Genomic DNA, 54,410 nt, shown 5'->3' with positions numbered 1-54,410 from the left:
CAGGACGGCGAGTTCACCTTCGCCGAGCTGGTGCCCGGCGCGGTGACCGTCGCGGTGAACGCCGCGGGCCACCGTCCGCTGGCGCTGCCCGTCGAGGTCGGCGGCACGGGCGTCACCCGCGTGGAGATCGAGCTGAACTCCGGTGCGCAGGTACAGGGCACCGTGCGCGCCGCGGGCCGTTCGCTGAACGACGCGCGGGTCACGCTCATCGACGCCGCGGGCAACGTCGTGGCGACGTCCACCACCGGTGAGGACGGCGCGTACGCCTTCACCGACCTGGACGGCGGCGAGTACACGGTCATCGCGACCGGTTACCCGCCGGTGGCCACGCACCTCAGCGTGCAGGGCAGTGGCGTCGACGGCCACGACATCGAACTCTCGCACCCCGGCGAGTAGTTCGCGCAGTCCCTTCAAGACCCCGGACCGGGCGGCCCGCGCCTCGAGCGGAGACGCGAGCCCCCGGACCGGTTGTGGGAAATGGGCCCCGGACCCGGTGGCGTCGTTAACGGCAGGGGACGGCCGCAGACGTCACGGGCCGGGGCCCGTTCACGTCCGGGATCATCCCGATTCCCTTACGTGTGTGAGAACTTGAGCTAGGAGTGGTGACTGATGGGACTGAGTGCGCGGATCCGTACGCGGGACGGCTGGGCCCTGCCGCACGCCGTCGTCACGGTGACCGACATGACGGGCGCGCAGGTGCTGCGGGCCGAGGCCGACGACGAGGGCGCCGTGCACGACGCGGCCGTCCTCACGCCCGGCCCCTACACCGTGATCGTGACCGCCGTCGGGTACGCCCCCGCGGCCTCGACCGCGCTGGTGACGGCGACCGGCCGCGCCGAGGTGGGCACGGTCGTGCTGGCCCGGCAGGGCGGCGCCGAACTGCCGCCGCCCGGACCGTGGACGGTCGACCCGGCGCACTCCTCGGTCGCGGCGACCGCCCAGCACCTGGGGATCACCAGCGTGCACGGCCGGTTCACCGACTTCACCGCCCGCGTCGACATCGCGCAGGACGTGGAGAAGTCCCGCGTCGAGGCCGTGATCAAGGCCGCGTCCATCGACACCGGCAACGGCATGCGCGACGGCCACCTGAAGTCGCCGGACTTCCTGGACGTCGAGACACACCCCGAGATCACCTACCGGTCCACCGGACTGAGCCCGGCCGGCCCGGACCGCTGGACGGTCCACGGCGAGCTGAGCCTGCACGGTGTCGTGCGCCAGGTCGACCTCGACCTGAGCTACCTGGGCACCGGCGCCGACCCCTGGGGCGGCACCCGCGCGGCGTTCAAGGCGACGGCCGAGCTGAAGCGCGAGGACTTCGCGATGAACTACAACCAGGTCGTGCAGGCCGGTATCGCGGCGATCGGGGCGACGCTGAAGGTGGAGCTGGACATCCAGGCCGTCCAGGGCGACGCGCTGCCGCAGGTCTGAGCGCCTGCCTGACGGAGAGCCGGTCTCAGCCGGGGAGGCGTTCGGTGAACCCGCCCCGGCGCGGCGGCGCCCCGCCCACCCGGGTCACCAGACGGGAGCACAGCTCCCGGAGCTTGACGTTCTCGTCCTGGGAGCGGCGGCGCAGCAGGCCGAGCGCGGCGTCCGCGTCGCACCGGCGCTGCGACATCACGATGCCGATGGCCTGGTCGATGACGCTGCGCGAGAGCATCGCGGCGCGCAGGTCGAGGCCGATCTCGCGCTCGCGCTCGATCCGCAGCGCCACGGCCACCGCGCCGGACGCCTGCGCGGCGAGCCTGCGGGCGCTCTCCCGCCGGTCGCGGAAGGCGTCGCGGACGCCCGCGTAGAAGTTCAGGGCGCCGTAGACGCCGTGGTTCAGGGTGAGCGGCAGGGCCAGCATGGACTGCACGCCGCGCTCCCGGGCCTCGTCGGGGAACGGCGCCCAGCGCTGTTCCGCCGCCAGGTCCGGGGCGTGCTGCTCGGCGCACTCACGGGCGGCCGTGACGCACGGGCCCGTGTCCGCCTCGTACTGGAGCTCGTCGAGCCCGCTGACGAGCCCCGCGCTGGCCGCGACGGTGCGCAGCCGGTTGGCGCGGTGCAGCGTGACGCTGCACTCGCCCGGCTCCACGACGTGCGCGGCCCGCTCGGTGAGTTCCTGGAGAAAGCCGTCGAGACCGTCGCTCTCGGCGAGGGCCCGGTAGAGGGCCCCGGTGTCGAGGGCCCGCGGTTCGAGCGGGCTGTTCACATGGTGTCCGGCGGGGATCTCGGCTGGACTGTTCATTCCCTACAGATATCCCGTAATCGGGTGCTCACGCTTCGCGGGGCCGCGCCGCGGCGTCCACGTACCGCTGCGCCAGCTCTCTGAGCTTTATGTTCTGCTGCTGCGAGGCCCGTACGAGATGGTCGAACGCCTCGGCCGCGTCGACCCCCTCGCGCGCCATGAGCAGCCCGGTGGCCTGTCCGATCAGGTCCCGGGTGCGCATGGCCTCCGTGAGCTGTTCCTGCACGGTGGCGGAGTCGTGGGCCAGGGAGACGTGCGCGGCGAGGATCCGCCCCATCCGCAGGCTCGTCTCGTCGTGGCCGCCCGGTTTGCGCCCGTACAGCATGAGGGCCGTCAGATGGCGCCGGTCGGTCCGCAGCCGCAGCGCGAGCACGGAGCGCACGCCGAGCACGGCCAGGTTCTGGCCCGCGCCCTGCACGGTGGCGGTGTCCTCGACGGTGGCGACGGGCGCCGCCCACAGCTCCTCCCAGAAGGCGCGGTGGCCCGGCATCCCGGTGAGCGCCTGGGCGCTGGAGGCGACGTCGTCGCTCCAACTGACCGACTCGGGCACGAGGTCACGTCCGACCGTGACGATGCCCGCGTGGTCGGCCCCCGGGACCAGGTGCACGGCGAGCCGTACAGCGGTGCGCAGAGTGGCACGGGGGCCGGTCTGCTCGTGCAACTGGCGAGCTGCAACGGTGAATGCCTCGGCCAGCCGGAAATCGGCAGCCGAGGGCGGCACTTCGGAAAAACTGGGCGCAACCACCACGAACCTCTTCAGCGAGCATGACCAAAAGGCCATGCGCGGGGAGAGCTCCGCAGCACATTCCCGACTGCGAGCGCAGGACGGACCAAACTCTATCCGTTTCCCCAACAAGACGTGGATTTGACGAGGAGGCCGACGCGGGGCATCCATCGGTGGTCCAATGGGAACGGGTCAGGAAGCGGCTCGACGTCCCCCGACCGACCACCAGCACCGGTCAGGCAGGTGAGCCCCTGTGGCCACGACCCTTCATCTGGCGCCCGTCGACATCGCGGACCGCACCCTCATCACGTTCCCGCCCGAGATCGATCTGAGCAACGCGGCGGTGCTGCTCGCCGAGGCCTGCGCCCTGGCGGACGAGCGGGCCGGGCAGCTCCGGGAGTTCGTCCTCGACCTGACCCGCACCGGGTTCCTCGACTCACAGGGCGTACGGCTCCTGCTCGACCTGCGCCGTCATCTGCACGACCGGTACGGCGCCCTGCTGCGGGTGGCCGCGCTGCCGGTCGGGCCGGTGCGGCGGGTACTGACCCTCTCCCAGGTGCGGCGGGACGTGCCCATGCACGACAGCGTCGAGGACGCGCTGCGCGCCGGCGAGCTCTGAGAGCCTGTCCTCGGGCGGCCCGGCGCGGGCGCGGCATACGCTGGCGGCATGGCTCCGAACATCGCGACCAACACCCGTGTCTCCCTCGACGAGTTGCTGGACTTCGTACGTCCCCGCCACCGCGCCCTGCTGATCACCGCCCGCGCCGACGGCACCCCGCAGGCGTCGCCGCTGACCTGCGGCGTGGACGACTCGGGGCGGATCGTCGTCTCCACGTATCCCGAGCGTGCCAAGACGCGCAACGCCAAGCGGAACCCGCGCGTGAGCGTGCTGGTCCTCAGCGACGACTGGAACGGGCCGTGGGTCCAGGTCGACGGCACCGCCGAGGTGCTGGACGTCCCCGACTCGGTCGAGCCGCTGGTGGAGTACTTCCGGAACATCTCGGGGGAGCACCCGGACTGGGACGAGTACCGGGCGGCCATGCTCAAGCAGGGCAAGTCGATCATCCGCGTCACCCCCGAGAAGTGGGGCCCGATCGCCACCGGCGGCTTCCCGGCACGGCTGGCCCCGCAGGACTGACACCGGCCGCCCGTGGCAGCGGTCCTCAGCGGGCCGCGGCCTCCTGGGCGACCAGGGCCTCGATGCCCGCCACGAGCAGGTCGAGGGCGACCTGGAAGTCCGCGTCGCGCATCTCCTCGACGCTCTGGCCGCCTTCGACCGCCGCCGCCATGTACTCGGCCTGCCGGAAGTCCTCGGCCATCTCCTCCGGTACCCGGAACACCGCCATCGCCTCGCGGAAGTACTCGTCCTGGGACAGCCCGGCCTCGGCGCACCGCTGCCGGAAGTGGCCCTCGATGGTCCCGTAGCCGTAGACGAACTGGAAGACGGAGGCGATGGCGCCGCGCTGGCGGGCCATCGAGAGCCCGGTGGCGGCGACGACCCGCTGGACCGCGCGCGAGAACCGCAGCGAGTGCGGGCCGATGTTGAGGTAGTTGCCCATCTGCGGGGAGATCCAGGGGTGCCGGACGATCAGGTCCCGGTAGGTGAAGGCCAGCTCGCGCACCTGGACCCGCCAGTCCCCGGCGTCGACGGCCGCCGGGTCCGGCACCACGAGCTCGCCGAAGACCCGGTCGAGGGCGAGTTCGAGCAGGTCGTCCTTGGTGTCGACGTACCAGTACACCGACATCGCAGTGACCCCGAGTGCGGACGCCAGGCGCCGCATGGAGAACTTGGCCAGTCCCTCGGCGTCGAGCAGCTTCACCGTCGCCTCGGTGATCCGGTCCCGGTCGAGCCCGCTGGGCTGCTCGTTGCGCCGGGTGCGCGGCGCCTTGGCCTCGGGATCCCCCAGCCAGACGCTCATCCGCGCTGCCTTCGCCATGGCGCACCCTCCCAGAAGTTCCTCGTGTGCGGGCGCGGGCGGACGCCCCGCGGAATCCGTCCGTCCGCCCGTTCCTGATGCTATGCGGAAGTCACCACGGCAGAGTCTGCCCTCTCCGCCCGCCGCAGCAACGCGGCGGCGAGCAGTCCGCCGACGAGCACGGCGACGGCCCCGACCAACTGGCTGGTCTCCAGGCCCGAGGCGAACGCGTCGGCGACCCGGGCCCGCTCCCCTTCGGAGCGGGCCGCCGCGAGCGCCGCCGGGAGCGAGGCCGCCGCGACCGGGACGAGCGCCGCGAACCGGGCGTTGAGGACCGCGCCGAGGACGGCCACGCCGAGCCCGTTGCCGAACTCGGCGAGGGTGCCGTTGACGCCCGCTCCCACGCCCGCCTTCTCCGGCGGGATCGCGCTCATGATGGCGTTGGTCATGGCCGGCATCGCGAGGGCGATCCCCGCGCCCATGACGATCAGGCCCGCCAGCATGCCGCCGTAGCCGTCCCCGCCGAGCAGCGCGATCATCGCGAGCCCCGCCGCCAGGCAGGTCATCCCGGAGGCGATGGTCAGCGGCGTGCCCAGCTTGGGCAGCAGGCGCGCGCCGACGCCCGTGAGGTTGAGCGCGACCACGGTCAGGGCGAGGGGCGCGGTCCGCAGCCCCGCGTCCAACGGTTCGTAGCCGAGCACGAACTGGAGGTGCTGGGTGAGCAGGAAGAGCGAGCCGCCCATCCCGAACGCGACCAGGACGGCACCGGCGACCGCGCCCGTGAACTTCTGGTCGCGGAAGAAGTGCATGTCCAGCATCGGGTGCGGGATGCGCAGCTCCCACAGCACGAACGCGGCCGTCACGAGGACGCCGGTCGCGGCGGAGGTGAGGGTGGTCGCGGAGGTCCAGCCGTCGCCGGGCCCCGAGATGATCGCGTAGACGATGCCGGTCATCCCGATCGTGGAGAGCACGGCGCCCAGCAGGTCGGGCCGCTCGCCGCTGGGGTTCTTCGACTCGGGTACGAGGGCCAGGACGGCGATGAGTGCGATGACGGCGACGGGGATGTTGATGAGGAAGATCGCGCCCCACCAGAAGTGGTCGAGCATCACGCCGCCGAGGAGCGGGCCGACGGCGAATCCGAGCGAGTTGACCGTCGCCCACAGGCCGATCGCCTTCACGCGTTCGGAGTCGTCGAAGATCTGGACGACGACGGCGAGCGTCGTGGTCATCAGCAGCGCGCCACCGACGCCCATGCCCGCGCGGGCGCCGATCAACTGTGCGGTGGAGCCGGCGAGTCCGGCGACGAGCGAGCCCGCGCCGAACAGCACCAGACCCGCCGCGAGCATCTTCTTGCGCCCGTAACGGTCCGCGGCGCTGCCCGCGGTCAGCAGCAGCCCCGACTGCACGAGCGAGTACGCGCTGATCACCCACTGGATGTCGGACGTGGAGGCGCGCAGTTCCTCGGTGAGGGAGGGGATCGCGACGTTCAGCACCGTGTTGTCGAGCAGCACGGTCAACTGCGCGAGACAGATGACGCCGAGGATCAGCCAGCGCTGGGGGTGGCCGGCGCCCGGGTCGGGCCGTGGCGTGTCCTGAGTGGTCGTCGTGGTCATGCGTCCCCCTGGCTTCTACGGTGTATGACTTGGCTCCTCTACACCGTAGAGGGCAAGCCTTACGCCGTACAAGCGGGTTTTCCGCATACGGTTTCCGGCATGCCGAAGCGCACTCGAACACTGCCTCCCCTGGCCCTGTCCGCGGCCCTGCTCGGACTCTTCGCGGCGGCCCAGCCCGCCCACGCGGCGACAGCGACCCGGCACCACGGCGCGGTCCCGCTCCGGATCGCCACCTACAACATCCACGCCGGGTCCGGCATGGACGAGGTCTTCGATCTCGACCGGCAGGCGGCGGCGCTCCGCGCGCTCGACGCGGACGTGATCGGCCTCCAGGAGGTCGACGTGCACTGGGGCGCGCGCAGCCAGGGCCTCGACGTGGCCCGCGAACTGGCCGGGCGGCTCGGGATGCGGGTGTCGTTCGCCCCGATATACAGCCTCGACCCGGCGACGGCCGGCGGGCCGCGGCGCGAGTTCGGGGTGGCGGTGCTGTCCCGGTATCCGATCCGGGCCGCCGTGAACCACGAGATCACGCGCCTGTCCACGCAGGACCCGCACCCCGAACCCGCCCCCGCGCCCGGCTTCGGCGAGGTCACGCTGAAGGTGCGCGGGGTCCCGGTGCAGGTCTTCGTGACGCACCTCGACTACCGGCCGGACCCGGCGGTCCGCGCGGCACAGATCTCGGACACCCGGCGCATCATGGCCGACGAACGCCGCGCCGTCCCCGGAGCCCGGCAGATACTGCTCGGGGATTTCAACGCCCCTCCCTCGGCGCCCGAACTCGCGCCGCTGTGGGGCGAGTTGCGGGACGCGGGCCCGGCGGAGGGCGGCACCTACCCGGCCGCCGCTCCGGTACGGCGGATCGACTACGTCGCGGTGGGGGCCGGGGTCCGGGTCCGGTCCGCGACCGTACCGGCCGAGGCGACGGCGTCGGACCACCGGCCGGTCGTCGCGGAGGTGTCGGTGCGCCGGTAGGAGCGGAGGCTGTACGCGGATCGGGCCCCGCCCCGGCCGAAGGCGCGGGACGGGGCCGGATCCCGGGTCAGCTCTTGGGCTGGGTCAGGTCGTAGAACGTGGCGCCGCCGACCGTCACCTTCTCGAAGGTGTCCGCCACCCACGAGGTGATCTTCGCCGACGAACCGGAGCCGGACGCTCCGGGGCCGCCCATGCCGCCACCGGAGCCGCTCCCGATGAAGTAGTGGATCTTCCCGTCCGCGACGTACTGCTTGAACTGGGCGAGCGTCGGAGAGGGGTCCGTCCCGTTGAAGCCGCCGACCGCCATGACGGGTTCGCCGGTGGCCAGTTGGTAGCTCGCCTGGTTCTGCGAACCGATCGCGGCCGCCACCCAGGTGTAGGAGTCGGCGTCCTTCTCCAGGAGCTTCTTGGCCTCGGAGCCGACCTGGGCGCCGTTGAGCAGTCCGCCCATGCCGCCACCGGCCCCGCCTTCGCCCGCACCGGCGGGCATCCCGCCCTTCTGCCGGGGGTTCACCGCGCCCTGGTTCTGCCGGTTCGGCTGGTTCGGCTGGTTCTGCTGGTTCGGCTGGATCGGCTGGTTCTGCTGGTTCGGCTGGATCGGCTGGTTCTGCTGGTTCGGCTGGTTCTGGCCGGGGGTGCCGCCGCCGGGGAAACCGCCGCCCTGCCGGCCCTGACCGGTGGGCGGTTGCGTACCGCCGCCGGGGCCACCGCCCCGAGCGCCGTCGCCGCCGCGGGGGCCGCCGCCCATCATGCTCGCCCCCGCCGGCCCGGCCGTCACGATCGACCCGGTGTGCCCGGTGTCCAGCGTGCTGAGGGTGTACGCGGTCGGCGCCGCCAGAGCGGCCACCAGGCCGAGACCGGCCGCCCCGAGGGCGAGTCGGCGGCCGAGTCGGCGCACGAGGACGAGGCCGAGCCCCGCCACGAGGCCCCCGACGAGCACGGTCCAGCGCAGCCACGACAGATAGTCCGGCACCCGCCCGAGCAGCACGAACGCCCACACCGCGGTGGCGGCGACGCAGCCGCCCAGCGCCGCGGAGGCGGCGACGCGCGCGCGTTCCTCCCACAGCACGGTGGCGCCCATGCCGATCAGCGCCGCGACGTAGGGGGCCAGGGCCACCGTGTAGTACTGGTGGAAGATGCCGGCCATGAAGCTGAAGACCAGGCCGGTCATGAGCAGCGAGCCGCCCCACGCGAGGAACGCGGCGCGCGCCGTGTCCGTGCGCCCCGACCGCCAGGTCAGGACGACACCGGCGACGAGGAGGAGCAGCGCGGCCGGGATCAGCCACGAGATCTGGCCGCCGATCTCGGTGTCGAACATCCGGCCGATACCGGTCTCGCCCCACTGGCCGGTGCCACCGCCCATGCCGCCACCACCGCCGCCGACCGAGCCCGTCTCGTCGCCGCTGATGCGGCCGAGGCCGTTGTAACCGAAGGTCAGCTCAAGGAACGAGTTGTTCTGCGAGCCGCCGATGTACGGACGTGAGGACGCGGGCCACAGCTCCACGACCGCCACCCACCAGCCGCCCGCGACGATCATCGTGAGCCCGGAGAGGGCGAGCTGGCCGAGCCGCCTGCGCAGCCGCGTCGGCGCGAGGACCGCATAGAGGACGGCCAGCGGCGGCAGGATCAGGAAGGCCTGCAACGTCTTGGTGAGGAAGCCGAGGCCGACGGCGACTCCCGCGAGGACCAGCCACTTCGTGCGGGCCCGCTCCATGGCGCGCAGGACGCAGTGGACCGTGGTGGTCATCAGCAGCGCGAGGAGCGCGTCCGGGTTGTTGAAGCGGAACATCAGCGCGGCGACCGGGGTCGTGGCGAACACCAGGACAGTGAGCAGACCCGCGGCGGCGCTGAAGCGACGACGTACGGTCGCGTACAGGACACCGGCCGTGGCCAGGGCCATCAGGACCTCGGGGACGAGGATCGCCCAGGAGTTCAGGCCGAAGAGGCGCACGGACAGCGCCATCGGCCAGAGCGCGGCCGGGGGCTTGTCGACGGTGATGGCGTTGGCCGCGTCGGACGAGCCGAAGAACATCGCCTTCCAGCTCTCGCTGCCCGCCTGGACCGCCGCCGAGTAGAAGGAGTTGGCGTAGCCGGAGGCCGACAGGTTCCAGAGATAGGCGAGGCCGACGACGAGCAGCAGTCCGAGGAAGGCCGGGCGGACCCACCGCGCGTCCTCGGGCCTGCCGCGCCACAGGCGCCGGTGGAAGCGGTCCTTCGCGCGGCCGTGCCCCGTGCTCGCGGGCTCGTGAGGCGCCGCGGGAGCGGCGTCGTGGGAGTCGTGGGAGTCTTGGGAGTCTTGGGAGTCGTGGGAGTCGTGGGAGTCGTGGGAGCGGATGTCGGTGGTCATCGAAGACTCCCGGATTCGGTGGCGTCCCAGGCCTGTGCAGCCTGGGGAGAGGGGGCCGGGGACGGGGTGGCCGGCGCCGGGTGCGCCTGGTCGGGGAAGACCCAGGCGCGGAACAGCAGGAAGCGCAGCACGGTCGCCGCGAGGTTGGCCGCGATGAGTACCGCCAGCTCCGTGGAGTGCGCGGGGGCGCTGGACGCCGCGTGGAGCGCCATGAGGGAACCGCTGGTCAGGGCGAGCCCGATGCCGAAGACGACGAGGCCCTGCGCCTGGTGGCGCACGGCACGGTCACGGCCGCGCACGCCGAAGGTCAGGCGCCGGTTGGCGGAGGTGTTGGCGACCGCCGAGACGAGCAGGGCGAGCGCGTTGGCCACCTGCGCCCCCGAGAACGTACGGAAACCCGAGTAGAGCAGCAGATAGAACAGCGTCGACAGACCGCCGACGACGCAGAACCCGACGAGCTGGCGGGCCAGCCCCCTGGGCACGCCCGGGAGCCGGCGGTCGCGCGGATCGTCACCGAAGGGGCGCGCCAGGCGGTCCAGGGCGAGGGACCCGGTGGCGAGCGCCTTGCCGACGCGCCAGACGCCCTTGAGGTCCTCGGCCGCCGTCCGCACGATGTGGACGGTCGAGTCCGGGTCGTCGACCCAGTCGACGGGCACCTCGTGGATCCGCAGCCCGGCGCGCTCGGCGAGCACCAGCATCTCCGTGTCGAAGAACCATCCGGTGTCCTCCACGAGCGGCAGCAGCACCTGCGCCACCTCGCGCCGTATCGCCTTGAACCCGCACTGGGCGTCGGAGAAGCGGGCCTGGAGCGAGCCGCGCAGGATGACGTTGTAGGCGCGCGAGATGAACTCGCGCTTCGGACCGCGCACCACCCGCGAGCTGCGGGTGAGCCGGGAGCCGATCGCCAGGTCGGAGTGGCCGGAGATGAGCGGGGCGACGAGCGGCAGCAGGGCGTTCAGATCGGTGGACAGATCCACGTCCATGTACGCGAGGACCGGCGCGTCGGACGCCGACCACACGGTACGCAGCGCACGCCCGCGCCCCTTCTGTTCGAGCCGGACGTAGCGCACCTCGGGCAGGTCGGCGGTGAGCAGCCCTGCCTCCCGGGGTGTGGTGTCCGTGGAGGCGTTGTCGGCGATCGTGATGCGGAAGCGGTAGGGGAAGGTGTCGACCAGGTGGTCGTGGAGCCCGCGGACACACACGCCGAGGTCCTTCTCCTCGTTGTAAACGGGGATGACGACGTCCAAGATCGGGACGCCACCGCTGCCCGCGGGAAGGTGCTCCCGCGCCGGCAGCGTCCCGAACCTCGCGGTGGTGGGGCCGGGGCCCTCGAAAGAGTCGGTTCGCATGCCACCGACCGTCGTCAACTGCCCTGTCAGCGCTGTGTGGTGAGGCTTTGCCCCGCCTGTGAGTGCGGGACGGGCGCGACGCGTGCGGGCAGATGCACGGTGAACACGGTCCGGCCGGGCCCGCTGTCGACGCTCACACCGCCGCCGTGCGCGGCCACCACCGCCTGCACGATGGCGAGGCCGAGTCCGGTGGAGCCCGCCCTGCGCGACCGCGAGGAGTCGCCGCGCGCGAACCGTTCGAAGACGCGCGGCACCAACGCGGCGGGGATGCCCGGCCCGTCGTCCTGGACGTCGAGACAGACCCAGGGTCCGTGCCGGTGCACGCGGGCGGTGACGGTCGTGCCGGGCGGCGTGTGCGTACGGGCGTTGGCCAGCAGATTGACGAGGACCTGGTGCAGGCGCGCCGGGTCGGCGAGCACGGTGGCCGGTTCGTCGGGCAGTTCGAGGCGCCACACATGGCTCTGCCCCGCCGCGCGTGCGTCGCTGAGCGCGTCGACGACCAGCGGCGACACATCCGTCGGCGCGTACGACAGGGGCCTGCCCGCGTCGAGCCGGGCGAGCAGCAGCAGATCCTCGACCAGGCCGGTCATCCGGTGCGCCTCGGACTCGATCCGGCCGAGCGCGTGCCGGGTGTCGGGTCCGGTCGGCTCGCGACCGCGCCGGGTCAGTTCGGCGTAACCGCGGATGGAGGCGAGCGGCGTACGCAGCTCATGGCTGGCGTCCGCGACGAACTGCCGCACCCGCGTCTCGCTCTGCTGCCGCGCCTCCAGCGCCCCGTGCACATGGTCGAGCATCCGGTTCAGCGCGGCCCCCACCTGCCCGACCTCCGTCCCGGCGTCGGCCTCGGCATCCGGGACGCGCTCGTGGAGGGCCACCTCGCCGCTGTGCAGGGGGAGTTCGGAGACACGGGTCGCTGTCGCGGCGACCCGGCGCAGCGGCCTCAGGGCGACACCGACCATCACGGCGCCCGTGACCCCGGCGGCGAGGAGACCGGCGCCGGTCACGGACAGCTCGATGACGATGAGGGTGTTGAGGGTGGACTCGACGTCGTCGGCGGGCAGCCCGACGACGACGGTGCCCTGCGGGTTCGAGGTCACCCGGTAGTCTCCGAGCCCCGGCAGGCTGACGCTGTGGATCGCGCCGTCGCGCGGCACCGAGGCGAGCGCGTCCCGCTGCTCCTCGGTCAGATCGACGATGTACGAGGAGGAGGCGGCGCCGTCGGCACCACGGGCCGCCTGCAGAACCGACCCGTCGCTCTTGAGCAGGGCGCCCACCGGGTCGTCACGGCCCGGGCCGCCCAGGAACTGAAGACTCGGCGTGCCCCGCCCCCCGGGCCCCTGCCCGCCCGGCCCGCCCCCTTCGGCCAGATGGACCGCCTGCCCGACCTTGTCGTCCAACTGGCCGTACAGATAGGTGTGCAGAGCCAGCGTGGTCACCGTGCCGATCACCACGGCCACCAGGGCGATGAGCCCCACCACGGTCACGACGAGCCGGGTCCGCAGGGTGCGGGCCCGCCTCACGAAACCGTCGTCGCCGCGGGCTTGATCAGATATCCGGCGCCGCGCCGCGTGTGGATCATCGGCTCGCGCCCCGCGTCGATCTTCCGCCGCAGATAGGAGATGTACAGCTCGACGACGTTGGCCTGGCCGCCGAAGTCGTAGCTCCACACCCGGTCGAGTATCTGCGCCTTGCTGAGCACGCGCCGCGGATTGCGCATCAGGAAACGCAGCAGCTCGAACTCGGTCGCCGTCAGATGGATGTGGGTCCCGCCCCGCGACACCTCGTGGCTGTCCTCGTCGAGCATCAGATCGCCCACGACCAGCACGGACTCGCTGCGCCGGTCGGCCGCCCCGGTCCTGCGGATCAGCCCGCGCAGCCGCGCCACGACCTCCTCCAGGCTGAACGGCTTGGTGACGTAGTCGTCGCCGCCCGCCGTCAGACCGGCGATCCGGTCCTCGACGGCGTCCTTGGCGGTCAGGAAGAGCACCGGCACGTCGGGCAGCTCACGACGCAGCCGCCCGAGCACGCTCAGACCGTCCATGTCCGGCAGCATCATGTCCAGCACGACGGCGTCGGGCCGGAAGTCCCGCGCGCTCCGCACGGCCCCCGCCCCGTCACCGGCGGCCCGGATCTGCCAGCCCTCGTAGCGCAGGGCCATGGACAACAGCTCGGTGATGGACTGCTCGTCGTCCACGACAAGCACCCGGACGGGACTCCCGTCCGGCCTCAGCAGTTCGGTACGCCCCTGGGGCGAGGTCGTGGTCATGCCACCACCCTGCGAGGCCCCTCTGAGAGCACCCTTGCCCGAACCTGTGAATTCCCTGAGAAACACAGAACCCCGCGGGCACCGCCCCCTCCTTCCCTAGAACAACCCGCTCTGCACGACAGGCACCTCCCGCACCTCGAGCCCCACCCCCTTGGCTCCGGCCGGGGCCCGCTCCAGCGGCCAGCCGGCCAGCACGCGCGTGTCGACCACGAGCCGCCGCCCGGCCGGTTCCACGAGATGCAGATCGGGCCCGGCGGCAGCCACCACGGTGCCCGACACGACAGCCCCCCCGGCGAGCCCGCTCACCACGGCGTCCACCCGGTCGATCGCCGCGAGCCCGAACGCCTCCCCGTGATCGACGACCCGGCACGGCAACCGCTCCAACGACTCCGGCCACCCGCCCCCGAGCCCCACGGCCACGGCATGCGCCCGCACCAACTCGTCCCCCCGCTCCTTCGACCGCGCCACCGCGGCCCGCACCGCCCGCTTGCGCTCGTACGGAATACGGTCGGGCACCCCCAGCGCCACCCGCAGCAACTCCTCGGCCCGCCGAGCCGCCATCAGGGGCCCGCGCCCGAGCCACGTGAAGGCGATCGCCCCCTGCTCCAACAACCGGGCGTCCCCCCGGCCCACCCCGGTGATCCCCACCTTCACCAAGCCGTCCCCGAACCACGCCAGATACACGTGGTACGGCCGCGGATCATCGGCCACCGTGTCGGCCGCCACCGAACGCGCCCGGTCGATCCCCGCACACTCCCCGCACTGCGCCCGCGTCCCCCGCACCGGCACGGCCTCCCGCCCCGGACACGGCGTGCGCCGCCCCCCACGCCAGATCCCCGGACACCGCCGCGCCCCACCGACCCGAAAAGCCACCGGCTCCCCGAACCGCACCGTGCTCTCCCGCTCCCCACCACCCCCCGTCCAACCGAACCCGGGCCGCCCCCCGCCCCACCGCATCCCGCCGCACCACCACGTCATACGACCAGCATGCCCGGCCCCACTGACAACACGAAGAGGCCCCCGGATGATCTCCGGGGGCCTCTTACCTATGTGCACTCGGCAGGATTCGAACCTGCAACCTTCTGATCCGTAGCTCTATGTGAATCGGTCGTGAGCGGTCGTACCGGCCGCGCTACGGCCCTGGAGGAACGCTGCTGGACAGGGACGGTTGCTGTGGTTGCGGTACTTCACTGCTGTACTCGCTACGTCGTGATGAGTCGCGGACGGGCCTCCGGTCGCCCGTACGCCAGGATGCGCGGCAGTACTTCGCGCATGCGTGTCACGTCTGTTGCTGGAGCACGGAGCAGAGCCTCAACGATGGGATCGGCCAGGCCCAGGTCGTCCAATGCCGCAGGATCCAAGGTCACCCGCAGCACGTCTCCGATCAGTTCCACTTCACGTACACAGCCGTAAGCGGTGCCTTGGTCGGGCGTGACGAGACAATGCGTGTCCATGCCGAGGGACACTTCCTGCGCGTCGGGTTCGTCGAAGTCGCACATGAACATCAGGGAAAAGCCGTCTCCATCGTCCGACTCGGCCACACCTGCCATCATGCAGTCGTCTTCGCCGGGATTGTCCAGTCCGCAGGCAAGCCGTGCCGTGAATCTGTACGTCATGCACGCGTTCTAGCACCCGATACCGACAGCCGCGTTCACGTCCGACATGAAGCCAGCGGAACTTGCCGGTGTCGCCTCATCCTTATCAGGTCGATAGCGGGGGCCTCTCGACCTCGATCAACTCCGGCTGTCTCTGATCCGCCTGCCGCTGTGGTTCGGCGTTGATCGGCACTGTTCGGGCTTGTTGGTGTCAGCCGTTGATGTCAGCTACAGCAGCGACGCTTGACTCAAGCGACCAACAGGCATCCCTGCGGAGAACCCTCCAACCTGGTACTGGATCATGTCGCCATGTCCCTGACTTTCGGTCCCGACCGACAGACCCGCGAGTTCGAGTGCGAGTGCTGTAACGCCCCCATCGAGCGGGCGTGGAACTTCATCTACTCAGACGGTGCCCCGTACGCCGTCTACTTCGCGAACTGCTACCACCACCGTGACCGCGATCATGATGCCTGGATAGACGTGATCTTCGGAACGTGGGGGGACGGGCCAGACGCTTGGGATGATCACGTCGCGTTCGCATGCCGTGTCGGGCCCGTGGCTGGGCAGACGACCCCGGCTTCGACAGTCGTGGCTGCCGGGCTGGCCAACCCTGACGGACCACTGTTCGGCCTGAAACTCGATCGTGAAGCGGCTTTGCAGCATCCACGGTTGTCCGAATTCTGGGCAGCCTCCGACTTCGTGCTGGAGCACGATCCATTAGTTCGTGGCCACATCTACGGGAGCTGATACACAGAGAACGGTGGAGCGGTTTTGGGTCGAAAGCCCTGCGCGGCATCGACCGATCCGGTCGTTCCTCGTCGTCTGACCACCCCAGCCCACCACTCTCCCCAGCTCCCATCCCGTCCGTTGTCGACCCACACGCATGTGGAGCGGGCGTGGTTCAGGGGCGTCAAGGTGGAGCGCGCCACTGTACGAACGACCTGGACGCCATGGGCCGCGTCTGCTCGGCTCTGCCTGGGTCGACGGTGGACGGGATGGGAGCCCCCACGCTCGCAACGATGTGCCCGCGGCCGGGAACGGCGCCCCTCCCACCCGGTGCCGGCCGATCCCCCGCCGGAGGCATCGTCTGTGACCGTGGGCCGCGAACGTGTCGGGTGCTCGCCTCATGACCTCCGGGCCTATCCATCTGTGAGCGGGCGTCGGCTCAGCCGGGGCGGAGCGGGCCGAAGGCAGGAGCGCAGCCCCGAGCGGAGCCGGGAAGCCCGCCCGGCGGAGCGGAGCGCAGCCGGGTGCTTGAACCAGTAGAGAAAGTTGTAACTCAGTCTGGCCACTGGGACTTGAAGTCGTATGCGCATGCCGGGAGTTCGGCAGCTTGCCTGTGGGCGAGAGCCAGGAAGAGGACCGGACGTATCGTCCAGGTGATCCGAGGGTCGGCATGGGTCACCGAGACCGTGCACGACTCTGAGCGCAGCGGTTTGCGGCGGGTCTGTATACGCCCCTCATAGAGCCACCCCCAGGCTTCTTCGGAGGCGTCGGCATCGAGTGCCGGTGAGACGGTCCGCAGCGCGATCGCCACCCACCTGTCCGCTTGGGCCACCGAGTAGGCGTCGAACGATGCCCGCAGCCTCGGAGGTGCTGCCCCGGTGTCGGTGAGGTCTTCGGTCCAACATTCGCACCAGAAGCCGGGCCATGGCCGTGGCCGTGCTTGGTCGGCTAGCACGAGCGGGCCTCCGGATGCAGGCCGACGAAGAGTTCCGCCATGACCGTGTGGCCCCTGTCGCCCTCGTGGACCACGACTCGGTGCGCAAGGAGGCTGACCATCCCCAGGCCCCGGCCACGCTCCGCCTCCTGATCCTCCTGCTCGGCCTTGGGGGTCGACCCGGCACCTCCCTCGTCCGTCACCGACAGCGCGACCATCTGCGGCGTCACCGCGACAGAGAGATGGAAGCTGCCGCACGGAATCCGACCGCTCGCCGTATGCAGGACCGCGTTCGCACTCAGCTCGCTGACGATCAGCTCGGCGTCGTCCACCAGGGGGCGAGCCCTGAAGGATGTCCCGCGTCCAGCGTCGGGCCCGGCTCACCTCGACTTCCTGCCCCCGCCGGCGCTCTGCCTCAAGGCTCTCCGGATGCGCCGCGCTCAGCAGACCGGGGACCGGAAGGCTGCCGGGAGCTCTGGCAGAACAGTCATGACCTGGTCTTCACCACGAAGTCACGAAGTACGGCACGCCGATCGAACCGGGCAACATGACCCGCATGTTCGCCCTGCGGGCTCGACGGGCCGGGCTCCGGGTCATCCCGCTGCGGAACACGCGGCACACGTGCAGCTCGCTCCTGGTGGCGCTGAAGGTGCACCCGAAGGTGGCACAGCGCATCCTGCGGCACTCGCAGATCGCCATGACGATGGAGGTCTACGCCGAAGCGAGCGAGGAACAAGTACGGGCCGCGATCAGCAAGCTGTCCGACGCGATGGGCGGTACCGGCTGACCCGGTTGCTGTACTTCGCTGCTGTACGGCCCTGAAACGCAAGAGGCCCCGGATCTCTCCGGGGCCTCTTACCTGTGTGCACTCGGCAGGATTCGAACCTGCAACCTTCTGATCCGTAGTCAGATGCTCTATCCGTTAAGCTACGAGTGCTTGTCTTTAGTTTTTGTCTTCGCTCCCCGGCCTTTCGGCCCGCTCGCGGCGACAGGAAGAACATTACATGACTGCCGCCGCCATGTGAAATCCGTTAGCCCCACCCGTTGTGACCTGCGGAAACGTGCCGCCGGTCGGGAGGGAACGACGAAGCCCCGGTCCGTGTGGACCGGGGCTTCGGATCTTGCTGCGGAGGCGGAGGGATTTGAACCCTCGATGGGATTTAAGTCCCAAACCGCATTAGCAGTGCGGCGCCATAGACCGGACTAGGCGACGCCTCCAGCACAACCGCTCGCGCGAACGCGAATCGGTGCGTGCAGATGATGACACAGCTGAGCGCCGCCTCACCAATCGCCTCCCACGGTACTAGGCGGGCAGGCCGGAGGGCAAAGCCCCGACGCGGGGCGCAACGCCAGGTCGGTCCGCGCGTTAGGCAGGGCATGTTGATGCGACGTTTCTCCTCCCGTCCCTCCGTCACTCCCTCCGTCACTCCCTCCTCCCGTCCCTCCGCGCGGCCGGTCTCCCGCCTGCTGGTCACCGCCCTCGCGTCGGCCGCCGCGCTGGCCGCCGTGCCCGCCGCCGCGCAGGCGGACACCGGGCCGACCCGGATGCCGCCGCCCCCGTTCGGCTCCCTCGACGCTCCCGGCCTCGGTGACCTCGGTGACCTCGGCGGCCTCGGTGGCCTCGGCGATCTCCGTCGTGACCACCTGACCGTCTCCGTCTCCGACTCGGGGACCCGCGGCGACGGCACGTACGAGCTGGAGTGCGGGCCCGCCGGCGGCACCCACGCCGATCCGGAGGCCGCCTGCGCCCGGCTCGACGAGCTGGCGGGCAGCGGGCAGGACCCGTTCGCGCCGGTGCCCAAGGGGGCGTACTGCACGATGCAGTACGGCGGGGACGCCACCGCGCACATCACCGGGACCTGGCACGGGAAGGCCGTCGACGCCTCCTACAAGCTGACCGACGGCTGCGAGATCTCCCGCTGGCGGCGGCTCGTCCCCGTGCTGCCCGCGACGGCCTCGTGACCGTGGGTCCGACGGTCACATCGCCGTGACGGCGCGCGCACCGGGTCCGCACATCCTCTACGTGGGCTCCCTCTCATCCGGCGCCGCGAGCGCAACCACTGCCCGTAGACTCCCTCCAGTGACACGCTGCGGGCCGCGAGGCAAGATGGCCCGCACGGTCGGCAAGTCGCGGTGAATCAGGGAGGAAGCGTCGTCGTGAGCAGCAGGCCATCCCGAGGCGCTGCTCGCCTCGCAGCCATACTCGATGCGCTCCCCGATGCATTGGTGCTGGTCAACACCAACGGGACGGTCGTCAACGCCAACTCCATCGCTCTCGAAACCTTCGAGACGCCGGGCACGGCCCTGGTGGGGCGCGGACTCCTCGATCTGCTGCCGGAGTTCGACTCCCGGCTGATCCCCGGGTCCATGCGCAGGCCCGACACGGCGACCGACGAACGCGGGCGTACCAAGCCGACGCGGATGATCGCGAGGCGGACCGACGGCAGCGAGTTCCCCGTCGAGGTCACCAGCGCGAACGTCGCCGACGGCGCTCGGGACGCCGTGGACCCGTACGGTGCGGGCGGTGGTTCCTACAGCGGGTCCGAGCTGTTGATGCTCGTCGTCCGCGATCTGTCGGGCACGCTCGACACCGAGGCCGAACTGGCCCGGTCCCAGCGGCAGACCGAGATGATCCTGCGGGCCGCCGCCGAGGGGGTCGTCGGCACCGACACCGACGGCCGGATCGTGCTCGTCAACCCGGCCGCCGCGCAGATCCTCGGCTTCCGCGCCAGCGACCTCGGCGGGCAGGAGCTGCACCCGCTCGTCCTGCACTCGCGGCCCGACGGCGAGCCCTTCCCGTACGCCGAGTCGCCGCTCGCCGACACCCTGCGCTCCGGGCGCAAGCACCGGGTGCGGGGTCAGGTCCTGTGGAACAAGAAGGGCGAGAAGGTGCCCGTCGACATGACGACGGCACCCGTGCGCGACGGCGACCAACTGGTCGGCGCCGTCATGACCTTCACCGACCGGCGCCCCTACGACCAACTGGTCACCGAGCACGCCGAGGAGCTGGCCCGGCGCGACGAGGCGGCGGAGCGGGAGCGCGAGGAGCACACCGCCGAGCTGGAGCGCGTACGCGAGGAGCTGACCGGCGAACTCGCGGCGACCCGCGAGGAGCTGGAGGCGGAGCTCGCCGCCACCCGCGAGAAGCACGCCGAGGAGCTGTCCGCCGAGCGGGAGCGGGGCGCCGCGTTCGCCGAGCGCGAGAAGGACCGCTTCGAGGAGCTGGCGGCACGCCACACGCAGCTCCTCGCCGTCCTCGGCCAGTCGCTGCGCGGTCCGCTCGACGAGCTGCGGCGCGAGCTGGGGCAGCTCGCCGCGGACGACGCCGGGCAACTGTGGCCCGAGGCGAACCAGGTCCTGCACCACCTCTCCGCGGGCTACTCGCGGATCACCACCCTCGTCGACAACGTCCTCGCCTACCAGCTCCTCGACGCGGGCGGCGAACAGCTCGTCCGTACGCCGGTCATGCTGGACGCCGTCGTCGCCGCCGGTGTGGACGGTGCCGTGGAGCTGATCGGGCCCGGCCGCGTCCAGTTCGCCGTGCACGCGCCGCCGATCGAGGCCGAGGTCGACGCCGGGCGGCTCGCCACCGCGCTCGCGCATCTGATCGCCGATGTCGCCGGGATCGACGCCACGGGCAACGCGCGCGTGCCCGCCGGTGCCGCTTACGTCGACTCGACCGTCGTCGTGGCCGCCGCGCAGCGCGGCGAGAGCGTACGCATCGAGGTCCGCGGCCCCTACGCGGGCGGCGACCCGGTGCACGAGCCGATCGTGCAGGGCATCGTGCGCGCCCACGGCGGCGTGCTGCAAACACACGAGATGCCCGGCATGGGCGGCAGCGCCTATGTGCTGGAAGTGCCGATCGGAAGCGGTGCCGGGGTCGTCGCGGCGCCCGCCGAGCCGGTGGACGAACCGGTCGCCGAGGCCGTTCCGAACCTTCCCGAGCAGGCCACCGCGGCCGGTGGTCGGCGCAGGGCCAGGCGTCCGTCCGGGCCCTCCGTCGACTCCTTCCTGGACAGTGGGCTGCCGGCCGACGAGCAGCCTTCCGGTGGTACGGGCCGACGACGCGGGCGACGTGCCCCCGAGGAACCGGGAGTCGCCGCGCGGCCCGAGCCGCAGCCGGAGCTGCCCGAGCCGGTGGCGGACGGTCCCGAGGGTTCTGCCGGGGGTACCGGACGGCGCCGGGCACGGGCCGCGCAGGCGCAGACCGGTGCCGCCGAGGGTTCCGTCATGACCGCGGCCGAACACGCGGCGGGCTCCCCGGCGCTGGGTCAGACGGTGCCGCCGCAGGGCGTGCCCGCGCCGACAGGGCGGCGGGCCAGGCGCTCGGGCGACTCGGAGCAGGCGGCGCTGCCCGCGCTGCCGTCCGGGCCCGCGCAGGAGAGCGGCAGGAGCGGTTCGGGCCACGGTGAGCTGGAATGGGCCGGTGCCGGTGCCGGTCAGCCCTCGGGGCGTCGGGCGCGGCGCGCGCTCGGTGCCGCGCAGGCACCCCCGGCCACGGAGGAGGCGGCGCCCCGTGAGGCGTTCGCGCTGCCGCCCGCGCAGGCCGACCGCGTTCCCGAGCCGGTGCTGCCCGAGGCGGCCCGGCCGGTCCAGCACGGGCCCGCACCCGCTGACGTAGCAGGCGTGCAGGGTGAAGAAGGGACGCAAGGCGCACCGGGCGCGAGCGTGCCGCAGGGCGTCCCCGGCGACGTGTCGCAGGGCACGGTCGCGGGCGGCGCGGTGCGGGCCGGTGGGGCGCAGACCTCGCCGCTGCCGGAGGCGGCCCAGCAGCACGAAGCCGCCGTGGGGGATCCGGCGGAGGACCACACACCGCCGCAGCCGCACCCGGCGCAGAGCACGCCCCCGCAGGGCACGCCCGCCCCGGCCCCCTTGCCGCCGGAGAACGCGCCGCAGCCGCGTGTCGCTCAGCCGTTGCCCGCCGAGGCGCCGCAGCAGCCGACCGGTGACACGAACTCGACGCAGGGCCGCGCCTTCAGCGTGCGCACCCTGGGTCAGGGTGTCCCGTTCGGGCGGCAGGCCACCGACCAGCAGCGGCGTCCGCAGGTTCCCGCACCGGCCCAGCCTTCCGCCGCCCGTCCTGGGACCACGCCTGCGCAGGGCGTGCCGCAGGAGGGGCAGACGCAGGGCGGCGGTTCGGGACGGCGGCGCAGGCTGGGCACCCGGCAGGAGCAGTCGGACGCCGCCGGATCGCAGACACCGGCCCAGGGGACGGCGCAGACCCCACCCGGCGGGATGCCGCAGGCCCCGGCCCGAGGGACGACGCCGACGCCTCCGCCCATGTCACCGCCTCCGGCGACTCCGGCGACTCCGGCGCGGGGGACGGCGGCCCGGCCGCATCCTCAGTCTCAGTCGCCTCTGCTGTCGCCGAACGCGTCGCACTCCGCGAACTCCTCGGAAGGGCGGGGTCGGTCCTATGCGATCGGCGCGCCCGCCCACGACGCCGATGAGGGTCCCGAGCCGCTGGACGGTCCGGGGGGCGCGGTCGAGATCGCCAACCGGCCTCAGCCGCGGCCCATGGACGACGAGCTTCCCCCTGAGCCGCTCGACAACCCGCGTCGGCTTCTCGTGTGGCCCGCCCCGGACGTGTCGACCCAGCAGGCGCTGAGCGACCGCGGCTACCGTCCGGTGACCGTGCACTCGCGCGAGGAGGTCGACGCGCAGATCGCGGCGTTCCCGGCCGCGCTGTTCGTGGACCCGCTGACCGGGCCGATCACGCGCACGGCGCTCCAGTCGCTGCGGCAGGCCGCTGTCGCGGCCGAGGTGCCGGTCCTGGTGACCGCGGGTCTCGGGCAGGCGACGCGCGAGGCGGCGTACGGGGCCGATCCCGCCGTGCTGTTGAAGGCGCTGGCGCCGCGCGACAGCGAGCAGCACCCGCCGCGGGTGCTGCTCATCGAGGAGCACGAGGAGATCGCGCTCGCGCTGACCGCCACGCTGGAGCGGCGCGGGATGCAGGTCGCGCGGGCCGCGAGCGACGCGGACGCGGTGACGCTGGCGTCGCAGATGCGGCCGAACCTGGTGGTCATGGATCTCCTCCAGGTACGTCGTCGGCGCGCGGGCATCATCGACTGGCTGCGGGCGAACGGGCAGTTGAACCGCACGCCCCTCGTCGTCTACACGGCCGCCGTCGAGGGCGCCGACCTGCCGCGGCTCGCGGCGGGGGAGACGGTGCTGTTCCTCGCGGAGCGGTCGACGAGCACCGAGGTGCAGAGCCGGATCGTGGATCTGTTGGCGAAGATCGGTACCAACTGACACCTACGGGCGGCCCGTTGAGGGCCGCCCGTGTTTCACGTGAAACAGCCGCCGCCGAACGGCGCGTATCGGCCGCTCCTCACAGCTTGGTGACGGTCAGCTCTCCAGCCGCGTACTGCTTGCGCAGCACCTTCTTGTCGAACTTGCCGACGCTGGTCTTCGGGACCGCGGGGATGATGGTCCAGCGCTCCGGCAGTTGCCACTTGGCGACCTTCCCGGCGAGGAACGCGCGCAGCGTCTCGAAGTCGGCGCTCGCTCCTTCCTTCAGTACGACGGTGGCAAGTGGCCGCTCGCCCCACTTGTCGTCGGGGACGGCCACGACGGCGGCCTCGGCGACTTCGGGGTGCGACATCAGTGCGTTCTCCAGGTCGACGCTGGAGATCCACTCCCCGCCGGACTTGATGACGTCCTTGGCGCGGTCGGTGAGGGTGAGGTAGCCGTCGGGGCTGATGGTGCCGACGTCACCGGTCTTGAGCCAGCCGTCCTCGCTGAACTTGTCGGCGGGTCGCAGCAGTGCGCCCTCCCCGTCGGCGCCCCCGTAGTACGCGCCCGCGATCCAGTTCCCCCGGACCTCCAGTTCGCCCGCGGAGGTGCCGTCCCAGGGCAGGTGCTCGCCGCCGGGGCCGCTCAGGCGTGCCTCGACGCCCGCCGGGAAACGCCCCTGGGTCAGCCGGTACGCGAACTCCTCGTCGCTGCCCGGTTCGACACCGGCCGGTGGGCGCGAGACTGTGCCGAGCGGTGACGTCTCGGTCATGCCCCAGGCGTGACAGACGCGCATGCCGAGGTCGTCGAAGGCCTTCATGAGGGAGGGCGGGCAGGCCGAGCCGCCGATGGTGACCTGGGTGAGCGTGGAGACGTCGCGCGGCTTGGCGGTCAGCTCGGCGAGCAGGCCCTGCCAGATGGTGGGGACGGCCGCGGCGTGCGTGGGGCGCTCGGCCTCGATCATCTCGGCGAGCGGCGCGGGCTGGAGGAACCGGTCCGGCATCAGCATGTTCACGCCGGTCATGAAGGTGGCGTGCGGCAGCCCCCACGCGTTCACATGGAACTGCGGGACCACGACCAGCGAGGTGTCGGAGTCGGTCAGGCCCATGGACTGGGCCATGTTCACCTGCATGGAGTGCAGGTAGATCGAACGGTGCGAGTAGACGACGCCCTTGGGGTCCCCGGTGGTTCCGGACGTGTAGCACATGGCCGCGGCCCGGCGTTCGTCCAGCTCCGGCCAGTCGTACGCGACCGGCTTCCCGGCGATGAGCGTCTCGTAGTCGTGGACCGTGGCACGGGAGCCTTCGAGCACCGAGCGGTCGCCGGGACCGGAGACGACGAGATGTTCGACCGTGGGCAGGGCGGGCAGCAGCGGCGCGAGCAGCGGCAGCAGGGAGCCGTTGACGATGATCACGCGGTCGGCCGCGTGGTTGACGATCCACGTCAGTTGCTCGGCGGGGAGGCGGAGGTTGAGGGTGTGCAGCACGGCGCCCATGGCGGGGACGGCGAAATAGGCCTCGACGTGCTCCGCGTTGTTCCACATGAGCGTGGCGACACGGTCGTCGTCACGGACGCCCAGGTCGTCCTTGAGCGCGTGCGCGAGCTGGGCGGCGCGGGCGCCCGCCTCGGCGAACGTACGGCGGTGCGGCTCGCTCTCCCCGGTCCAGGTGGTGATCAGCGAGGTGCCGTGGACCCGCACCCCGTGATTCAGGAGGCGGGTCACAGTCAGCGGTACGTCCTGCATCGTGCTCAGCACGGCGTCCTCCCGGTGGGCGCTACGGAGCAGTAGGGTTCCGCCGATTCTCACCGCATACCACTCGGTATGTCACTAGTCCCGGGAATGATCGATCAGCGCGCGGTGCTGCCGACGACCTCGCTCAACTGCGGGTGGGCACCAGTTCGGGGTCCTCGCGGAGCTTGCCGAGCGCCCGCGACACCGCGCTCTTGACCGTGCCGACGGAGACCCCGAGCACCTCGGCCGTCTGGGCCTCGCTCAGGTCCTCGTAGTACCGCAGGACGACCATCGCCCGCTGCCGGGCGGGCAGCTTCGTGATGGCGCGCCACATCGCGTCGTGCAGCGCCTGCTGCTCGGCCGGGTCCCCGGCCACCGGTGTCGTCGGTTCCGGCAGCTCGTCGCAGACGAACTCGTCGACCTTGCGCTTGCGCCACTGCGAGGTCCGGGTGTTCAGCAGGGCCCTGCGCACATAGCCGTCGAGCGCCCGGTGGTCCTCGATCCGGTCCCACGCGACATACGTCTTCGTGAGCGCCGTCTGCAACAGGTCCTCGGCGTCGCACGGGTTCGCGGTCAGCGACCTGGCGGTGCGCAACAGCACGGGCTGGCGCGCCCGGACGTACGACGCGAAGGACGGGTACGCCGAGGACGCGGGGTGCGCGGGGCGCGTCCCCGTGGAGGTGCGCGTCGCCTGCTTCGATGCGCTGGTGCAGACAGGCGCCAGGGTTGCGGTCATGGCTCCACGCTATGAGCGCCCTTCCTGCCGCGGATCGGCCGGAGGTCCCGAAGCGACCTCCGCCTCAGGTTGTACGAGGGGTGGTAACCCCACCTCCTGAAGGTGGAGGAGGGGATGAGGGCCCCTGCGGGTTCGGGTTCAGCCGATCCGCGCCACCGGGGCGTGCATCAGGTTCCGGTCGACCAGCAGGGTGCGGCCACCGTGCCGCTCCTTCACGTTCCCCGCGTACTGGTGGATCCGGCGCTGCGGGTGCCACGCGGCCTTCGGGAGCGCGGGCTCGCGGTACAGGTCGGGCTCGGTGTGCCAGCGGGCGAACCACATCACCGCCGGCAGGTCCCGCACCCCGGCCCGGCGGGCGGACTCCATGTGCCGCACCCCCGAGTCGGCGCTGCTGTAGAAGCCGGGGAGATAGCCGTGGCGCCGCACCTCCCTGTTCCATGCCCGCACGAACGACAGCGTCGTCTGCGCGCACGCCCGCTTCCGGTAGTTGTACGCCTCCATGTCCAGATAGAGGGGGCTGCCCGGGACGATGGCGAGCGCCCCGGCGCGACGGACCGCGTCCCGGGCCTCCGACGTCCCCTGCCCCCACGGGTCCCGCCCGATCGGCACGTCCTTCTTGTGCTGCGCCCCGACACAGGGCGACTGCGACCCGACGTAGACCGGCAGCACCCCCCATCCCATGCGGTCCACCGTCCGCGTCCACGTCCGGTTCAGCGCGGGCTGGTGCGCGCAGGCGCGGCCCCGGCCGCCGAAGTAGACGCCCACGGCCTGGTATCTCGATGTCCGCCAGCGCCCCATGGTGTCCTGGGACGGTGTCCTGCAGGCGTCGAACGCCCAGCCTTGGAAGGTACGCACCTGGGGCCCCCAGGGTGCGGAGTCCGCCGGTCTCTCCGTCGCCGCCGCCGGCAGGGCACCGCTTCCCAGAGCGAGCGCGATGAGCACCACCAGTCCAATGATCATTTTTTGCCGATGCATGAACCGAGTGAAGGGGCCGATCGCGCGCGCGGGCCGGGAAGACGCGCCGGGTTCAGCCGTCCGACCGCAGAATCAGACCCGATGTGGGGACCCCGGTGCCCGCGGTGACCAGAGCCGTGGCCGCGTCCGGTATCTGGTTCACCGCGGTACCCCGCAGTTGCCGCACCCCCTCCGCGATGCCGTTCATCCCGTGCAGGTACGCCTCCCCCAGTTGCCCGCCATGGGTGTTGATCGGCAACACCTCCTCGGCGACGAACCCGGCCGCCTCGCCGGGCGCGCAGAACCCGAACTCCTCCAGTTGCATCAGCACGAACGGCGTGAAGTGGTCGTAGAGGATCCCGACGTCCACCTCCCCGGGCCCGATCCCGGCCGTCCGCCACAACTGCCCGGCGACCACGCTCATCTCGGGCAGACCCGTCAGATCGCCCCGGTAGAAACTGGTCATCTGTTCCTGCGCGCGGCCCGCGCCCTGGGCCGCGGCGGCGATCACCACGGGCGGACGCGGCAGATCGCGGGCCCGCTCGACGCTGGTGACGACGATCGCCTGCCCGCCGTCCGTCTCCTGACAGCAGTCGAGCAGCCGCAACGGTTCGACGATCCAGCGGGACGCCTCGTGGTCGGCGAGAGTGATCGGTCTGCCGTGGAAGTACGCGGCCGGGTTGGTCGCCGCGTATCCGCGGTCCACCACCGCGACCTGGCCGAACACCTCGGGGCTCAGCCCGTACGTGTGCAGGTACCGCTGCGCCGCCATCGCCACCCAGGACGCCGGGGTGAGCAGCCCGAACGGCAGACTCCAGCCGAGCGCCGCGCCCTCCGCCGAGGGCTCCCGGTGCCGCACCCCCGCACCGAACCGTCTGCCCGACCGCTCGTTGAACGCCCGGTAGCAGACCACGACCTCGGCCACGCCGCTCACCACCGCCAAGGCCGCCTGCTGCACCGTGGCACAGGCCGCGCCACCTCCGTAGTGCACCCGCGAGAAGAACGAGAGCTCCCCCATCCCGGTGGCCTGCGCCACGGTGATCTCCGGGCTGGTGTCCATGGTGAAGGTGACCAGTCCGTCGACGTCGGCGGGGGACAGGCCCGCGTCGTCGAGCGCCGCGTGCACCGCCTCCACCGCGAGCTTCAACTCGCTGCGGCCGGAGTCCTTGGAGAACTCGGTGGCGCCGATGCCGACGATCGCCGCCTTGCCGCCCAGCCGGTCCCGGCCGCGCACGCTCACGACGGACTCCCCTCGCCGCCCGACGCCGTCCGCGGTACCGGCCGCGGCACGGTGACGGTCACCGTGCCGGTGACATGGCTGCCGATGCCGTTCTTCCCGACGACCCTCACCTGGGCCGTGTCACCGCCGTCCTCGCCCACGACCTCGGTCACCGTCCCTGTCAGCACCATGGTGTCCCCCGGGTGGTTGGGCGCGCCGAGCCGTATCGCGACCTTCCTGAGCCGGGCCGTCGGGCCGAAGTGGTCGGTGATGTAGCGGCCCACCAGCCCGTTCGTCGTGAGGATGTTCATGAAGATGTCGGGGGAGCCCTTCTGCCGGGCCAGCTCCGCGTCGTGGTGCACGTCCTGGTAGTCGCGGGAGGCGATCGCCCCGGCGACGATCAGGGTCCGGGTCACCGGGATCGTGAGCGGCGGCAGCTCCGCGCCCGCCTCCATCGGCACCACACCCCCGTTCATACGGGCTCTCCTTTCGCCCACCCGACACGCTCGGCCACCTCCGGGTCCCGGTCTGCCTCTACGCCCTCGACGGCAGCGGCGTCCGCCTCCTCCACCAGCACATCCCCCAGCTCCGCCAGGACCTGACGGCCCCCGCCGAGGTATCCGTCGAGCTGCCGACCCCACAAGAAGTGCCGGTGCACGGGGTGGCCGAGATCGGCGCCCGCCCCGCCGTGCAGATGCTGCCCCGTGTGCACGACGCGTCTGCCCGCTTCGGACGCCCACCAGGCAGCGGTCAGCGCATGACTGCGGTACGCGAGTCCCTCGTCGCGCCGCCAGGCCGCCTCGTACGCGGTGACCCGGATGGCCTCGATGTCCATATGGGCGTCGGCCGCACGGAGCTGCACCCCTTGCCTCGCGGCGAGGGGGCGGCCGAACTGCTCCCGCTCGTTCGTGTGCTCCACCGCTCTGGCCAGGGACCCGGCGCACACACCGGCCTGGAGCCCGGCGAACGCGGTCCGCGCCGCCGCCCGCACCTCCTCGTACGCCTGCGGGCCGCCGACTCGCTCCGCCGGGGCCCCGTCGAGGACGAGCCGCCCGGCCGACCAGGGCGCCGTGAGTTCGACCGGCTCGCAGAGCGCGTCCCGCGCCCGCGCCATCCACAGGCTGTGGGCAACCGCCCCGGGCCCGTCCCGCACCGCCACCAGGACGTGGGTCGCCTCGCGCAGCCACGGCACCCACGGCACGGATCCGGTCAGCCGGGCCCGCCCGGGCACGGCGGCCTCGCTCACCACGAGCCCCGTGTGCGCGGGAAAGGCCCCGGTCGCCACCGCCGATCCGTCCCGCAGAGCCGGCAGCAGCCGCTCCCGCTGCTCGGCGCTGCCGTGCGTGCCCAGCGCGAGCAGCCCGTAGACGCAGCTCGCCGCGAACGGGACCTGGGCCGTCACCCTGCCCTGCTCCTCCAGCATCAGCACGAGCCCGAGCAGCCCGGTCTCCGCCACGGCGCCGACCAGTCCGGCGTCCGCCAGCGCCTTCCACAGCGCGCTGTCCGTGGCCGCGCCGAGGGCCGCGAGCCGCTCCGGTACGGAGAGGTCACCGAAGATCCGCGCGGCCAGCTCCTGGGCCGCCGCCTGTTCGGGGGTGGGGGTGAAGTCCATGTCACGCCTCACCGTCTTCGACAGCCCGGAAGACCGGCAGCTCCAGGTCGTCGTCCGCGCGCAGGAAGGTGAGCCTGACCGGCATCCCGATGCGCACCTTGTCGTACGGCACCCCGATGACGTTGCTGACCATGCGCACGCCCTCCGCGAGTTCGATCAGTCCCACCGCGTAGGGCGGGTCGAAGGCCGGGAAGGGCGGGTGGTGCATGACGACGTAGCTGAAGACCGTGCCCTCGCCGCTCGCCCGCACGGTGTCCCACTCCTGTCCTCCGCACGCGTTGCACCCCGGCAGCCAGGGGAAGCGCAGGGTGGCGCAGTCGCGGCAGCGCTGGATGAGGAGCCGGTGGTCCTTGACGCCCGCCCAGAACCCGGCGTTGTCCCGGTTCACGACGGGCCGGGGCCGAAGGTCCCGCATCTCGCCCGCTGCCCGGTCACCCGCAGCCCCGGCGGGCGCGGCCGGCCCCGAACCTGGCGCCCGCGGCGCGTACTTCAGGATCCGGAACCGGTGTGTACCGGCGAGCCGGCCATCCGCCCGGACGTCCATCCGTGTGGTGACGAAGTGCCCCGTCCCCAGCTTCGTCGTCTTCAGCGGCGACACCGCCTCGATCACCGCGTCGAAAGTGATCACGTCCCCGGGCCGCAGTGGACGCAGATACTCCTGCTCGCAGTCGGTGGCCACCACCGAGGTGTATCCGGCGCCGTCCAGCAGCGCGAGCAGGTCGTCGTACGCCCCCGAGCGCCCCGCGTGCCCGGACAGGCCCGCCATCGTCCACGCCTGGAGCATGGTCGGCGGCGCCATGGCGTCCGGCCCCTCGTACGCCGGATTGGTGTCGCCCAGGGCCTCGCACCAGTGCCGGATCATCGGCGCGTTGACCGGGTCCCGGCCCTCGCCCGCCGTGGCCGCGGCACGCCCCTCGAACCCCTTCAGCTCCTCGTACGCCAACGCCCCCCGGCCCGCGCCCGCCACCGCGCTCACCGCCGGCCCCGCTTCATCCCGAGCCGCATCGTGGCCACGATCTCCCGCTGCACCTCGCTCACCCCGCCCCCGAACGTGTTGATCTGCGCGGCCCTGTTCATCCGCTCCAACTCCCCGTCCCCGCAGGCGCGTTCACCGTCGCCCGCGCCTGACGCGCCGGGTGATCCCCTCCGTAGCCACCCCGTCTCGCCCACGATCTGCTGACACATCTGGTACGTCTCGACCGCCGATTCCGTTCCCGCGAACTTCACGCCACTGGCCTCTCCAGGGGCCGGCCGGCCCGCCCCCACGGACCCGACCAAACGCCAGTTGAGCAGGCGCGTTGCCGCCAGCCGCGCATGCGCCTCGGCCACCTGGGAACGAATCCACGGCGCGTCAACCCTTCGCTCGCCCGTCACCGGATCGGGTGTGCGGGCGGCGGCGAGGGCCTGGTGGTAGAAGTCCTCGGCCTGCATCCCGATCGCCGCGAGCGCCATCCGTTCGTGGTTGAGCTGGTTGGTGATCAGCTCCCAGCCGCCGTTCTCCTCGCCGACCAGGTTCGATCCGGGGACGCGGATCGAGTCGTAGTACGTGGCCGTCGTGGTCAGGCCGCCGACCGTCTCGATCGGGGTCCATGAGAAGCCCGGCGCGTCGGTCGGCACGAGGATGATCGAGATGCCCCGGTGCTTGGGGGCCTCGGGATCGGTGCGGCAGGCGAGCCAGATCCAGTCGGCGTTCTGCGCGTTCGACGTGTAGATCTTCTGTCCTTCGATCAGCCAGTCGCCGGTGGCGTCGTCCCGCACGGCACGCGTCCGCAGCGACGCGAGGTCCGTTCCGGCCGACGGCTCGCTGTAGCCGATCGCGAAGACCAGGTCGCCACTGAGGATCCGGGGCAGGAAAAATGCCTTCTGCTCCTCGGTGCCGTACCGCATCAGCGTGGGGCCGACCGTGTTGAGCGTGACCATGGAGACCGGCGCACCCGCGCGGTAGGCCTCGTCGAAGAACACGAACTGCTCGTCGGGGCCCCGGCCCTGCCCGCCGTGGGCGACAGGCCAGCCGAGCCCCAGCAATCCCTCCGCCCCCATGCGTCGCAGCACCCGGCGTTGTGCGGCAGGGTCGTCGGCGTCGGGCGGGCCCTGCGGCATCAACGTACGGAAGTGCGCGCGCAGTCGGGCGCGCAACTCGCGCTGGCGCTCGGTGGGGGCGAGGTGCACGGCGGCGGCCCTCCCGGACCTCGTACGGTCAAGTTTTCTGACTGTCCGTCAGATGTCGTGGGGTGTCAAGAGATCCGCCGCGCCGCCCGGACCCCGCGTAAAACGCCTGCGCGGCGGTGCCGAAGCACCGCCGCGCAGACCGTGACACACCCCGAGGAGGGTCCCTGTCGAGCAGAGACCGCGAGGTCACCAGAGTTCGTCGAAGTTCACCACGACGTTCTCGTTGGTCTGGTGGATCGCCGTGAACGCCGATCCGTTCACCTGGGCGGTGTTGTTCTGGTTCGAGGCGCCGTTGCCGACCGCCTGCTGCTGCGTGGTGGACGAGTTGCCGCTGTTGTTGTGCCCGACCCCGCTGCCATTGACCGTCGCCACCCCCGCGTTCGATCCGTTGTCCGCGAAGGAGCCGTTGTCCGCGATGGCCACCCCGGAGAACAGGGCTGCCGCGAGCGGCAGAGCGGCGACGGCGGCGACAACGCGGGCGGTACGGATGGAAGCCATGTCATTTCCTCCAGAAGGCAGTGCACCGGGGGTACGGACGGTTGTCCGGCACCCGGCAAGTACAGGTTTCCCCGAGGCAGTTGGCCGACCGCCTCAGCGATGTTCACGACGTCGCGAGATCAGAGTTGCCCATCGAATCCCCGGCGAACCAGAGCGGAAGCCGCTATTCGCTCGCAAGCGTGATGACTTGTCGATAAACCTTCTTGCTGCCCATAGGCCCTCAGCTCAGCCGAAACCGGCATCCCCGGGCGATCACGTCCCAGTCCCCCCAGGCGCTGAAGCGTTTCGGCACAATCTCGGCGAACCGGCATCCCACACGGCCTAACCCCTTCCTTCTGTCGAACGCTTGTACGAAAATAAGGTCATGGCCACCACCGACCGGAACCCGCCGCCCTCCGTGCCGACCACCTCACCTGCCGACCGGGCCCTCGCCCACGCCCTCTCCGCCGCCGCGCGCGGGCTCGCCGTCATCCCGATCACCCGCACCAAACTCCCGGCGCTGCCCTCACCGCACCGCGTCGACCCGCCATCGACCCCGCGCTGCCACGGCGAGTGCGGACTGCCCGGCCATGGCGTGTACGACGCGACGACCGATCCGCGCCGCGTCCGCGCCCTGTTCGCCGCCGCGCCCAGGGCGACCGGGTACGGGATCGCCTGCGGCCTCCCGCCCCACCACCTCATCGGCATCGATCTCGACACCAAGACCGGTACGAACTCCTCCGCGGCCCTGCGTGAGCTGGCCCTGCGCCACCTGTTCACCATCCCCGAAACGGTGGTCGTGGCCACGCCGAGCGGCGGCCGGCACCTGTGGCTCTCCGGACCGCCGCACGTCGTGGTGCCCAACTCCGCGGGCCGCCTCGCACCCGGCATCGACATCCGCGGCGCGGGGGGCTATCTGGTGGGCCCCGGCTCCCGCACCGAACACGGTGTCTACGCCACCGTGCCCGGCACAGCCCATCTGTCTCCCGCGCCCTGCCCCCCGGCGCTCCTGCGGCTGCTCACGCCCCCACCGCGCGCCCGCAATGCCGAACCCACGCGCGCGGGGCAACACGGTGCGGGCCTGGTCCAGTTCGTCCTCGACGCACAGGAAGGGCAGCGCAACACCCGCCTCTTCTGGGCCGCCTGCCGCGCCTACGAGAACCATCTCGGTCCCGCCCTCACCGACGCCCTGGTCGACGCGGCGATCCACACCGGCCTCACCGAACGGGAGGCCCGCTCCGCCGTCACCTCGGCGGCCCGCCTGACCTCGGAGCCGTAGCCGCCCCCTCAGTCCCCCTCGCGCAGGAGGCCGGTCACGCGCGCCCGCGACCAATGCCCCTCCGCACCGGGACAGGCGGCCAGGTAGGCGGCGATCTCCGACATCGTCCACGCCCCTGTCGCGAGCAGCCCGGACACCAGAACCCTGACGTAGGCGGCGGACGGCGCCACCCAAGGAACGTCGTCCAGCCCCCAAGGAGCCGTGAACGTCAGCACCGGCAGCCCGTCGACCTGCCCCGCGCACACGAGCGTCTCGTAGCGCCCGCTTCCCAGAACGGACCGGCCCGCCGCCAGGACCTCGGCAAGGTCGAGATCAGTGCCCGGCTCCCGGTACATCTCCTGGGCGGCGATGTCCGCGAACTGCTGAGGCGTCACCAGGTGCGCCCTGGCCAGTACGTGCCCCGCCACCCCGGGGTCGTAGAACGCGCGGCCCCCACCCCAGACGGGAGACTCCGTCGCGAAGTACAACCGCCCAGGCAGTGCGACAGGGAGCGACCGTGCCGGCATGGCGGTGTCACGGCAACCGGGATATTCCCGCCGCGCACCCTCCGGTCGGCCACCCCGCAGATACGCGGCGAGCCGGTCGAGCTGCATGTTCGAGCCGTACGACGTGTACCAGACCCGCTCGGGGGAGTGGCCGCACGGCAAGGCGGGGTCGATGGACCGGGGACGGGGGGTGGGCAACCGCGCGCGCTCCTGTGGACAGTGCTCATTCAGCCGGTGCGAGACGTGCACGAGTATGGCCGCTCCCCGACCACCGCCCACTCAAGTCGTGCTCCGGGCTTGCTCCGCGACCGCCTCTGAGACTGGTGCGGCTCCCGAGACCGCAACAGGAGCCCCATCGACCCCGGAGGTACCCCGTGAACCGTCAGGTCGCCAGAGGCATCGGCGTATCGGCCACCGCCCTGCTCGCCGCCACGGTGTTCAGCTCCCCCGCCACCGCGGCCCCGGCCGACAAGCCGCAGGTGCTCGCGTCCTGGACGCAGACCAGCGCCTCCAGCTACAACAGCTTCATCGCCGCCCGCAACAACCAGGGCGCCTGGGCGGCCTACGGCTTCAACTGGAGCACCGACCTCTGCTCGAGCTCGCCCGACAACCCGCTGGGCTTCAAGTTCGACCTCTCCTGCGCCCGCCACGACTTCGGCTACCGCAACTACAAGGCGATAGGCACCTTCGACGCCAACAAGTCCCGCATCGACAGCGCCTTCTACGAGGACCTGAAGCGCGTCTGCGCCCCCCTCGGCTCCGTACAGAAGGCCGCGTGCAACTCGCTGGCATGGACGTACTACCAGGCGGTCAAGGCCCTCGGCTGACCACCGCCACCGCCGCCCGACCATCTGCGGAACCTGGCAGAAGGCCCCTGACCGGTGTACCTGGTCAGGGGCCTTCGACATACGCGGTGGGTGTGGGATTTGAACCCACGGTGACTCGCGCCACGACGGTTTTCAAGATCTCTCGCCGATCACGGGCGATGGGCGCTCCGCAGCAGGTCAGACCGGTACGAGAGCCCCGGAGGACCCGTCGTCATCGTCGTCGTGCCCGCTACGTGCCCCCAGCTCATGATCGTGCCCGCTCAGCCAGGAGTCCGACGCTTCGGCCACCTGATCATCACGACCGGCGACCGGACGGGCGTAGTGCCGAGTCGTGACGCTCGCGTTCGAGTGCCCGAGCCGATGCGCAGCGGTCATCACACCGTACTTGTCGGCGACCCATGTTCCGTGTGAAGCGCGGAGATCATGCGGGGTCACGTCCGTCAGCCCGGCAGCCTTCACGGCCGGGTCGAAGTACGCCTTGCGCCACTGGTTGTACCGCAAGGGCTTGCCCGCGGGCGTGGTGAACAGGAGCGCGTCATCCCCGCCGGGAAGGGTCTCCAGGTACTTTCCGATCTTCTTCACGAGGGCCGGACCGACGCGGAGGAGCCGCTTCTGGTGAGACTTCGGGGTGTCGAAGACCAACTTGCCGTTCGCTTCAGCGAGGTTCTCATCCACAAGGACGAAGCCGCCGGCCACGTCGATATCGACTCGGCGGAGGGCGAACGCCTCACCGACACGCAGGCCCGCGTACGCAAGGAGCGCGATCAGCAGGTCATGGGGCTTGGCTGCGCTCCGCACCACCCTGGACGCTTCAAGCGGGGTCAGGATGTGCGGCTCGGTCTGGGGCATCCGTGGGAGCCTCACGCCCCGGCACGGCGTCATTGGGATCATGTCGTTGTCGACGGCAGACTGCATGATCTGTGAGAACACTCGGTATGCCTGCCGGATGCGGGAGGCGCTGAGCCCCTTAGTCCGCATCGAGCCGACCCATTCCGTAACCGTGATGGGCCGCAGGCTCGACAGCTCCCGGTCACCGAGTGCCGGATTAATCAGGGAGTTGATCAGAGACCGATATGTGGCTTGAGTCTTGTGCTTGAGCTGCGGGGAGACCGCGGCGAGCCAGCGCGCGGACCAGTCGCGTACGGTCGTCTGCCCTTCAGCAGGGTCGAGCCACCGCCCGTCTTCGATCTCGATGCGCTTCTTGTCGAGCCACCGACCGGCGTCCGTCGTCGTGGCGAACGTGCGGTCCGCGGGGCGGAGCACGCCGTCAGGGCCCGGATAGCGAGCTTGGAAGCGGCCAGAGGGCAGCTTACGGATACGGCCGAAGTTCCGGCGGGACCTGCGCTTATCAGCCATTACGCGGCCCTCCGGTAGGTCACTGCAACCGGCTCTACGGTGTGCTCCGTGATGAAGGACGCCAGGGCCCATTCCGGGATTCGAACGTGTCGGCCGACCTTCACGAAGGTGATGCGCCGTTCCTCGATGAGCCGTCGCGGGAAGCGAACTCCGGTACCGAGCGCTTCGGCGACTTGCTGCACAGTCAGTAGACGATCCATCGTCACCGCTCCCCTTGATCGTTGAGGTCCTCAAATTCCATGCGCGCTTCGCGGGCGATTTCGCGGTTTTGCTCTATGTCGCGGCGGACGTTGGCGGCGAGCCAGGATTCGCCGGGGGTGTGGCCATGTCCGGCGTAGACCCAGTGGGCAAGCGTGAGCGTGGTCCCCTCGGGCGCGTCGTCGGGATCGGGCAGGCCCAGGGCGGCGCGGTGCTGGGCGGCGCGGTAGTCGGCGCGGACCTGTCGCAGCGCTCCGAGGGTGGTGGAGTAGCGGCGGGACTTGCTGGAGAAGTGGCCGCGGAAGCCGAGCATGTGAGCCCAGTCGCGGAGCTTGCGGTCCGGGTAGAGCGGGTGCAGGTCCAGGCACGCTTCAATCAGGCGCCGGGGATGGTCGGGCACACCAAGGAGGACAAGCGCCTCTTTGTTGCCGACCGGGCGGTCCACGGTGCCGGTGGTCTCCGCAGCCTTGGTCGCGTACTTGGCGACATAGGAGGCAACTGCCTGTTCGGTGATCTCCGAGCCGTCGCCGAACGCCTCGATCGGGCGCACGTCGAGGCGGTCACCCCAGCACAGCGCGCGGGCCGGGTAGTCACCGGCGGCTTTCAGGTCGACGCGAACGCGGGCCGCCGCGGCGTGGATCGCATCGGTGAGCAGGGTGAGGGTGGCCCAAGGCGGGGGCGGGGTGTCGGCTCCTTCGGGCCCATCGAAGCGGATCACAGCGTGGAAGTGGATGGCACCGCGCTTTTGGTATTCGGCGACCTTGCCGAAAGACACCTTGGACTGCTCACGGGCGGCTTTCTGGGTGAGGCCGGCGCGGGCGGCGATCTCGCGGCGCAGGTAGATCGTGAAGTAGCGCCACAGCTCGGAGGCGTGGTTGTTCCAGAGCACGGCGCCCGCATAGTCGTACGTCTCGGGGTCGAGAGGGGTGCCCAGCTCGGGCGCGTTCTCGGGGTGGCGTGTACCGCAGCGGCAGGGCCGGTTGTCGGGCCGGTTGTGGACCGGACCGAAGGACGGCGCGGTGAGCGTGGCGAAGACGCGGGGGTGGTCGCGAACCGTGGGCGGGGTGCCTTTGGCGGGGTCGCCGACGAGTCCGGCGCGGATCAGGTGGTAGGTATCGCCCGCGTAGGTCCAGGCGCAGGACGGGCAGCGCGAGGCACGGCGGTTGCCGCACGCGATCCTCAGCCGGCCGTCCGGTTCGTCCGTGGTCGAGTAGGAGTACAGGGCCTGTCCGGTGGTGCGGTCGCGGGTGACAGTGCCGCCGGTCAGGTGGATCGGGTCGGAGCAGCCGCCGGTACGGCGGATCTGGTCCTGGATGCGGTCGAAGCCCGGTGACCCGGCCACCCTCAGCACGTCGGCGAGGGTGGTCGGGTCCAGGCCCGCCATGGTGGCGGTGTCGCTCACACCAGCACCTCCTGTCGGGCGGTCCGGAAGGCGGTGCCGAGCCAGCGTGTGTAGGCGGGCGGGATGGCTTCGGTCAGTTCCTCGGGCACGTCGGTCCAAGTGATGCCCATGGCGGTCTGCATTTCGCTGATCGTGGCCTTGCCGCCACCGTCTCCGTACGCGGCCACGTAGGGGCCGTCGCGGTAGACGCCGTGGCGCCAGCCGCGGACATAACCGCGGTGCTTGGGATGAGTCGGCATCGCGGTGGACCAGCGGCCCAACTCGAAGTTGCGGTGTCGGATCACGCCGAGCCCGAACATCTCCCCGCACAGGGACACGTCCTTGCGGATCACGGCCTGTCCGTTGGGCTGCTCGATGACGTACGGCAGCCCGGTCGCGTCGAGGAGTGCACGGGTGGGAGCCACGAGGTCTTCATGGGTGCCGCCCCAGCCCTGCGAGGCGTTCGTGCCCACGGTGAGCGCGCAGCCGGCTTGGCAGGGCGGCGAGGTGTGCACGAGTGCATAGCGCTTGATCTCGCCCGTGGTGATCAGGTGCGCGAGGTAGGCGAGCGCGTCGCCGCGGTGGTACGGGAACGGATAGCGGGGGCGTTCGACGATGTCGCAGCCGTCCACGTCGAAGCCGGCGAGCTTGTAGCCCCAACCGGCGCCACCGGAGCAAGAGAACAGGTCCAAGACCCGGAGCGTGGCGGTCACGATGCACCGTTCTTGCGGCGCTTGCGCGGCGGGTCGGAGTGGAAGCGGCCGGTCCCCAGATCACGGCCCTCGTGCTCGTGGCGCGGGGCGTTCGGGTTGCGCTCATTCCAGTCCTCCGCGCACACCTTGTGGGCGGGTTCACCGGAGTGCGCGCGCAGCGGGGTCGGCTTGCCGCACTGGGTGCAGGCGCAAGCGCCGGCGTGGTCGAAGTGCTGGCCGGAATTCCAGTTCAGGAGACCCATGACGGTTACCGCCCCACGCCGACGAGAACAGTGGTCGCACGGGCGGTACCGGTGCCCTTGCAGGTGGGGCAGGTGGCGGTGAGGGTCTGGCGGGAACCGTCGCGGTTACGCGGGCCGGTGGTGATCGTGACGGTGGGGAAGCCGTCGCAGTCCGGGCAGATGTGCGCGCGGGCAGGGGTGTGCTGGGTCATGATGGGGTTTCCCTTTCGGGTCCTTTGGATCTGGAAGGGGTGCAGGCGCCCGGAGCGGCGGAAGTTTGGCGACCGAGGCCGCTCCGGGGGCCGTTCAGCGGCGGCGACCGCGGCGGGGCGGGTTCACCGGGGGAAGCGCGTCGTAGGCGTCCTGGCCGCGCTGGAAGGAGGCCGCGTCGTTGTCGGTGCGGGCGGTGTCGCTGTACTCGCGGCCGATGCGGCGCATGGTCTTGCGGTCACCGTGGCGCCGGGCGATGGCGAACTCGCGGCCCATCTCGGTCATGGCCGGGTTGGTCGGCTCGGAAGTCTCCTTGCGGCTGAAAAGTCCCATGTCAGTGCTTCCTTTCGTGGTTGAGAGTCGAGCGGACGACGAGCGCGACGATGGCGAGCGAACCCGCGGTGATCGCGACGGCGAGGAGCATGGAAACCAGCACGGCGCCGACGACGAGCACGACCGCGGTGCCGCCGCCGACCAGCAGGAGCAGCGAGCCGGGGGTGAGCTGGACGGTGGGCCGGTTGGTCGCGGCCGGGGCGGGGGCCGTGTGCTGGCAGGAGCAGGCGGCCGGGGCGTGTGCGTGACCGTCCACGGCGGTGGTGGTCAGCGGGATGATCTGGCCGGTGGGCTGAGCGTTGACCGGGATTTTCGGTGTGAACACGGGCGGTACCTCCTTTCGGATCAGTCAGTTGATGAGGGCGCCGACGGTGGGGCCGAGGAAGCTCTGGGCGATGAGGTAGCCACCGAGCAGGAGCAGGACCACGAGCCAGATCGGCGGGCGGGTGAGCTTGATGCCCAGGACCCCGACGACGATCACGGCGAGCCAGAGCGGAACGTCCACGAGGTCTCCTAGGCCGGGCAGCGGTGGGTGCGGGCGGCGAGTTCAGCGGCGGAGCGGTTGTTGTACTCCGCGGAGAAGTCGCAGCGCGGGGCGGTGCAGGCAGCCGTGTGGCGTTCGTGGCCGTGGCCGTCGTAGAAGGTGGCGACCTGCACGGGGCCGAACTGGCGAACGTCGCGGAAGCGGCGGTATGCGGTCATGACGGATCGTCCTTTCAGGCAAGTTGCAAATGGGCGGCGATGGAGTCGACAACCGGTGCGGGAAGCCCGAGTTGGGCGCGCAGACTGGCGACAGGCAACGGGGCACCGGTGGTCGCGCGGTGGTGGTCGGCGAGCTTTCGGGCGTGGTCCAAAAGGGCCGGCGGGACGCTCACCGGAACCGGGGCCAGTGCAGGATCTGGGGCCGGCTCGGCCGCGGGCAGTTCCGGAGCCGGTTCACCAGCCTCCGGGGCCGTGTCGAGTTCCGGCGCCGTGTCGTCGGTGCGGTGCAGGTCGACCGCGGGCGCATCCTGGGTGGACTCCGGTGCGGTCGGCTCCGGGGGCGGGGCCGTGTCGGCGGGGGTGTGGACGAGGAGCGTGCCGCCGAGGAAAGCGAGTGCGGGCCATCCGGCGACGACGATCCGTAGCCAGGCCGGGACGGCGTGCAGGTCGAGGAGTCCGGCGGTGGCGATGTTGGCGCCGAGCGAGGCGAACAGGGCGATCACAAACCACGTCCAGGCGGCGCGGTCACGGCGGGCGGTGCGCAGACGCCGCCAGGCCGCAACCAGGAGCAGATCGACGCTGATCGGGTAGGCCCATGCCTGCCAGCCGGATTGTCCGGCGGCCTCGGCCAGGTCGTGCAGGTGGGAGAAGGACAGGGCACCAGCGATCACAGCTTGGATGAGTACAGCGTCCAGACGGATCGAGCGGTTCATGTCGCTTCACCTCCTTGGGCGTTGGGCCAGGGCGGGGCGGGGAGTCGAGTCCGGCCGCCCAGCCCCGGCGAGTCAGCGGCGGTTGATGCCGGGGTGGCCGTTGACCATGTGGTCGACGCACTGCGGGCAGTCCCCGCGCAAACCCCGGTGCGCGGCGGGGTCGTGGGCGTGACGCCAGCACTGCGGGCACTCGCCCCTAGGCGTCGACGTGGACGAACGGGCGGCACGCGGCGAGTTTCCGAACAGGCCCATCACGGAGTCCTCTCTTGTGGATAGCGAGTGATCAGTCGGTGGGTGCTTCGCCCGATCCCAGGCAGGTCAGGCAGAGCCCGACTTGCTGGCCGACGACGCGGTGCTTGCGGCCGACGCGGACGGTCCGGGCGACCTCCCCGGAGCCCTTGCAGGTCGGGCACTCGGTGCTCTGCGGGGCGGGGGCAGGCTTCTTGACGCGGGCCATGGGTGGTGCTCCCTTCCGGCTTTGGGCATGGGCGGGGTAGGGACCTGGCGCGAGGCGGTCACGCCGACCGGGAAGCGGGGTGCGTCAGGGGATGGCCGGGGCCGTGGTCGGCATGGGCGGGACCGTCGGCGCCGGGACCGGGGCGACAGTCGGGCGGAACGGCTCCAGGGCCGGGAGATCCGGGATCAGGTGGACGAACTTGCGGCAGACCGACACCGTCTCGTCGACCGAGGTCAGCGGGGTCCGGATGCGGCCCCAGCCGCCGGAAGCATCCGCGGCGACAGCCTGCCCGGGGCGGTCGGCGGGGATCGTGCACGCGGCCGGGACGGACTCCGGAGCGACGTCGTTCAGGCCCATTTCCGCGGTCTGCTTGTCGTTGACCCTGTGCACCACTCGGCCGGTGAGCTGAGCGCGGAGCATGGTCGCGCCCTTGCCCAGCTCGGAGCCGAAGCGCTGCCCGCAGATCTCCAGGAAGATGCCCGTTGCGCGGGAGAGCTGAGCCAGCCGGATCATCCCGGTGACGATCCGCTCGCGGCGATCCTCATCCCTCTTCGAGGAGATCAGGAACAGTTCCGCGATCTCGTCGACCAGGACCACGACCGGCGCCGGGCGCAGGTCCTCGGGCAGTTCCCACACGTCCGAGACGCCGTACTTGGCGAGCAGGTCGAAGCGGTCTTCCATCTCCGCGACCAGTACATCGATCAGCGAGGCGGCATCGTCCGGGTTCGTCGCCAGCGCCGACAGCCGCGGGGCGTAGCGGGACTGCTCGACACCGCGCTTGCAGTCGATCCCGACCAGGGCGACCGGCAGTTGAGCCAGCCCCTTGATCAGGTTGCGCTGATACATCGACTTGCCCGACTGGTTCGCGCCGAGGGTCAGCGCGTGCGGGATCTCCCGGTAGTTCCGCTCGTACGCGGTCCCGTCATCCCGGAGCGCGACCGGCACCACCAGATCACGCGGGGCTGCCTTCTTCGGCATCTGCACCCGGCGCAGCAGGTCGAAGCCCGTCATCCGCAGTTCCACAAACCCGGGCTTGGTCGGCCGGACATGAACCGAGTGGACACCCCAGGCATGCCGCAGCCGCTCAGAGGCCGCGGCCAGGTCGGCAGGCTCCAGACCGGCGGGCAGACGGAGCGTCACGCGCAGTCCGGTCGACGTGCCGCGCACCCGGCGGATCTTCGGCGGAACCGGCTGCACCTCACTGCGTACCCGGCGCGACATGAACGCCCGCAGACCCGACGGCTGCACCGTCAGCCCGCACACGTCCATGGTGTTCCGGTAGGAGATCGCGAACCGGCCCCAGGCCATCGGCAGACCCACCGCCGCCCAGTACACCCGCGGCGCACGGACCTTGGCGTAGCCGAGGCCACCAGCCGCCGTTATGGCGCCTGCCCCCTCAACCCACACGGTCAGGTCAGTCATGGCTCAGACCGCCGCCGTGATCGCGACCGCGCGGAACGAGATGCCGTGGCGCTTCTCACCGTTGAAGGTGTTCTCCCAGTCACGCGCCTTGAGCCCGATCACCTTGACCGGCGTGCCCGGCGTGAGGTCCTGCGGGTAACCCGTCTCCGGGATCGTCACCTGATAGAGGTTGCCCTCACCCTCGTCCGAGACCAGCAGGCCCACCGTGGAGAGCGGCGCGTTCGTCTCCCGGTCCACGGCCCGCTCACCCGTCTTCTGGTTCACCAGCTTCGGCGTCGGCGCAGTCGCCACGAACACCACAGCAGTCTGAAGGTCGATCTTGAAGGACGGCATTCAGTACTCCCTGAGTCGATGCTTTGGAGCAGCCCAAAGAAGGCCCTCCCACTCGCTGTCCTAGGACTGCAAGCGCGTTGAGACGACTATGGCGCGCAGTCCTGGGACTGTCAACAGTCCTAGGACTGTGTTTGACTGGACTCGTCGAGAGGAGACACGCAATGACGCCCAAGTGGCGGGAGCTGGCGGACAAGCTGGCCGAGGAGATCAAGCGAGGCGAACAGGGCAAATACCCCCCGGGTAAGCAGCTTCCGCAGATCAGGGAGCTGGTAGCGGCAGGTGAGGGCTCCAAGTCCACTGTGCATGCCGCCTACAAGGCCCTGGAGGCCGAAGGTCTGGTCACCTCGTCGCGAGGACACGGCACGGTTGTGCGGCAACGGGTTCCGCTTAAACGGCTTGGCATCGCCCGCTACGACAAGGCGAAGTGGCGCGACAGCGACGAGGTTGCGTTCATTGCGGACCGGGTCGCCTCAGGTCGCAGCTACCGCCGAAATGAGCAGACTCAGACAGTCAGCCTTGTCGAGGCCCCGCCCCTCGTCGCCGCCGCCCACGGGCTACGTGAAGGAGCAGAGGTATACGCCCGTGCTCGACTCGTGAAGGAAGGCGACCAGCCGACTCACACCTTGACCAGCTATTACCGACCCGAGCACGTTGAGGGCACACGACTCGTGGACCCGACACCAGGCCCAGCCGGACGTGGGGGCGGCTTTCGAGTGCTGTTCGACGCCGGGTACGAGATCGACCACATGAAGGAGGAGATCTTCGCGCGTGCTCCCTCTGCCGATGAAGTGAAGACCCTCCAGCTTCCCCCAGGCGAACCAGTCGTTGAGCTGCATCGAACCACCTTCACTGCCTCTGGCACTGTGGTCGAGTTCGCCATCGGGGTACACGCAGCTTCGCGCTTCGCCTGGGAGTACGACTTCAAGGTTCCGGACTCAGCGAAGGCCGAGAAGGGACAGGAATGATCTCGACGCAGGCATGGGCCGACACCCGTCGTCTGTGGGACTACCACCAGATGGGCCACACCCTGAAGCCGTGCTCAGTCGCGGTCGGCCTGGGGAGTCACGACCTGGGCGTGGCGGAGACGGCGGTAGACCTGTACAAGCGCGGTCTTGTCCCCCTGCTTGTGTTCACGGGAGCCACCAGTCCCACGACGCGCGAACGCATGCCGCGAGGCGAGGCCGTCCACTACCGCGAGCGGGCCATGGAGCTCGGCGTTCCCAGTTCGGCGGTGCTCGTAGAGCCTGAGGCGCGCAATACCGGCGAAAACATCCGCTTCTCCAAGGCAGTGTTGGAGGGAGCGGGCGTGGACGTTTCCTCCGTACTCCTGATCAGCAAGCCGTACGAGGAGCGGCGGGCTTACGCGACGGCGCGAAAGCTCTGGCCTGACGTCGAGATCGTCAGCGCGTCTACCCCAATGACACTCCACAAGTACGTCGACTCCATCGGGGACGCCCGCCTTGTGATTGACATGCTTGTCGGAGCCTTGCAGCGACTGCTGATTTACCCGGAGCAGGGATTCATGGTCGCCCAGCAAGTACCTGACAACGTGATCGCCGCGTACGAACGGCTCTGCCAAGAAGGCTTTACCAGTCGGCTGATAAGGAACGAGCAGGGTCAGGCTCTGAGCCAGACACGTTGATGACGCGCCACCGCGTACACCTGCTCCATCTCGTCCGGTTCGAGGACTCCGTGGAGCGGACCGAGCGCTGACACCTCGCGCTCTTGGTAGATGCGTACGACGTGTTGCGTCACCTCACGGTCAAGAGCCGCGATATCGACGAAGACCAAGACTGGCTGGACAGTGATCGAGAAATCACAATGCCGCTCCAGCACCCTGCTCACGTAAGAAGCCTCTGCCTTACTAGCAGCCACGTAGGGGTACGGCCGTCCTCTGTTGATCTTCACCATAGTGTCCCCGACCCAGACTGACGCGCCCGGGTGAGTCTTGGTGTTGATGCTGAAGACTCCGCCGGGGCCGATCAAGAGGTGATCAATGTCCCCACCGTTGCTCTTGGCAATCCCATGAAGAACTCGCCAGCCCAGCGTAGTGAGGCGTTCCAACTCTCGACCAACGCGGCGCTCCCCCTCTAAGCCGGTGTACCAACTGTCCCATTCAGAAGGGCGCCGCAGGAGCTTTGCCCGAAGCCGCTCCGCAGTTGAGGGGCCGCGCTCAGCGATCATCCCAAGGAGTCGTGAGCCCGGCCGATTGCGTGCCAGATCCTCTCCGGGGCTGAGGGGAGGTAGGGGTAGGGGCTTACCGCCGACGCGAGGGGGCCGGGGAGGTTCGTCAGAGACCGACGGACGCGCCGCGGACGATTTCCCTGGAGTCTGGGCAACTGTGATGCCGGGGCCGAGGTGTTGCCGGAGGAGTTCGAGCGCTTCTTCCTGATACCTCGGGACCATGATTGTTACGGCCTTCGTGGCGCGATCTGCCCAGGCAACCGCAGTCCTGTCTGGAAGGTTCACGTAGAGCCGGTCCCGCCCGTGCCGCCTCCACGAACTTACTGATAAGCCGCTCACCGCTCGCCCCCTCCTGACGCGTGCTGTCTCCACATATGCCACCAGCCGAAGACCAGGCCTACAAGACCGCAAGTCAGTGAGAGCTGTTACGAGTTTCTCTACCTCATCAAGCACCCGGCTGCGCTCCGCTCCGCCGGGCGGGCTTCCCGGCTCCGCTCGGGGCTGCGCTCCTGCCTCCGGCCCGCGCTGCCCCGGCTGCGCCGACGCCCGCCCACATGCGGATAGGCCCGGTGGCATGAGTCGAGACCCTGACGAACCCGGCCACCGGTCAAGGACGATGCCTCCGGCGGGGGATCGGCCGGCACCGGGTGGGAGGGGGCGCCGTTCCCGGCTGCGGGCACATTGTGGTGAGCGTGGTGGGCTCCCATCCCGTCCACCGTCGACCCAGGCAGAGCCGAGCAGACGCGGCCCATGGCGTCCAGGTCGTTCGTACAGTGGCGCGCTCCACCTGGACGCCATGAACCACGCCCGCTCCACGGTGTGTGGGTCGACGGCGGACGGGATGGGAGCTGGGGTGAGTGGTGGGTTGGGGTAGAGGATGCCGCCATGGCAGATGAAGCGAGACGCCCTCTCAGCGAGCTTCGGCAAGGCGAGACAGTCCAAGCAACGATCACTAGTCACCAACCGTGGGGCCTCACAGCACAGCTCGATGAGTACGACCCGGTGGGCGCCTCCCTGGACACAATTCGTCGCAGCAGTGAGCCGGGGGTGAAGCGACTCGCGCAGGAGCTGCCGCCCGTGGGAGCGACCATCGACCTGGTCATAGGCCAAGTACGCGATTGGCATCACAGGCCGTGGATATGGGTCGACCTCACCGCCCCCAGTCCCGCCGAAGATTGACCGTGCCCCCGGCGTGCCCGATAGACCGGGAACTCACGGGGAATCACGGTCGCCAACGGGCAACCTGCACGACGAAGGCCCCCGACCGTTGTTCCTGGTCAGAGGCCTTCAACCTGCGCGGTGGGTGTGGGATTTGAACCCACGGTGGCTCGCGCCACGACGGTTTTCAAGACCGTTCCCTTAGGCCGCTCGGGCAACCCACCCCGCGCCCCGACAGCCGTACGAACGGCTATCCGTGGCGCGGGACCAGGGTAGCGGGTCCGGCGGCGGGGTCCGTCAGCTGTCGCCCTTGCGCTCTCCGAGGGTGACGTCGGTGGTGTGTTCCTGGCCGCCGCGCGTGTAGGTGAGCTTCACCGTGTCGCCCGGCTTGTGCGTCCAGATCTGGCCGATCAGGGTCGGGCCCGAGTCGATCACCGAGTCGTCCAGCTTCGTGATGACGTCGCCGGGCTTGAGGCCGGCCTTGTCCGCCGGCCCGTTCGCCGTGACCGCGGCGGAGCCGCTCGCGCCCTGCTCGGTGATCTTCGCGCCGCCCGTGCCCTCCTCCAGGGAGACCGAGGCGCCGATCACCGGGTAGACCGGCTGGCCGGTCTTGATGAGCTGCTGGGCGACCATCCTGGCCTGGTTGATGGGGATGGCGAAGCCGAGGCCGATCGAACCGGCCTGGCCCGAGCCGCCGCCCATGCCGCCGCTGGAGGCGGACTGGATGGCCGAGTTGATGCCGATCACGTTGCCGTTGCCGTCGAGGAGCGGCCCGCCGGAGTTGCCCGGGTTGATCGACGCGTCGGTCTGGAGGGCGCTCATGTACGAGGCCTTGCTGCTGCCGCTGCCGTCGCTGGAGGCCACCGGGCGGTCCTTGGCGGAGATGATGCCCGTCGTCACCGTGTTCGACAGGCCGAAGGGCGCACCGATCGCGATGGTCGAGTCGCCGACGGCCACCTTGTCGGAGTTGCCGAGCACGAGGGGCTTGAGGTCGCTCGGCGCGTTCTTCAGCTTGATGACCGCGACGTCGTAGCCCTGGGCGTGGCCGATGACCTCGGCGTCGTACTTCTTGCCGTTGGAGAACGTCGCCGACAGCTTGCCGCCGTCGACGGCCTCGGCCACCACGTGGTTGTTGGTGAGGATGTGGCCCTGTTTGTCGTAGACGAAGCCGGTGCCGGTACCGCCCTCGCCGGTGTTGCCCTCCGCCTCGATGGTGACCGTGCTGGGCAGCGCCTTGGCCGCCACGGCCGCGACGGTGCCCGGGTCGCGCTTGAGGTCGGCGGGGTTGGAGGCGGAGACGGTCGTCGAGCCGGTGCTCGAGTCGTCGCCCCGCTCGGCGGCCCAGTAGCCGACGCCACCGCCGACGGCGCCCGCGATCAGGGCGGCGGCGACGACCCCGGCGAGCAGCCCGCCGCGCCGGTCGCCCGGCTTGGGCTGCGGCTGCTGGTAGGAGGCGCCCCATCCGGAGCCGCCGCCCCCGCCCGCGTAGGACGGGACCGCCGGCGGCGGAGGGGGCCAGTCCCCGGCGGGCGCGGGCCCGCCGTGGCCGGGGTCCGCCTGGGGTGCTCCGTGGCCGACTGCTGCCACGCCCTGGTGCACCGTGTCGTGGCCGCCGCCTTCGGGGGCCTGGGGCGGGGACCCGGCCGGTGCCTGGGCGGGAGCAGCGGGAGCGTCCACCGGCACGGGAGGTGCGGACGGGGCCGGGGGGACCGCAGTGCCCTCGTTCTCGGTGCTCACAGCTTTCTCTCCTCGATCCACGGCTGTCTACGTCGCCGGTCCGGACGGGGTGGCGATCGACGTCGTCCTCGATCGCCGGTCGGTCTCCACAGCGGCGCTTGCCGGCCGCTGCCACCCGCCGTTCCGGGCATGGTCCTGTCACGGTCCAGTTGTGCAGTTGTACGCGGTCAGCTTTTCCCATGGACCGTCAGGGCACCATAAGGCGTTCCTGTGCGTCCGTGGTCATCCTTTATGCCGGGCGAAACGGACGCATCCGCTAGGCCGAACTTTCTCGGTGGCCGGTCGCGCGGTGGCACCATGACGCGGTGACCCACGCACGACAGCAACGCATCCAGGTCGTCGCCCACCGCGGTGCTTCGCAGGACGCCCCCGAACACACGTTGGCCGCGTACAAGAAGGCGATCGAGGACGGTGCCGATGCCCTCGAATGCGATGTGCGGCTCACGGCGGACGGCCATCTCGTCTGCGTGCACGACCGGCGGGTCAACCGTACGTCGAACGGCCGCGGGGCGGTCTCGGCCCTGGAGCTCGCGGATCTGGCCGCCCTCGACTTCGGTTCCTGGAAGGACCTGAAGGACCTGGAGGAGAGCCCCGACTCCGACTGGGCCGGGGGGTCGGCCGACACGTCCGTACTGACCCTGGAGCGCCTTCTGGAACTGGTCGCCGACGCCGGACGCAGGGTCGAGCTGGCCATCGAGACCAAGCACCCCACACGGTGGGCGGGCCAGGTGGAGGAGCGGCTTCTGCACCTGCTCAAGCGATTCGGCTTGGACGCGCCCCCCGCGGACGGCCCTTCGCAGGTACGCGTGATGAGTTTTTCGGCCCGTTCCCTGTCGCGTGTCCGGGAGGCGTCGCCGACGCTGCCGACCGTCTATTTGATGCAGTTCGTCCTGCCCCGCCATCGCGAGGGGCGCCTCCCGGCGGGGGTCGGCATCGCGGGCCCCGGCATCCGGATCGTGCGCAACCATCCCGCGTACATCGAGAAGCTCACGCGCGCGGGGCACCAGGTTCACGTCTGGACGGTGAACGAGTTGGAGGACGTCGACCTGTGTGTCCGGCTCGGTGTCGACGCGATCATCACGAACCGGCCCGCGGCGGTGCTCCGCCACCTCGGCCGGGGGTGATTTCCAGCCACCTTCACGCCGTTTCCTCACAGGGAGTGCCCCGGCGCATTCACTCCGTGTTCGATCGTTACGAGTGCGTCACCGGACGTGGGTTGGCCGGTTTCCGGTCCAGTCCATTGGGGCATCCACACCGTGGCGTGGGGCAAAGGAGGTCTCGGGGGTGGCGTTGGTGGTGGCACAGGAGGTGCCGGCGTCGTCGAGCATGGCCGTTCCCCATGGCCCTGCGGGCGTGGGCGAAGCACGACACATGATGCGTGACCAGCTACGCCGTAGCGGGGTGTCGGACACGGTGGTGGACGATGCGGTTCTGATCCTTTCGGAGCTGCTCAGCAATGCCTGCCGGCACGGCAGGCCGCTGGGCGGCGACATGGCCGGCGACGGGAGCGTGAAGGTCGCGTGGCAGGTGGACGACCGGGGTTGTCTGACGGTCGAGGTGACGGACGGAGGCGGCCCGACCCGGCCGGTTCCGGCCACTCCGTCGGTGACCGCGCGCGGTGGCCGCGGGCTCAACATCATCACGGCCCTGGCCGACGACTGGGGCGTACGCGACGACGCGTGCGGTGAGGTCACGGTCTGGGTGGTCGTGCACAAGGACGTGCACGCCGAGGCGGACACACATCGGCGCGACGACTTCGCGGCCCGTATCGCCGCCCCGTCCGCCGCGGAGCTGGTGGGCCTCGATCTCGCGGACGTCCTGGACGACGCGGGCTGAGCGACGACCGGCGCGATCCCGACCCTCGCCGGGGAAGACCTCCCCGGCGAAGACGTCGCCGGGGAACGCCTTGCCGGGGAACAACCTTGCCGGGGGACACCCTTGTCGGGGACCGGCGGCACTGCATCACATCCTTGTCGGTACGAGCGGCTAGGCTCGCGCCCGTACGTACGAGAGCCGTATCCGGGAGACGTCCAAGATGGCCAAGAAGCGCCCGCAGACCAAGGGCAAGCCGCAAGTCACCAGTGGAGAGATCCCGGTTGTCGGTGCCCGCGAGCCCTGCCCCTGCGGCAGTGGCCGCCGCTACAAGGCGTGCCACGGCCGGGAGGCCGCCCACGCGGTGACCGAGCTGGTGCAGCGCCCCTTCGAGGGTCTGCCGGGTGAGGGCGACTGGGTCGCGCTGCGCGAGCTGGTGCCCGCGGCGACGGTCGAGCTGCGCCTTAAGGACGAGCTGCCCGAGGACGTCCCCTCGGTCACTCTGGCCACCGTGCTGCCCATGGCGTGGCCCGCGCTGCGCCGTGACGACGGCTCGGTCCTGCTGGGCCTTCAGAACGACACGTCGTCGGGTGACATCAGCCGCGATCTCGCCGACACCCTGCAGCGCGCGCTGACCACCGAGCCCGGCAGCCCGGTGCAGGCGCGCCGTGCGCCCGCCGACGGCCCGCGCCTCCAGGACCTCCTCGACCCGAACGGCACTTTCGAGCCGGTCGTGCACACGGGTTTCGAGTTCTGGGTGCCGGACGCGGAGAACGCCTCGGGTGAGGTCGCCGCCTCCCTGGAGCGGGCCAACGCCGCGGCCATCCCGACCGTGAAGCTCACCGGCGTGGACAGCGCCTACTGGTGCGAGACGCCCGACAAGAACCACCTGCGCTGGGTCATGCCGCACCCGGAGGAGAAGCTGCTCGACGCGCTCGCGCGGCTGCACGCGGCGGGCGCCTCCTCGCTCGGCGAGGGCACGCGCCTCGTCGGTTCGTTCCGTGCGCACGGGCTGACGGTTCCGGTGTGGGACCTGCCCAGCGCGGTGAAGGCGGAGGACGTCGAGAAGCCGGCCGCCGAGTTCGCCGAGCGGCTCGCCGCCGCGCTGGACACGGACGCGCCGCTGACCGCGGAGGAGCGCCGCGCGCGCGGGGGCCTCACCAACCGACAGGTGACACTGAGCTGACATAGCGGGCATGCCGGACAGGGCTCGACCGGGTCGAACGACCGTCCGCAGAGGCCCGTACAACCGTTCCGGAATCCGTGACTCCGGTCACAACTCCCAGTAGTTGCAGGTAAATCCATGTCCGAATAGAAGAGATCGAATTTGCTAACTGCCGATCTCTTGTTACCGTTCAAGTAGCCCGGTTGCTGGTGCATCCCCCGTCGCCAGCAACCGGGCGCTTTCATGCGCGCGTCCGCTCGACGAGCCTCAACGCCCGTACGCGGGCGCCGAGTTGCTCCCCGACCGCAGCAGCAGCGGCCCGTCGTCGTCCGTCGCGTACTCCGCCACGGCGGCGTATTCCGCGGGCTCGCCCAGGGTCCGTCCACGCGGTGTCTCACACAGGCCCGGCTCGTCCTCGGCGCCCACCGCGCAGGTGATCCGCACCGTGCGCCCGCCGGGCGCCATCAGGGTCAGAACGGCGCTCAGTCCGCCGCCCGTGGTGTTCCGGTAGTACGTACGCGCCCAGGTGCTCCGCCCCCGGCGCAACACGCAGGTCTGCGCTTCGATGCCCTCGGGGGAGGTGAGCTGCGGACCGCACTGCGGGCTGTCCGCGCCGCCGTTCGCCACACCGTCCCCCCTGCCGTTCGCACTGCCGTCCGACGCGTCGCCCTCCGTCGTGATGCCGGCCTCGTCAGCCGTCGCACCCGACCCGGACTCCGTTCTCGGTTCCGCCTCGGGCCCTGACCCCGTCCTCGGCTCCGACCGGCGCGCGTCCGCGTCGCCCACGGGCCCCGCGGACGCGCCCGTCAGCGGCAGCGCGGCGGCGAGCACCACCGCGGTGAGGAGTCCGGACAGCCGAAGGCGGGAAGGGGCCCGCCTGCCCTGCTCGAACCCGTGCGGGACCTTGGGGAGTGGGGGCGCGGCAGGCATGCGCCGAACATAGCGGCGCACACCCGTCGCGGCGGCGCGCCGCGCGCCCGATGGCGTTACAACTCGGGCGCGCTCACACCCGTACGAGTGAGTGCGTCCACGGCCGCGCCGACCACGGCCTCCACATCGGGTGTCCAGGGCGCCGCGGAACCGGGCAGCGGCGCGCGCTCCCAGCGGACCTGGCCCGCACCCGTCACGGACGGCGGCAGGGCGAGGTAACCGCCCTCGCCGTGGAAGCGGAGCGAGCCGGGCACGAAGTCCTGCGCGTACAACAACTCGCCGAGCTGCTCCAGGGAGTACGGCGCGACGAGGATCGCCAGCCGCTCCGGGGTGGCGATCACCGGGCCGAGCCGGACCTCGGCGCGGTCGAGCGCGGCGAGCGCGCGGGCGCCCGCGACCGCGGGCAGGCTCACGGCGCAGGGCGCGCGCCCGCCGGACGCTCCGGCCGAGGCGCCGGTGGCGAGGACGATCGGCGCCTGCGGCCGGTTGGTCCACCACCAGCGGATCATGCGCTCGTCGGTCGTCGCCGCCAGCAGGCCCGGGTCGAAGGGGTGGGCACCGGGCACGGAGCACTCCGGGTCGGGGCAGGCGCAGCGCACACCGTCGCGACGTCCCGCCGCCGCGAGCGCTATGCCTGGCAGAACCGGCCACTGCCATGCCGGCCCGAACGTGAGGGCTGCGCTGATCAGGTCGGACTTCCCGCTGTCACGCCTGGACAGGAGCTTGCGTCGCCTTCCGGGGATCTCGCGCATGAGCGCTCGTTCCTTTCCGTTGACCGAAGAGAACGCTGTGGGCCACAACACACCATGTGCCGAACAATCACTGTGCGTACGTGCAGGAACGCTTGACCTCAGCCTGGGCCGTCGGCCTGAGGCAGGGGTAACCCCTATAGTCCGAGCGCCTGCTGGGTCCTTCATAAGCCTGGCGTGGGGTGGCGGCGCCTGGCGTTTGCCGTCCCGCGTACTTCTCGTCGCCTCCCCCACGGGAGGATGGGGCACGGTCGTCGATGGCTATGACGCCCGGGTCCGTCACCAGGTTCCGGATGGATCCCAACTGCCCCTGGTCTTCTCCGAGTACGTACCCACCGCTGCCGCTATGACGCTCTGTCGAACAATGCCAGTCGACCTCAATATGCCGTTCCCCGAGTCGATTTTTGGCCAACATGGAACAGTCTGTTTCAGCACGAGAACGAGACGGAGAGCAGAGATCGCATTACCGCAGAAGTCACTTCAGCACCATGGACACCAGGAATCTCAGCAGGACAATGCTGGACATCCCCTCTCCACTGCGTGTAGATGTGGAGACATTGCTGGCGGCGCAGAACGACATGGGGGTTTGCGATGCTATTGAGCAATATGCGCCGGTCTGAAAGCCGGAAGCCATGACAACCCCGCGCCTGCCGAAAGTGGCTGGAATCGATTCCCCTCCTGGACAGGTGCCCCCTCCCGCCCACACTGTCGCGCCCGCGTCGGCCGCCTCACCGGTCGCTCCCTCACCGTTGGCCCCCGGAGCGGTGATCCAGGACCTGCTCGCGGGCTGGGTCTCCGACCTCACGACCCTGCACGAACTCACGGAACGACTGGCCCGCACGGCAGCACTCGAAGAAGCACTGCACGAACTCCTGCGCGCCGGAGCCGCCCTGGTGGGCGCGCGACGCGGCCTCGTCGTCCTTGAGCCCGGCGACGGGCTCGGCCCGAGCACCACCGTCGGCCTCGGCCTGTCCCGCCCCGACCTCGGCCACATCGAGACGGTGCCGCGCGGCGCGACGTCGTACGGGCGCATCCTCGACGGGTCCAGCACCGAGGACGAGGCCCACGGCGACCTGCTCTCCGAGGACGGGCTCGACCCGCGTCACCGCGAGGTCGCCGCGCGCCTCGGCTACGCGGCGAGCTACGCGCTGCCGCTCGCCACCGACGGGGCGGGCCGGCTCGGCGCGGCGGTCTGGCTCTACGACGAACCCGCCGCCCCCGTCGAACGCCGCCGCCACCTCATCGGCCTCTACGCCCGCTACGCCACCGAGCACCTGGCCCGCCTGCTCGAAATGGAGCGCACGCGCGCGTGGTCGCGCACAGTGGCCGACGAACTGCTGCCCGCACGGCTGCCCCGCGTCCCCGGCGTGCAGCTCGCCGTGCGGCACCGCAGCGGACCGCGAGGCGGCGGCGACTGGTACGACGCCCTGCCGCTGCCCGAAGGGGCGCTCGGCCTCGCGGTCGGCTCCGTCTCCGGGTCCGGCGCGAGCGCGCTCGCCGCCATGGGCCGGTTGCGCGCCTCCCTGCGGGCGTACGCGGTGATGGAGGGCGAGGACCCGGTCGCGGTCCTGTCCGACCTGGAACTGCTGCTCCGGCTGACCGAGCCCGCGCGGAGCGCGACCGCCCTGTTCGCCTACTGCGAGCCCGCGCAGCGCAGGATCGTCCTCGCGGGCGCCGGACACAGCCCGCCCCTGGTGCTCGGTGAGCGCCGCACGGAGTTCGCGGAGACGACGCTGTCCGCGCCGCTCGGGATGCTCGCCTGCTGGGAGGCGCCGAGCCTGGAGTTCACGACCACTCCGGGGGACACGGTGCTGCTGTACACCGACGGCCTCCTGCGCCGCACCGGCGATCCCATGGACCGCGCCTTCGCCCGGCTGCACGCGGCCGCCGCGGGCGTCCCGAAGGCGATCCGCGAGGACCCGGACGCGATCGCCGACCACGTACTGCGCGCGATGCTCCCGGACGGGCTCGACGCGGCCGACAGCGACGAGGACGTGGTGTTGCTCGCGGCCCGTTTCGCGTAGGCGCACCCGCACACCCGGTAAGAGGCCCTCCGGCCCTGGACCCCCTTCCGTACGCTCGTACGATGGAGGGGGTCCACTGCCATATCAGGCCATATCCCGGCCATTCAACGGACCCGCGTCGAGGAGGAACCGTGTCGGAGGAGCTCACCCCGGAGAACCCGGAGATGCCGGAGGCCCCTGAGGGCGACGAGCCCATCAAGCAGCGCAAGAACGGCCTCT

General features: G+C 70.9%; 57 protein-coding genes, 3 tRNA genes and 2 pseudogenes (2 of these 62 cut by a window edge). 18 read left to right on the top strand and 44 right to left on the bottom strand.

Features of this window, described 5'->3' with window-relative positions; translation table 11 throughout:
- Both ACIRF8_RS25355 and ACIRF8_RS25350 read left to right on the top strand, forming a co-directional pair.
- Positions 1-396: the final stretch of an MFS transporter gene (locus ACIRF8_RS25355; protein ID WP_404217993.1), read on the top strand. It extends 2,142 nt beyond the left edge of the window; only the last 396 of its 2,538 coding nucleotides appear in the window; its start codon lies off the left edge, out of view; its stop codon occupies positions 394-396.
- Between the two features lie 213 nt (positions 397-609).
- Entirely contained in the window at positions 610-1,428 is an 819-nt protein-coding gene (locus ACIRF8_RS25350; RefSeq protein ID WP_404217991.1) for a YceI family protein, read from the top strand.
- Between the two features lie 25 nt (positions 1,429-1,453).
- Here the strand turns inward: ACIRF8_RS25350 and ACIRF8_RS25345 are convergent, their stop codons facing one another.
- Positions 1,454-2,227 (bottom strand): GAF and ANTAR domain-containing protein, encoded by a 774-nt coding sequence (locus ACIRF8_RS25345; protein WP_404217989.1) that lies wholly within the window; start codon positions 2,225-2,227, stop codon positions 1,454-1,456.
- Between the two features lie 28 nt (positions 2,228-2,255).
- Positions 2,256-2,888, bottom strand: coding sequence for an ANTAR domain-containing protein (locus ACIRF8_RS25340; RefSeq protein ID WP_404217987.1), 633 nt, complete (start codon positions 2,886-2,888; stop codon positions 2,256-2,258).
- Between the two features lie 316 nt (positions 2,889-3,204).
- Here ACIRF8_RS25340 and ACIRF8_RS25335 point away from each other — a divergent pair, with 316 nt between their 5' ends.
- Together ACIRF8_RS25335 and ACIRF8_RS25330 are read left to right on the top strand one after the other, a co-directional pair.
- A complete protein-coding gene (locus ACIRF8_RS25335) occupies positions 3,205-3,570 on the top strand; it encodes an STAS domain-containing protein (protein ID WP_404217985.1) in 366 nt (121 codons plus the stop codon).
- A gap of 48 nt (positions 3,571-3,618) precedes the next feature.
- Positions 3,619-4,089 carry a PPOX class F420-dependent oxidoreductase gene (locus ACIRF8_RS25330; protein WP_404217983.1) on the top strand — a complete coding sequence of 157 codons (471 nt, stop codon included), beginning with the start codon at positions 3,619-3,621 and terminating at the stop codon, positions 4,087-4,089.
- Positions 4,090-4,114: 25 nt separating this feature from the next.
- On the opposite strand, the gene ACIRF8_RS25325 is transcribed toward ACIRF8_RS25330, so the two are convergent.
- Together ACIRF8_RS25325 and ACIRF8_RS25320 are read right to left on the bottom strand one after the other, a co-directional pair.
- A complete protein-coding gene (locus ACIRF8_RS25325; protein WP_404217981.1) occupies positions 4,115-4,888 on the bottom strand; it encodes a TetR/AcrR family transcriptional regulator in 774 nt (257 codons plus the stop codon).
- Between the two features lie 80 nt (positions 4,889-4,968).
- On the bottom strand, positions 4,969-6,480 hold the full coding sequence (locus ACIRF8_RS25320) for an MFS transporter (RefSeq protein ID WP_404217978.1): 1,512 nt from the start codon (positions 6,478-6,480) through the stop codon (positions 4,969-4,971).
- 99 nt (positions 6,481-6,579) lie between these two features.
- On the opposite strand from ACIRF8_RS25320, the gene ACIRF8_RS25315 reads away from it, so the two are divergent.
- A complete protein-coding gene (locus ACIRF8_RS25315; protein ID WP_404217976.1) occupies positions 6,580-7,452 on the top strand; it encodes an endonuclease/exonuclease/phosphatase family protein in 873 nt (290 codons plus the stop codon).
- Between the two features lie 67 nt (positions 7,453-7,519).
- Here the strand turns inward: ACIRF8_RS25315 and ACIRF8_RS25310 are convergent, their stop codons facing one another.
- The 6 genes from ACIRF8_RS25310 to ACIRF8_RS25285 all read right to left on the bottom strand — a co-directional run bounded on the left by ACIRF8_RS25310 (position 7,520) and on the right by ACIRF8_RS25285 (position 15,030).
- Positions 7,520-9,799 (bottom strand): ArnT family glycosyltransferase, encoded by a 2,280-nt coding sequence (locus tag ACIRF8_RS25310; RefSeq protein WP_404217974.1) that lies wholly within the window; start codon positions 9,797-9,799, stop codon positions 7,520-7,522.
- A complete protein-coding gene (locus ACIRF8_RS25305) occupies positions 9,796-11,148 on the bottom strand; it encodes a glycosyltransferase (RefSeq protein WP_404217972.1) in 1,353 nt (450 codons plus the stop codon). Before ACIRF8_RS25305 ends, ACIRF8_RS25310 begins: the two co-directional genes overlap by 4 nt.
- Positions 11,149-11,174: 26 nt before the next feature.
- Entirely contained in the window at positions 11,175-12,668 is a 1,494-nt protein-coding gene (locus ACIRF8_RS25300) for a sensor histidine kinase (RefSeq protein ID WP_404217969.1), read from the bottom strand.
- Complete coding sequence (locus tag ACIRF8_RS25295) at positions 12,665-13,414, bottom strand: response regulator transcription factor (protein ID WP_404217967.1); 750 nt, start codon at positions 13,412-13,414, stop codon at positions 12,665-12,667. The genes ACIRF8_RS25300 and ACIRF8_RS25295 overlap by 4 nt, the downstream gene beginning before the upstream one ends.
- 96 nt (positions 13,415-13,510) lie before the next feature.
- Positions 13,511-14,392, bottom strand: a complete 882-nt coding sequence (locus tag ACIRF8_RS25290; protein ID WP_404217965.1) for a DUF2797 domain-containing protein — start codon at positions 14,390-14,392, stop codon at positions 13,511-13,513.
- A 224-nt stretch (positions 14,393-14,616) separates the two neighbouring features.
- On the bottom strand, positions 14,617-15,030 hold the full coding sequence (locus ACIRF8_RS25285; RefSeq protein WP_404217963.1) for an Imm10 family immunity protein: 414 nt from the start codon (positions 15,028-15,030) through the stop codon (positions 14,617-14,619).
- Positions 15,031-15,318: 288 nt separating this feature from the next.
- On the opposite strand from ACIRF8_RS25285, the gene ACIRF8_RS25280 reads away from it, so the two are divergent.
- The gene (locus tag ACIRF8_RS25280) at positions 15,319-15,756 is read left to right on the top strand and encodes a hypothetical protein (RefSeq protein WP_404217960.1); all 438 of its coding nucleotides are present in this window, start codon (positions 15,319-15,321) and stop codon (positions 15,754-15,756) included.
- A 532-nt stretch (positions 15,757-16,288) separates the two neighbouring features.
- Here ACIRF8_RS25280 and ACIRF8_RS25275 read toward each other — a convergent pair.
- Both ACIRF8_RS25275 and ACIRF8_RS25270 read right to left on the bottom strand, forming a co-directional pair.
- Positions 16,289-16,690 carry a hypothetical protein gene (locus tag ACIRF8_RS25275; RefSeq protein ID WP_404217957.1) on the bottom strand — a complete coding sequence of 134 codons (402 nt, stop codon included), beginning with the start codon at positions 16,688-16,690 and terminating at the stop codon, positions 16,289-16,291.
- Positions 16,684-17,053: pseudogene (locus ACIRF8_RS25270) on the bottom strand (ATP-binding protein). Before ACIRF8_RS25270 ends, ACIRF8_RS25275 begins: the two are co-directional and overlap by 7 nt.
- Positions 17,054-17,056: 3 nt before the next feature.
- Between ACIRF8_RS25270 and ACIRF8_RS25265 the strand changes: the two are divergent.
- Positions 17,057-17,456: pseudogene (locus tag ACIRF8_RS25265) on the top strand (tyrosine-type recombinase/integrase); the annotation flags it as partial.
- 77 nt (positions 17,457-17,533) lie between these two features.
- On the opposite strand, the gene ACIRF8_RS25260 reads toward ACIRF8_RS25265, so the two are convergent.
- Both ACIRF8_RS25260 and ACIRF8_RS25255 read right to left on the bottom strand, forming a co-directional pair.
- A tRNA-Arg gene (locus ACIRF8_RS25260) sits at positions 17,534-17,606 on the bottom strand.
- 190 nt (positions 17,607-17,796) lie between these two features.
- Positions 17,797-17,887 (bottom strand) — tRNA-Ser (locus ACIRF8_RS25255).
- 165 nt (positions 17,888-18,052) lie between these two features.
- On the opposite strand from ACIRF8_RS25255, the gene ACIRF8_RS25250 reads away from it, so the two are divergent.
- On the top strand, positions 18,053-18,631 hold the full coding sequence (locus ACIRF8_RS25250) for an SSI family serine proteinase inhibitor (RefSeq protein WP_404217955.1): 579 nt from the start codon (positions 18,053-18,055) through the stop codon (positions 18,629-18,631).
- A 195-nt stretch (positions 18,632-18,826) separates the two neighbouring features.
- Positions 18,827-22,921 (top strand): PAS domain-containing protein, encoded by a 4,095-nt coding sequence (locus ACIRF8_RS25245; RefSeq protein ID WP_404217953.1) that lies wholly within the window; start codon positions 18,827-18,829, stop codon positions 22,919-22,921.
- A gap of 79 nt (positions 22,922-23,000) precedes the next feature.
- Here the strand turns inward: ACIRF8_RS25245 and ACIRF8_RS25240 are convergent, their stop codons facing one another.
- From ACIRF8_RS25240 to ACIRF8_RS25200, 9 genes are all read right to left on the bottom strand, one after another.
- Positions 23,001-24,659, bottom strand: coding sequence for a long-chain fatty acid--CoA ligase (locus ACIRF8_RS25240; RefSeq protein ID WP_404217951.1), 1,659 nt, complete (start codon positions 24,657-24,659; stop codon positions 23,001-23,003).
- 121 nt (positions 24,660-24,780) lie between these two features.
- The gene (locus ACIRF8_RS25235; protein WP_404217949.1) at positions 24,781-25,371 is read right to left on the bottom strand and encodes a SigE family RNA polymerase sigma factor; all 591 of its coding nucleotides are present in this window, start codon (positions 25,369-25,371) and stop codon (positions 24,781-24,783) included.
- A 138-nt stretch (positions 25,372-25,509) separates the two neighbouring features.
- Positions 25,510-26,331 (bottom strand): DUF1906 domain-containing protein, encoded by an 822-nt coding sequence (locus ACIRF8_RS25230; RefSeq protein WP_404217947.1) that lies wholly within the window; start codon positions 26,329-26,331, stop codon positions 25,510-25,512.
- Between the two features lie 67 nt (positions 26,332-26,398).
- Entirely contained in the window at positions 26,399-27,565 is a 1,167-nt protein-coding gene (locus ACIRF8_RS25225) for a lipid-transfer protein (protein WP_404217944.1), read from the bottom strand.
- On the bottom strand, positions 27,562-27,999 hold the full coding sequence (locus ACIRF8_RS25220) for a MaoC family dehydratase (RefSeq protein WP_404218204.1): 438 nt from the start codon (positions 27,997-27,999) through the stop codon (positions 27,562-27,564). The genes ACIRF8_RS25225 and ACIRF8_RS25220 overlap by 4 nt, the downstream gene beginning before the upstream one ends.
- Positions 28,000-28,016: 17 nt before the next feature.
- Positions 28,017-29,156: an acyl-CoA dehydrogenase family protein gene (locus ACIRF8_RS25215; protein ID WP_404217942.1), complete on the bottom strand. Its 1,140-nt coding sequence runs from the start codon at positions 29,154-29,156 to the stop codon at positions 28,017-28,019.
- A gap of 1 nt (position 29,157) precedes the next feature.
- Positions 29,158-30,123: a bifunctional MaoC family dehydratase N-terminal/OB-fold nucleic acid binding domain-containing protein gene (locus ACIRF8_RS25210; RefSeq protein WP_404218202.1), complete on the bottom strand. Its 966-nt coding sequence runs from the start codon at positions 30,121-30,123 to the stop codon at positions 29,158-29,160.
- Positions 30,124-30,128: 5 nt separating this feature from the next.
- Positions 30,129-31,325, bottom strand: a complete 1,197-nt coding sequence (locus ACIRF8_RS25205; RefSeq protein ID WP_404217939.1) for an acyl-CoA dehydrogenase family protein — start codon at positions 31,323-31,325, stop codon at positions 30,129-30,131.
- A 186-nt stretch (positions 31,326-31,511) separates the two neighbouring features.
- A complete protein-coding gene (locus tag ACIRF8_RS25200) occupies positions 31,512-31,823 on the bottom strand; it encodes a hypothetical protein (RefSeq protein ID WP_404217937.1) in 312 nt (103 codons plus the stop codon).
- A 364-nt stretch (positions 31,824-32,187) separates the two neighbouring features.
- On the opposite strand from ACIRF8_RS25200, the gene ACIRF8_RS25195 reads away from it, so the two are divergent.
- Entirely contained in the window at positions 32,188-33,081 is an 894-nt protein-coding gene (locus ACIRF8_RS25195) for a bifunctional DNA primase/polymerase (RefSeq protein ID WP_404217934.1), read from the top strand.
- A gap of 8 nt (positions 33,082-33,089) precedes the next feature.
- Here ACIRF8_RS25195 and ACIRF8_RS25190 read toward each other — a convergent pair whose 3' ends face one another.
- Positions 33,090-33,764 carry a histone deacetylase gene (locus tag ACIRF8_RS25190; RefSeq protein ID WP_404217932.1) on the bottom strand — a complete coding sequence of 225 codons (675 nt, stop codon included), beginning with the start codon at positions 33,762-33,764 and terminating at the stop codon, positions 33,090-33,092.
- Between the two features lie 200 nt (positions 33,765-33,964).
- Here ACIRF8_RS25190 and ACIRF8_RS25185 point away from each other — a divergent pair, with 200 nt between their 5' ends.
- Positions 33,965-34,393: a phospholipase gene (locus ACIRF8_RS25185; protein WP_404218200.1), complete on the top strand. Its 429-nt coding sequence runs from the start codon at positions 33,965-33,967 to the stop codon at positions 34,391-34,393.
- Positions 34,394-34,570: 177 nt separating this feature from the next.
- On the opposite strand, the gene ACIRF8_RS25180 is transcribed toward ACIRF8_RS25185, so the two are convergent.
- The 15 genes from ACIRF8_RS25180 to ACIRF8_RS25110 all read right to left on the bottom strand — a co-directional run bounded on the left by ACIRF8_RS25180 (position 34,571) and on the right by ACIRF8_RS25110 (position 42,432).
- Positions 34,571-35,749, bottom strand: coding sequence for a tyrosine-type recombinase/integrase (locus ACIRF8_RS25180; RefSeq protein WP_404217930.1), 1,179 nt, complete (start codon positions 35,747-35,749; stop codon positions 34,571-34,573).
- Positions 35,749-35,949 (bottom strand): excisionase family DNA-binding protein, encoded by a 201-nt coding sequence (locus ACIRF8_RS25175; protein WP_404217927.1) that lies wholly within the window; start codon positions 35,947-35,949, stop codon positions 35,749-35,751. The genes ACIRF8_RS25180 and ACIRF8_RS25175 overlap by 1 nt, the downstream gene beginning before the upstream one ends.
- A gap of 2 nt (positions 35,950-35,951) precedes the next feature.
- Entirely contained in the window at positions 35,952-37,349 is a 1,398-nt protein-coding gene (gene repSA, locus ACIRF8_RS25170) for a replication initiator protein RepSA (protein ID WP_404217924.1), read from the bottom strand.
- On the bottom strand, positions 37,346-38,041 hold the full coding sequence (locus ACIRF8_RS25165) for a DNA methylase (protein ID WP_404217922.1): 696 nt from the start codon (positions 38,039-38,041) through the stop codon (positions 37,346-37,348). Before ACIRF8_RS25165 ends, repSA begins: the two co-directional genes overlap by 4 nt.
- A complete protein-coding gene (locus tag ACIRF8_RS25160; protein WP_404217920.1) occupies positions 38,038-38,283 on the bottom strand; it encodes a hypothetical protein in 246 nt (81 codons plus the stop codon). The genes ACIRF8_RS25165 and ACIRF8_RS25160 overlap by 4 nt, the downstream gene beginning before the upstream one ends.
- Positions 38,284-38,288: 5 nt before the next feature.
- Positions 38,289-38,474, bottom strand: a complete 186-nt coding sequence (locus ACIRF8_RS25155) for a hypothetical protein (RefSeq protein ID WP_404217917.1) — start codon at positions 38,472-38,474, stop codon at positions 38,289-38,291.
- A 94-nt stretch (positions 38,475-38,568) separates the two neighbouring features.
- Complete coding sequence (locus ACIRF8_RS25150) at positions 38,569-38,805, bottom strand: hypothetical protein (RefSeq protein WP_404217914.1); 237 nt, start codon at positions 38,803-38,805, stop codon at positions 38,569-38,571.
- A gap of 1 nt (position 38,806) precedes the next feature.
- Entirely contained in the window at positions 38,807-39,130 is a 324-nt protein-coding gene (locus tag ACIRF8_RS25145) for a SpdD-like protein (protein WP_404217911.1), read from the bottom strand.
- A gap of 24 nt (positions 39,131-39,154) precedes the next feature.
- Positions 39,155-39,310 (bottom strand): hypothetical protein, encoded by a 156-nt coding sequence (locus ACIRF8_RS25140; protein WP_404217908.1) that lies wholly within the window; start codon positions 39,308-39,310, stop codon positions 39,155-39,157.
- Between the two features lie 8 nt (positions 39,311-39,318).
- A complete protein-coding gene (locus ACIRF8_RS25135; RefSeq protein WP_404217905.1) occupies positions 39,319-39,507 on the bottom strand; it encodes a mobile element transfer protein in 189 nt (62 codons plus the stop codon).
- A gap of 14 nt (positions 39,508-39,521) precedes the next feature.
- Complete coding sequence (locus tag ACIRF8_RS25130) at positions 39,522-40,220, bottom strand: DUF2637 domain-containing protein (RefSeq protein ID WP_404217902.1); 699 nt, start codon at positions 40,218-40,220, stop codon at positions 39,522-39,524.
- A 72-nt stretch (positions 40,221-40,292) separates the two neighbouring features.
- On the bottom strand, positions 40,293-40,472 hold the full coding sequence (locus ACIRF8_RS25125) for a pRL2-8 (RefSeq protein WP_404217900.1): 180 nt from the start codon (positions 40,470-40,472) through the stop codon (positions 40,293-40,295).
- A gap of 31 nt (positions 40,473-40,503) precedes the next feature.
- A complete protein-coding gene (locus ACIRF8_RS25120; protein ID WP_404217898.1) occupies positions 40,504-40,677 on the bottom strand; it encodes a hypothetical protein in 174 nt (57 codons plus the stop codon).
- Positions 40,678-40,761: 84 nt separating this feature from the next.
- Entirely contained in the window at positions 40,762-42,099 is a 1,338-nt protein-coding gene (locus ACIRF8_RS25115) for an FtsK/SpoIIIE domain-containing protein (RefSeq protein WP_404217896.1), read from the bottom strand.
- Positions 42,100-42,102: 3 nt separating this feature from the next.
- On the bottom strand, positions 42,103-42,432 hold the full coding sequence (locus ACIRF8_RS25110; protein ID WP_404217894.1) for a hypothetical protein: 330 nt from the start codon (positions 42,430-42,432) through the stop codon (positions 42,103-42,105).
- A 161-nt stretch (positions 42,433-42,593) separates the two neighbouring features.
- Here ACIRF8_RS25110 and ACIRF8_RS25105 point away from each other — a divergent pair, with 161 nt between their 5' ends.
- Both ACIRF8_RS25105 and ACIRF8_RS25100 read left to right on the top strand, forming a co-directional pair.
- Positions 42,594-43,397, top strand: a complete 804-nt coding sequence (locus ACIRF8_RS25105) for a GntR family transcriptional regulator (protein ID WP_404217892.1) — start codon at positions 42,594-42,596, stop codon at positions 43,395-43,397.
- A complete protein-coding gene (locus tag ACIRF8_RS25100) occupies positions 43,394-44,074 on the top strand; it encodes a YdcF family protein (protein WP_404217890.1) in 681 nt (226 codons plus the stop codon). The genes ACIRF8_RS25105 and ACIRF8_RS25100 overlap by 4 nt, the downstream gene beginning before the upstream one ends.
- Here ACIRF8_RS25100 and ACIRF8_RS25095 read toward each other — a convergent pair.
- From ACIRF8_RS25095 to ACIRF8_RS25085, 3 genes are all read right to left on the bottom strand, one after another.
- Complete coding sequence (locus ACIRF8_RS25095) at positions 44,050-44,616, bottom strand: nuclease-related domain-containing protein (protein WP_404217888.1); 567 nt, start codon at positions 44,614-44,616, stop codon at positions 44,050-44,052. The genes ACIRF8_RS25100 and ACIRF8_RS25095 overlap by 25 nt on opposite strands.
- A gap of 1,297 nt (positions 44,617-45,913) precedes the next feature.
- A tRNA-Ser gene (locus tag ACIRF8_RS25090) sits at positions 45,914-45,998 on the bottom strand.
- 73 nt (positions 45,999-46,071) lie between these two features.
- Complete coding sequence (locus tag ACIRF8_RS25085) at positions 46,072-47,511, bottom strand: S1C family serine protease (protein WP_404217886.1); 1,440 nt, start codon at positions 47,509-47,511, stop codon at positions 46,072-46,074.
- A gap of 305 nt (positions 47,512-47,816) precedes the next feature.
- Here ACIRF8_RS25085 and ACIRF8_RS25080 point away from each other — a divergent pair, with 305 nt between their 5' ends.
- From ACIRF8_RS25080 to ACIRF8_RS25070, 3 genes are all read left to right on the top strand, one after another.
- Complete coding sequence (locus tag ACIRF8_RS25080) at positions 47,817-48,635, top strand: glycerophosphodiester phosphodiesterase (RefSeq protein ID WP_404217884.1); 819 nt, start codon at positions 47,817-47,819, stop codon at positions 48,633-48,635.
- A gap of 73 nt (positions 48,636-48,708) precedes the next feature.
- Positions 48,709-49,347 (top strand): ATP-binding protein, encoded by a 639-nt coding sequence (locus ACIRF8_RS25075; protein ID WP_404217882.1) that lies wholly within the window; start codon positions 48,709-48,711, stop codon positions 49,345-49,347.
- A gap of 199 nt (positions 49,348-49,546) precedes the next feature.
- The gene (locus tag ACIRF8_RS25070) at positions 49,547-50,509 is read left to right on the top strand and encodes a DUF5926 family protein (protein WP_404217880.1); all 963 of its coding nucleotides are present in this window, start codon (positions 49,547-49,549) and stop codon (positions 50,507-50,509) included.
- Between the two features lie 246 nt (positions 50,510-50,755).
- Here the strand turns inward: ACIRF8_RS25070 and ACIRF8_RS25065 are convergent, their stop codons facing one another.
- Together ACIRF8_RS25065 and ACIRF8_RS25060 are read right to left on the bottom strand one after the other, a co-directional pair.
- Positions 50,756-51,418 (bottom strand): hypothetical protein, encoded by a 663-nt coding sequence (locus ACIRF8_RS25065; RefSeq protein ID WP_404217877.1) that lies wholly within the window; start codon positions 51,416-51,418, stop codon positions 50,756-50,758.
- 56 nt (positions 51,419-51,474) lie between these two features.
- Positions 51,475-52,170, bottom strand: coding sequence for a bifunctional DNA primase/polymerase (locus ACIRF8_RS25060; RefSeq protein WP_404217875.1), 696 nt, complete (start codon positions 52,168-52,170; stop codon positions 51,475-51,477).
- Positions 52,171-52,799: 629 nt separating this feature from the next.
- Here ACIRF8_RS25060 and ACIRF8_RS25055 point away from each other — a divergent pair.
- A complete protein-coding gene (locus ACIRF8_RS25055) occupies positions 52,800-54,191 on the top strand; it encodes a PP2C family protein-serine/threonine phosphatase (protein ID WP_404217872.1) in 1,392 nt (463 codons plus the stop codon).
- A 131-nt stretch (positions 54,192-54,322) separates the two neighbouring features.
- Positions 54,323-54,410 carry the 5' portion of an aminopeptidase P family protein gene (locus ACIRF8_RS25050; protein WP_404217870.1) on the top strand. It continues 1,385 nt past the right edge of the window, so 88 of the gene's 1,473 nt are visible here — the first part of the coding sequence; it begins with the start codon at positions 54,323-54,325; its stop codon lies beyond the right edge, outside the window.

The organism is Streptomyces sp. NPDC102406 (assembly GCF_044765725.1).
In the GTDB taxonomy this organism is placed as follows: Bacteria; Actinomycetota; Actinomycetes; order Streptomycetales; family Streptomycetaceae; genus Streptomyces.
Note: the sequence above shows the minus strand (reverse complement) of the source record. Positions and strands in the feature narration are given on the sequence as shown.

Bases quoted from the DNA above. Each gene is read 5' to 3' on its own strand.
- ACIRF8_RS25095 (WP_404217888.1), bottom strand. From the start codon at position 44,616: ATGATCGCTGAGCGCGGCCCCTCAACTGCGGAGCGGCTTCGGGCAAAG.
- ACIRF8_RS25065 (WP_404217877.1), bottom strand. From the start codon at position 51,418: ATGCCTGCCGCGCCCCCACTCCCCAAGGTCCCGCACGGGTTCGAGCAG.
- ACIRF8_RS25070 (WP_404217880.1), top strand. From the start codon at position 49,547: ATGGCCAAGAAGCGCCCGCAGACCAAGGGCAAGCCGCAAGTCACCAGT.
- ACIRF8_RS25130 (WP_404217902.1), bottom strand. From the start codon at position 40,220: ATGAACCGCTCGATCCGTCTGGACGCTGTACTCATCCAAGCTGTGATC.
- ACIRF8_RS25330 (WP_404217983.1), top strand. From the start codon at position 3,619: ATGGCTCCGAACATCGCGACCAACACCCGTGTCTCCCTCGACGAGTTG.
- ACIRF8_RS25235 (WP_404217949.1), bottom strand. From the start codon at position 25,371: ATGACCGCAACCCTGGCGCCTGTCTGCACCAGCGCATCGAAGCAGGCG.
- ACIRF8_RS25290 (WP_404217965.1), bottom strand. From the start codon at position 14,392: ATGACGTGGTGGTGCGGCGGGATGCGGTGGGGCGGGGGGCGGCCCGGG.
- ACIRF8_RS25100 (WP_404217890.1), top strand. From the start codon at position 43,394: ATGATCTCGACGCAGGCATGGGCCGACACCCGTCGTCTGTGGGACTAC.
- ACIRF8_RS25135 (WP_404217905.1), bottom strand. From the start codon at position 39,507: ATGACCGCATACCGCCGCTTCCGCGACGTTCGCCAGTTCGGCCCCGTG.
- ACIRF8_RS25250 (WP_404217955.1), top strand. From the start codon at position 18,053: ATGCGACGTTTCTCCTCCCGTCCCTCCGTCACTCCCTCCGTCACTCCC.
- ACIRF8_RS25350 (WP_404217991.1), top strand. From the start codon at position 610: ATGGGACTGAGTGCGCGGATCCGTACGCGGGACGGCTGGGCCCTGCCG.
- ACIRF8_RS25055 (WP_404217872.1), top strand. From the start codon at position 52,800: ATGACAACCCCGCGCCTGCCGAAAGTGGCTGGAATCGATTCCCCTCCT.
- ACIRF8_RS25175 (WP_404217927.1), bottom strand. From the start codon at position 35,949: ATGGATCGTCTACTGACTGTGCAGCAAGTCGCCGAAGCGCTCGGTACC.
- ACIRF8_RS25120 (WP_404217898.1), bottom strand. From the start codon at position 40,677: ATGGCCCGCGTCAAGAAGCCTGCCCCCGCCCCGCAGAGCACCGAGTGC.
- ACIRF8_RS25150 (WP_404217914.1), bottom strand. From the start codon at position 38,805: ATGGGACTTTTCAGCCGCAAGGAGACTTCCGAGCCGACCAACCCGGCC.
- ACIRF8_RS25310 (WP_404217974.1), bottom strand. From the start codon at position 9,799: ATGACCACCGACATCCGCTCCCACGACTCCCACGACTCCCACGACTCC.
- ACIRF8_RS25220 (WP_404218204.1), bottom strand. From the start codon at position 27,999: ATGGAGGCGGGCGCGGAGCTGCCGCCGCTCACGATCCCGGTGACCCGG.
- ACIRF8_RS25280 (WP_404217960.1), top strand. From the start codon at position 15,319: ATGTCCCTGACTTTCGGTCCCGACCGACAGACCCGCGAGTTCGAGTGC.
- ACIRF8_RS25105 (WP_404217892.1), top strand. From the start codon at position 42,594: ATGACGCCCAAGTGGCGGGAGCTGGCGGACAAGCTGGCCGAGGAGATC.
- ACIRF8_RS25125 (WP_404217900.1), bottom strand. From the start codon at position 40,472: ATGGGCCTGTTCGGAAACTCGCCGCGTGCCGCCCGTTCGTCCACGTCG.
- ACIRF8_RS25200 (WP_404217937.1), bottom strand. From the start codon at position 31,823: ATGGCTTCCATCCGTACCGCCCGCGTTGTCGCCGCCGTCGCCGCTCTG.
- ACIRF8_RS25155 (WP_404217917.1), bottom strand. From the start codon at position 38,474: ATGACCCAGCACACCCCTGCCCGCGCGCACATCTGCCCGGACTGCGAC.
- ACIRF8_RS25285 (WP_404217963.1), bottom strand. From the start codon at position 15,030: ATGACGTACAGATTCACGGCACGGCTTGCCTGCGGACTGGACAATCCC.
- ACIRF8_RS25325 (WP_404217981.1), bottom strand. From the start codon at position 4,888: ATGGCGAAGGCAGCGCGGATGAGCGTCTGGCTGGGGGATCCCGAGGCC.
- ACIRF8_RS25305 (WP_404217972.1), bottom strand. From the start codon at position 11,148: ATGCGAACCGACTCTTTCGAGGGCCCCGGCCCCACCACCGCGAGGTTC.
- ACIRF8_RS25215 (WP_404217942.1), bottom strand. From the start codon at position 29,156: ATGGACTTCACCCCCACCCCCGAACAGGCGGCGGCCCAGGAGCTGGCC.
- ACIRF8_RS25345 (WP_404217989.1), bottom strand. From the start codon at position 2,227: ATGAACAGTCCAGCCGAGATCCCCGCCGGACACCATGTGAACAGCCCG.
- ACIRF8_RS25315 (WP_404217976.1), top strand. From the start codon at position 6,580: ATGCCGAAGCGCACTCGAACACTGCCTCCCCTGGCCCTGTCCGCGGCC.
- ACIRF8_RS25110 (WP_404217894.1), bottom strand. From the start codon at position 42,432: ATGCCGTCCTTCAAGATCGACCTTCAGACTGCTGTGGTGTTCGTGGCG.
- ACIRF8_RS25195 (WP_404217934.1), top strand. From the start codon at position 32,188: ATGGCCACCACCGACCGGAACCCGCCGCCCTCCGTGCCGACCACCTCA.
- ACIRF8_RS25060 (WP_404217875.1), bottom strand. From the start codon at position 52,170: ATGCGCGAGATCCCCGGAAGGCGACGCAAGCTCCTGTCCAGGCGTGAC.
- ACIRF8_RS25115 (WP_404217896.1), bottom strand. From the start codon at position 42,099: ATGACTGACCTGACCGTGTGGGTTGAGGGGGCAGGCGCCATAACGGCG.
- ACIRF8_RS25180 (WP_404217930.1), bottom strand. From the start codon at position 35,749: ATGGCTGATAAGCGCAGGTCCCGCCGGAACTTCGGCCGTATCCGTAAG.
- ACIRF8_RS25230 (WP_404217947.1), bottom strand. From the start codon at position 26,331: ATGATCATTGGACTGGTGGTGCTCATCGCGCTCGCTCTGGGAAGCGGT.
- ACIRF8_RS25320 (WP_404217978.1), bottom strand. From the start codon at position 6,480: ATGACCACGACGACCACTCAGGACACGCCACGGCCCGACCCGGGCGCC.
- ACIRF8_RS25160 (WP_404217920.1), bottom strand. From the start codon at position 38,283: ATGGGTCTCCTGAACTGGAATTCCGGCCAGCACTTCGACCACGCCGGC.
- ACIRF8_RS25295 (WP_404217967.1), bottom strand. From the start codon at position 13,414: ATGACCACGACCTCGCCCCAGGGGCGTACCGAACTGCTGAGGCCGGAC.